This window comes from Methylobacterium gregans, from assembly GCF_022179245.1.
In the GTDB taxonomy this organism is placed as follows: domain Bacteria; phylum Pseudomonadota; class Alphaproteobacteria; order Rhizobiales; family Beijerinckiaceae; genus Methylobacterium; species Methylobacterium gregans.
Genome location: NZ_BPQM01000030.1, coordinates 55486 through 109382 on the forward strand (window position 1 = coordinate 55486; position 53897 = coordinate 109382).

General features: G+C 70.4%; 60 protein-coding genes (1 of these 60 running past the window's edge). 19 read left to right on the plus strand and 41 right to left on the minus strand.

The annotated features are described in order from the left end of the window. The first annotated feature begins 63 nt into the window (after nucleotides 1-63). From glyA to MFF54_RS07805, 4 genes are all read left to right on the plus strand, one after another. Entirely contained in the window at nucleotides 64-1368 is a 1305-nt protein-coding gene (gene glyA / locus MFF54_RS07790) for a serine hydroxymethyltransferase (RefSeq protein WP_238302049.1), read from the plus strand. A 136-nt stretch (nucleotides 1369-1504) separates the two neighbouring features. Then, nucleotides 1505-2035 carry a transcriptional regulator NrdR gene (nrdR, locus tag MFF54_RS07795; RefSeq protein ID WP_238302050.1) on the plus strand — a complete coding sequence of 177 codons (531 nt, stop codon included), beginning with the start codon at nucleotides 1505-1507 and terminating at the stop codon, nucleotides 2033-2035. 20 nt (nucleotides 2036-2055) lie between these two features. Then, on the plus strand, nucleotides 2056-3189 hold the full coding sequence (gene ribD, locus MFF54_RS07800) for a bifunctional diaminohydroxyphosphoribosylaminopyrimidine deaminase/5-amino-6-(5-phosphoribosylamino)uracil reductase RibD (RefSeq protein WP_238302051.1): 1134 nt from the start codon (nucleotides 2056-2058) through the stop codon (nucleotides 3187-3189). Beyond that, nucleotides 3190-3828 (plus strand): riboflavin synthase, encoded by a 639-nt coding sequence (locus tag MFF54_RS07805; protein ID WP_238302052.1) that lies wholly within the window; start codon nucleotides 3190-3192, stop codon nucleotides 3826-3828. It abuts the gene before it with no gap. Between the two features lie 5 nt (nucleotides 3829-3833). Here MFF54_RS07805 and MFF54_RS07810 read toward each other — a convergent pair whose 3' ends face one another. From MFF54_RS07810 to MFF54_RS07860, 11 genes are all read right to left on the minus strand, one after another. Continuing rightward, entirely contained in the window at nucleotides 3834-4262 is a 429-nt protein-coding gene (locus tag MFF54_RS07810) for a PaaI family thioesterase (protein WP_238302053.1), read from the minus strand. A gap of 73 nt (nucleotides 4263-4335) precedes the next feature. Next, nucleotides 4336-5907, minus strand: a complete 1572-nt coding sequence (locus MFF54_RS07815) for a SpoVR family protein (RefSeq protein ID WP_238302054.1) — start codon at nucleotides 5905-5907, stop codon at nucleotides 4336-4338. 49 nt (nucleotides 5908-5956) lie between these two features. Next, nucleotides 5957-7252, minus strand: coding sequence for a YeaH/YhbH family protein (locus MFF54_RS07820; RefSeq protein ID WP_238302055.1), 1296 nt, complete (start codon nucleotides 7250-7252; stop codon nucleotides 5957-5959). Between the two features lie 113 nt (nucleotides 7253-7365). Next, nucleotides 7366-9318, minus strand: a complete 1953-nt coding sequence (locus MFF54_RS07825) for a PrkA family serine protein kinase (RefSeq protein WP_238302056.1) — start codon at nucleotides 9316-9318, stop codon at nucleotides 7366-7368. Between the two features lie 264 nt (nucleotides 9319-9582). Continuing rightward, the gene (locus MFF54_RS07830; protein ID WP_238302057.1) at nucleotides 9583-10023 is read right to left on the minus strand and encodes a 4-aminobutyrate aminotransferase; all 441 of its coding nucleotides are present in this window, start codon (nucleotides 10021-10023) and stop codon (nucleotides 9583-9585) included. Between the two features lie 128 nt (nucleotides 10024-10151). After that, nucleotides 10152-10571: a hypothetical protein gene (locus MFF54_RS07835; protein ID WP_238302058.1), complete on the minus strand. Its 420-nt coding sequence runs from the start codon at nucleotides 10569-10571 to the stop codon at nucleotides 10152-10154. Nucleotides 10572-10823: 252 nt separating this feature from the next. Further along, nucleotides 10824-11291 carry a MerR family transcriptional regulator gene (locus MFF54_RS07840; RefSeq protein WP_238302059.1) on the minus strand — a complete coding sequence of 156 codons (468 nt, stop codon included), beginning with the start codon at nucleotides 11289-11291 and terminating at the stop codon, nucleotides 10824-10826. A 157-nt stretch (nucleotides 11292-11448) separates the two neighbouring features. Beyond that, entirely contained in the window at nucleotides 11449-12066 is a 618-nt protein-coding gene (gene rpsD, locus MFF54_RS07845; RefSeq protein ID WP_066927633.1) for a 30S ribosomal protein S4, read from the minus strand. A gap of 195 nt (nucleotides 12067-12261) precedes the next feature. Then, nucleotides 12262-13113 (minus strand): outer membrane protein, encoded by an 852-nt coding sequence (locus MFF54_RS07850; RefSeq protein WP_238302060.1) that lies wholly within the window; start codon nucleotides 13111-13113, stop codon nucleotides 12262-12264. Nucleotides 13114-13385: 272 nt separating this feature from the next. Then, nucleotides 13386-14312, minus strand: coding sequence for an outer membrane protein (locus MFF54_RS07855; RefSeq protein ID WP_238302061.1), 927 nt, complete (start codon nucleotides 14310-14312; stop codon nucleotides 13386-13388). A 146-nt stretch (nucleotides 14313-14458) separates the two neighbouring features. Beyond that, a complete protein-coding gene (locus MFF54_RS07860) occupies nucleotides 14459-15409 on the minus strand; it encodes a PAS domain-containing protein (protein WP_238302062.1) in 951 nt (316 codons plus the stop codon). 290 nt (nucleotides 15410-15699) lie between these two features. Here MFF54_RS07860 and MFF54_RS07865 point away from each other — a divergent pair, with 290 nt between their 5' ends. Then, a complete protein-coding gene (locus MFF54_RS07865) occupies nucleotides 15700-15864 on the plus strand; it encodes a hypothetical protein (RefSeq protein WP_238302063.1) in 165 nt (54 codons plus the stop codon). A 149-nt stretch (nucleotides 15865-16013) separates the two neighbouring features. On the opposite strand, the gene MFF54_RS07870 is transcribed toward MFF54_RS07865, so the two are convergent. Further along, nucleotides 16014-17012 carry a CobW family GTP-binding protein gene (locus tag MFF54_RS07870; protein WP_238302064.1) on the minus strand — a complete coding sequence of 333 codons (999 nt, stop codon included), beginning with the start codon at nucleotides 17010-17012 and terminating at the stop codon, nucleotides 16014-16016. Nucleotides 17013-17390: 378 nt separating this feature from the next. Between MFF54_RS07870 and MFF54_RS07875 the strand changes: the two genes are divergently transcribed. After that, on the plus strand, nucleotides 17391-17672 hold the full coding sequence (locus MFF54_RS07875) for a hypothetical protein (protein ID WP_238302065.1): 282 nt from the start codon (nucleotides 17391-17393) through the stop codon (nucleotides 17670-17672). Between the two features lie 40 nt (nucleotides 17673-17712). Here the strand turns inward: MFF54_RS07875 and MFF54_RS07880 are convergent, their stop codons facing one another. Then, nucleotides 17713-18162: a hypothetical protein gene (locus MFF54_RS07880; RefSeq protein WP_238302066.1), complete on the minus strand. Its 450-nt coding sequence runs from the start codon at nucleotides 18160-18162 to the stop codon at nucleotides 17713-17715. A 186-nt stretch (nucleotides 18163-18348) separates the two neighbouring features. Between MFF54_RS07880 and MFF54_RS07885 the strand changes: the two genes are divergently transcribed. Next, entirely contained in the window at nucleotides 18349-18630 is a 282-nt protein-coding gene (locus tag MFF54_RS07885; RefSeq protein WP_238302067.1) for a DUF2312 domain-containing protein, read from the plus strand. Between the two features lie 208 nt (nucleotides 18631-18838). After that, complete coding sequence (locus tag MFF54_RS07890; protein ID WP_238302068.1) at nucleotides 18839-22147, plus strand: DEAD/DEAH box helicase; 3309 nt, start codon at nucleotides 18839-18841, stop codon at nucleotides 22145-22147. A 49-nt stretch (nucleotides 22148-22196) separates the two neighbouring features. On the opposite strand, the gene MFF54_RS07895 is transcribed toward MFF54_RS07890, so the two are convergent. The 6 genes from MFF54_RS07895 to maiA form a co-directional block, all read right to left on the minus strand. Next, the gene (locus MFF54_RS07895) at nucleotides 22197-23438 is read right to left on the minus strand and encodes a KpsE/RkpR family capsule polysaccharide export protein (RefSeq protein ID WP_238302069.1); all 1242 of its coding nucleotides are present in this window, start codon (nucleotides 23436-23438) and stop codon (nucleotides 22197-22199) included. A gap of 119 nt (nucleotides 23439-23557) precedes the next feature. Continuing rightward, nucleotides 23558-24211 carry an ABC transporter ATP-binding protein gene (locus MFF54_RS07900; protein WP_238302070.1) on the minus strand — a complete coding sequence of 218 codons (654 nt, stop codon included), beginning with the start codon at nucleotides 24209-24211 and terminating at the stop codon, nucleotides 23558-23560. A gap of 161 nt (nucleotides 24212-24372) precedes the next feature. Continuing rightward, nucleotides 24373-24684: a hypothetical protein gene (locus tag MFF54_RS07905; protein WP_238302071.1), complete on the minus strand. Its 312-nt coding sequence runs from the start codon at nucleotides 24682-24684 to the stop codon at nucleotides 24373-24375. After that, nucleotides 24681-24995 (minus strand): EthD family reductase, encoded by a 315-nt coding sequence (locus tag MFF54_RS07910; RefSeq protein ID WP_238302072.1) that lies wholly within the window; start codon nucleotides 24993-24995, stop codon nucleotides 24681-24683. The genes MFF54_RS07905 and MFF54_RS07910 overlap by 4 nt, the downstream gene beginning before the upstream one ends. 92 nt (nucleotides 24996-25087) lie before the next feature. Continuing rightward, on the minus strand, nucleotides 25088-26419 hold the full coding sequence (locus MFF54_RS07915; protein WP_238302073.1) for an NAD(P)/FAD-dependent oxidoreductase: 1332 nt from the start codon (nucleotides 26417-26419) through the stop codon (nucleotides 25088-25090). Nucleotides 26420-26545: 126 nt separating this feature from the next. Continuing rightward, complete coding sequence (gene maiA / locus MFF54_RS07920; RefSeq protein WP_238302074.1) at nucleotides 26546-27193, minus strand: maleylacetoacetate isomerase; 648 nt, start codon at nucleotides 27191-27193, stop codon at nucleotides 26546-26548. 225 nt (nucleotides 27194-27418) lie between these two features. Here maiA and dgcN point away from each other — a divergent pair, with 225 nt between their 5' ends. Next, a complete protein-coding gene (dgcN, locus tag MFF54_RS07925; RefSeq protein ID WP_238302075.1) occupies nucleotides 27419-28432 on the plus strand; it encodes an N-acetyltransferase DgcN in 1014 nt (337 codons plus the stop codon). 20 nt (nucleotides 28433-28452) lie between these two features. After that, nucleotides 28453-29439, plus strand: a complete 987-nt coding sequence (gene dgcA / locus MFF54_RS07930) for an N-acetyl-D-Glu racemase DgcA (RefSeq protein ID WP_238302076.1) — start codon at nucleotides 28453-28455, stop codon at nucleotides 29437-29439. 4 nt (nucleotides 29440-29443) lie between these two features. Here dgcA and MFF54_RS07935 read toward each other — a convergent pair whose 3' ends face one another. Continuing rightward, the gene (locus MFF54_RS07935; protein WP_238302077.1) at nucleotides 29444-29923 is read right to left on the minus strand and encodes a DUF721 domain-containing protein; all 480 of its coding nucleotides are present in this window, start codon (nucleotides 29921-29923) and stop codon (nucleotides 29444-29446) included. A gap of 101 nt (nucleotides 29924-30024) precedes the next feature. Here MFF54_RS07935 and mutY point away from each other — a divergent pair, with 101 nt between their 5' ends. Next, the gene (gene mutY / locus MFF54_RS07940; protein WP_238302078.1) at nucleotides 30025-31350 is read left to right on the plus strand and encodes an A/G-specific adenine glycosylase; all 1326 of its coding nucleotides are present in this window, start codon (nucleotides 30025-30027) and stop codon (nucleotides 31348-31350) included. Nucleotides 31351-31363: 13 nt separating this feature from the next. Here the strand turns inward: mutY and MFF54_RS07945 are convergent, their stop codons facing one another. The 5 genes from MFF54_RS07945 to MFF54_RS07965 form a co-directional block, all read right to left on the minus strand. Continuing rightward, nucleotides 31364-31936, minus strand: a complete 573-nt coding sequence (locus tag MFF54_RS07945) for an NUDIX domain-containing protein (RefSeq protein ID WP_238302079.1) — start codon at nucleotides 31934-31936, stop codon at nucleotides 31364-31366. 114 nt (nucleotides 31937-32050) lie between these two features. Continuing rightward, the gene (locus MFF54_RS07950) at nucleotides 32051-32293 is read right to left on the minus strand and encodes a sulfurtransferase TusA family protein (RefSeq protein WP_238302080.1); all 243 of its coding nucleotides are present in this window, start codon (nucleotides 32291-32293) and stop codon (nucleotides 32051-32053) included. 75 nt (nucleotides 32294-32368) lie between these two features. Then, nucleotides 32369-32797, minus strand: coding sequence for a hypothetical protein (locus tag MFF54_RS07955; RefSeq protein ID WP_238302081.1), 429 nt, complete (start codon nucleotides 32795-32797; stop codon nucleotides 32369-32371). Between the two features lie 133 nt (nucleotides 32798-32930). Then, the gene (locus MFF54_RS07960; RefSeq protein ID WP_238302082.1) at nucleotides 32931-34298 is read right to left on the minus strand and encodes a glutamate--cysteine ligase; all 1368 of its coding nucleotides are present in this window, start codon (nucleotides 34296-34298) and stop codon (nucleotides 32931-32933) included. A 337-nt stretch (nucleotides 34299-34635) separates the two neighbouring features. Continuing rightward, nucleotides 34636-35388 (minus strand): 16S rRNA (uracil(1498)-N(3))-methyltransferase, encoded by a 753-nt coding sequence (locus tag MFF54_RS07965; RefSeq protein ID WP_238302083.1) that lies wholly within the window; start codon nucleotides 35386-35388, stop codon nucleotides 34636-34638. 278 nt (nucleotides 35389-35666) lie between these two features. On the opposite strand from MFF54_RS07965, the gene MFF54_RS07970 reads away from it, so the two are divergent. Further along, nucleotides 35667-36131: a hypothetical protein gene (locus MFF54_RS07970; RefSeq protein ID WP_238302084.1), complete on the plus strand. Its 465-nt coding sequence runs from the start codon at nucleotides 35667-35669 to the stop codon at nucleotides 36129-36131. 25 nt (nucleotides 36132-36156) lie between these two features. Then, nucleotides 36157-37101, plus strand: coding sequence for a 4-hydroxybenzoate octaprenyltransferase (gene ubiA, locus MFF54_RS07975; protein WP_238302085.1), 945 nt, complete (start codon nucleotides 36157-36159; stop codon nucleotides 37099-37101). A 19-nt stretch (nucleotides 37102-37120) separates the two neighbouring features. Here ubiA and MFF54_RS07980 read toward each other — a convergent pair whose 3' ends face one another. Next, on the minus strand, nucleotides 37121-37624 hold the full coding sequence (locus tag MFF54_RS07980) for a DUF6101 family protein (protein WP_238302086.1): 504 nt from the start codon (nucleotides 37622-37624) through the stop codon (nucleotides 37121-37123). Between the two features lie 332 nt (nucleotides 37625-37956). On the opposite strand from MFF54_RS07980, the gene MFF54_RS07985 reads away from it, so the two are divergent. Then, on the plus strand, nucleotides 37957-38787 hold the full coding sequence (locus MFF54_RS07985) for an inositol monophosphatase family protein (RefSeq protein WP_238302087.1): 831 nt from the start codon (nucleotides 37957-37959) through the stop codon (nucleotides 38785-38787). Nucleotides 38788-38802: 15 nt separating this feature from the next. Here MFF54_RS07985 and MFF54_RS07990 read toward each other — a convergent pair whose 3' ends face one another. Together MFF54_RS07990 and MFF54_RS07995 are read right to left on the minus strand one after the other, a co-directional pair. Continuing rightward, on the minus strand, nucleotides 38803-39033 hold the full coding sequence (locus MFF54_RS07990; protein ID WP_238302088.1) for an AsnC family transcriptional regulator: 231 nt from the start codon (nucleotides 39031-39033) through the stop codon (nucleotides 38803-38805). Nucleotides 39034-39227: 194 nt separating this feature from the next. Then, on the minus strand, nucleotides 39228-39437 hold the full coding sequence (locus MFF54_RS07995) for a cold-shock protein (protein WP_066918608.1): 210 nt from the start codon (nucleotides 39435-39437) through the stop codon (nucleotides 39228-39230). 301 nt (nucleotides 39438-39738) lie between these two features. Between MFF54_RS07995 and MFF54_RS08000 the strand changes: the two genes are divergently transcribed. Then, entirely contained in the window at nucleotides 39739-40128 is a 390-nt protein-coding gene (locus MFF54_RS08000; protein WP_238302089.1) for a hypothetical protein, read from the plus strand. A gap of 54 nt (nucleotides 40129-40182) precedes the next feature. On the opposite strand, the gene MFF54_RS08005 is transcribed toward MFF54_RS08000, so the two are convergent. Then, nucleotides 40183-40389, minus strand: a complete 207-nt coding sequence (locus MFF54_RS08005; RefSeq protein WP_238302090.1) for a hypothetical protein — start codon at nucleotides 40387-40389, stop codon at nucleotides 40183-40185. A 163-nt stretch (nucleotides 40390-40552) separates the two neighbouring features. Between MFF54_RS08005 and MFF54_RS08010 the strand changes: the two genes are divergently transcribed. Next, nucleotides 40553-41131: a type 1 glutamine amidotransferase domain-containing protein gene (locus tag MFF54_RS08010; RefSeq protein ID WP_238302091.1), complete on the plus strand. Its 579-nt coding sequence runs from the start codon at nucleotides 40553-40555 to the stop codon at nucleotides 41129-41131. Between the two features lie 84 nt (nucleotides 41132-41215). On the opposite strand, the gene MFF54_RS08015 is transcribed toward MFF54_RS08010, so the two are convergent. Next, the gene (locus MFF54_RS08015; RefSeq protein ID WP_238302092.1) at nucleotides 41216-42520 is read right to left on the minus strand and encodes a L,D-transpeptidase family protein; all 1305 of its coding nucleotides are present in this window, start codon (nucleotides 42518-42520) and stop codon (nucleotides 41216-41218) included. Nucleotides 42521-42739: 219 nt separating this feature from the next. Next, nucleotides 42740-43135: a DUF2306 domain-containing protein gene (locus MFF54_RS08020; protein WP_238302093.1), complete on the minus strand. Its 396-nt coding sequence runs from the start codon at nucleotides 43133-43135 to the stop codon at nucleotides 42740-42742. Between the two features lie 304 nt (nucleotides 43136-43439). Between MFF54_RS08020 and rcdA the strand changes: the two genes are divergently transcribed. Next, nucleotides 43440-43964, plus strand: a complete 525-nt coding sequence (gene rcdA / locus MFF54_RS08025) for a protease adaptor protein RcdA (RefSeq protein ID WP_238302094.1) — start codon at nucleotides 43440-43442, stop codon at nucleotides 43962-43964. 157 nt (nucleotides 43965-44121) lie between these two features. Here rcdA and rpmE read toward each other — a convergent pair whose 3' ends face one another. Further along, entirely contained in the window at nucleotides 44122-44373 is a 252-nt protein-coding gene (gene rpmE / locus MFF54_RS08030; protein WP_066924693.1) for a 50S ribosomal protein L31, read from the minus strand. 243 nt (nucleotides 44374-44616) lie between these two features. Between rpmE and MFF54_RS08035 the strand changes: the two genes are divergently transcribed. Continuing rightward, nucleotides 44617-46458: an ABC transporter transmembrane domain-containing protein gene (locus MFF54_RS08035; RefSeq protein WP_238302095.1), complete on the plus strand. Its 1842-nt coding sequence runs from the start codon at nucleotides 44617-44619 to the stop codon at nucleotides 46456-46458. A gap of 7 nt (nucleotides 46459-46465) precedes the next feature. Here MFF54_RS08035 and MFF54_RS08040 read toward each other — a convergent pair whose 3' ends face one another. Then, nucleotides 46466-47428: a LysR family transcriptional regulator gene (locus MFF54_RS08040; protein ID WP_238302096.1), complete on the minus strand. Its 963-nt coding sequence runs from the start codon at nucleotides 47426-47428 to the stop codon at nucleotides 46466-46468. Between the two features lie 90 nt (nucleotides 47429-47518). Between MFF54_RS08040 and MFF54_RS08045 the strand changes: the two genes are divergently transcribed. Then, nucleotides 47519-48307: an NAD(P)H-dependent oxidoreductase gene (locus tag MFF54_RS08045; RefSeq protein ID WP_238302097.1), complete on the plus strand. Its 789-nt coding sequence runs from the start codon at nucleotides 47519-47521 to the stop codon at nucleotides 48305-48307. Nucleotides 48308-48329: 22 nt separating this feature from the next. On the opposite strand, the gene MFF54_RS08050 is transcribed toward MFF54_RS08045, so the two are convergent. The 8 genes from MFF54_RS08050 to MFF54_RS08085 all read right to left on the minus strand — a co-directional run. Next, complete coding sequence (locus tag MFF54_RS08050; protein WP_238302098.1) at nucleotides 48330-48701, minus strand: DUF423 domain-containing protein; 372 nt, start codon at nucleotides 48699-48701, stop codon at nucleotides 48330-48332. After that, entirely contained in the window at nucleotides 48698-49354 is a 657-nt protein-coding gene (yihA, locus tag MFF54_RS08055) for a ribosome biogenesis GTP-binding protein YihA/YsxC (protein ID WP_238302099.1), read from the minus strand. The genes MFF54_RS08050 and yihA overlap by 4 nt, the downstream gene beginning before the upstream one ends. A gap of 10 nt (nucleotides 49355-49364) precedes the next feature. Continuing rightward, the gene (yidC, locus tag MFF54_RS08060; RefSeq protein WP_238302100.1) at nucleotides 49365-51212 is read right to left on the minus strand and encodes a membrane protein insertase YidC; all 1848 of its coding nucleotides are present in this window, start codon (nucleotides 51210-51212) and stop codon (nucleotides 49365-49367) included. Next, complete coding sequence (gene rnpA / locus MFF54_RS08065) at nucleotides 51202-51720, minus strand: ribonuclease P protein component (protein ID WP_238302101.1); 519 nt, start codon at nucleotides 51718-51720, stop codon at nucleotides 51202-51204. The genes yidC and rnpA overlap by 11 nt, the downstream gene beginning before the upstream one ends. 67 nt (nucleotides 51721-51787) lie before the next feature. Further along, nucleotides 51788-51922: a 50S ribosomal protein L34 gene (gene rpmH, locus MFF54_RS08070; protein WP_007558110.1), complete on the minus strand. Its 135-nt coding sequence runs from the start codon at nucleotides 51920-51922 to the stop codon at nucleotides 51788-51790. Between the two features lie 180 nt (nucleotides 51923-52102). After that, nucleotides 52103-52366 (minus strand): hypothetical protein, encoded by a 264-nt coding sequence (locus tag MFF54_RS08075; RefSeq protein ID WP_238302102.1) that lies wholly within the window; start codon nucleotides 52364-52366, stop codon nucleotides 52103-52105. A gap of 248 nt (nucleotides 52367-52614) precedes the next feature. Beyond that, a complete protein-coding gene (locus MFF54_RS08080) occupies nucleotides 52615-53160 on the minus strand; it encodes an adenine phosphoribosyltransferase (RefSeq protein ID WP_066919991.1) in 546 nt (181 codons plus the stop codon). Between the two features lie 68 nt (nucleotides 53161-53228). Further along, nucleotides 53229-53897, minus strand: partial view of an inositol monophosphatase family protein gene (locus MFF54_RS08085; protein WP_066919993.1) — the 3' portion only. The gene runs 126 nt beyond the window's last position; only the last 669 of its 795 coding nucleotides appear in the window; its start codon lies off the right edge, out of view — the gene reads right to left on this strand; its stop codon occupies nucleotides 53229-53231.

The following is a 53897-nucleotide window of genomic DNA, read 5'->3' on the forward strand; positions in this document are numbered from 1 at the left end:
CCGCCCGTGCACGCCGACGGACGACGGGTCCACCCGCCCGCATACAAGAACAGAGGCCACGCCATGAGCGCCGGTACCGCCGCCGACAAGCATTTCACCGACACCTTCTTCGCCGCCCCGCTGACGCAGGCCGATCCCGAGATCGCCCGGGCCGTCGAGCAGGAGCTCGGCCGCCAGCAGCACGAGATCGAGCTGATCGCCTCCGAGAACATCGTCTCGCGCGCCGTGCTGGAGGCGCAGGGCTCGGTGCTCACTAACAAGTACGCCGAGGGCTATCCGGGCCGGCGCTACTACGGCGGCTGTCAGTTCGTGGACGTGGCCGAGAACCTCGCCATCGAGCGCGCCAAGCGCCTCTTCGGCGTCGGCTTCGCCAACGTGCAGCCGAACTCCGGTTCCCAGGCGAACCAGGGCGTATTCATGGCCCTGATGCAGCCCGGCGACACCTTCATGGGCCTCGACCTCGCCGCCGGCGGCCACCTCACCCACGGCGCGCCCCCGAACGTCTCGGGCAAGTGGTTCAAGCCGGTCTCCTACACCGTGCGCCGCGAGGACCAGCGCATCGACATGGAGCAGGTCGAGCGCCTCGCCCACGAGCACAAGCCCAAGGTGATCATCGCGGGCGGCTCGGGCTACCCGCGCCACTGGGACTTCGCCAAGTTCCGCGAGATCGCCGACGCGGTGGGCGCCTACTTCTTCGTGGACATGGCGCACTTCGCGGGTCTGGTCGCCGCCGGCGTGCACCCCTCGCCGTTCCCGCACGCGCACGTCGCCACGACCACCACCCACAAGACGCTGCGCGGTCCCCGCGGCGGCATGATCCTGACGAACGACGAGGCGCTGGCCAAGAAGTTCAACTCGGCGATCTTCCCCGGGTTGCAGGGCGGTCCGCTGATGCACGTCATCGCCGGCAAGGCTGTGGCCTTCGGCGAGGCGCTGAAGCCCGAGTTCAAGATCTACGCCCGCCAGGTGATCGAGAACGCCAAGGCGCTCGCCGACACCCTGATCTCGGGCGGCTACGACATCACCTCGGGCGGCACCGACAACCACCTGATGCTGGTGGACCTGCAGAAGAAGGGCCTGACCGGCAAGGCGGCGGAAGCCGCGCTCTCGCGGGCCGACATCACCTGCAACAAGAACGGCGTGCCCTTCGACCCGCAGAAGCCCACCATTACCTCGGGCATCCGCCTGGGCACCCCGGCCGGCACCTCGCGCGGCTTCGGCGTGGCCGAGTTCAAGCAGATCGGCGGCTTAATCGTCGAGGTGCTGGACGGTCTCGCCGCCAAGGGTGAGGAGGGCGACAGCACGGTCGAGGCCAGCGTCAAGCAGCGCGTGCACGCGCTGACCGATCGTTTCCCGATCTACGGCTGAGGCTCCTCTGTAACGGCCGCCCTTTCAGCGACCATGCGGGTCGCTCTTTCGGCGGTCGGCATGACGGTCTAGGACGCGGGCCGCGGATCCTTTCGGATCCGCGGCCCGTCTCGTTCCACGGCACCAAGGTCCCCCGATGCGCTGTCCCTATTGCGGCGGCTCCGACACCCAGGTGAAGGATTCCCGGCCGAGCGAGGACGGGGCGGCGATCCGCCGCCGCCGGGTCTGCCCGGACTGCGCCGGCCGCTTCACCACCTTCGAGCGGGTGCAGCTGCGCGAGGTCACGGTGGTCAAGCGCTCCGGCAAGCGCGTGCCCTTCGACCGGGACAAGCTGCAGCGCTCCATCGACGTGGCCCTGCGCAAGCGCGCGGTCGATCCGGAGCGGGTCGAGCGCCTCGTCAGCGGCATCACGCGCCAGCTCGAGAGCAGCGGCGAAGCTGAGGTCACCTCGGAGGCGATCGGCGAGTTGGTGATGGAGGGACTGAAGGGCCTCGACGACGTCGCCTACGTGCGCTTCGCCTCGGTCTACAAGAACTTTCGCGAGGCCAAGGACTTCGAGGAGCTGCTCGGTACCCTTGGGGGGACGCTCGCGGCGCCCGCGGAGGACGAGGCCTCAGCGGACGTGGCACCGACGTCCAGGCGCCGCGCCCGGCAGGCCAAGCCATGAGCGCGTCCAAAAGCACCTCCATGAGTCCCTCCAGGAGCGCGACCATCAGCGACGCGCGCTACATGCGCCTCGCCCTGGCGCTCGGGCAGCGCCATCTCGGGCGGACCTGGCCGAACCCCTCGGTCGGCGCTGTCGTGGTCGCGGGGCCGCCGGGCCAGGAGCGGATCGTCGGCCAGGGCGTCACCGCACCGGGCGGGCGGCCGCACGGCGAACCCCTGGCGCTCGCCCAGGCGGGCACGGCGGCGCGCGGCGCGACCCTGTACGTGACGCTGGAGCCCTGCTCCCACCACGGGCGCACGCCGCCCTGCACCGAGGCGATCGTCGCGGCCGGGATCAGCCGCGTCGTCAGCGCCATCGAGGATCCGGACCCGCGCGTCGCCGGCCGCGGCCACGCCCTGCTCCGGGAGGCCGGCATCGTGGTCGAGACCGGCCTGCTCGCTGCAGAGGCGCGGCGCGACCATATCGGCCATATCCGGCGGATCGTGAGCGGCCGTCCAGCCATCCACCTGAAGCTCGCGCAGACCCGCGACGGCTTCGCGGCCGCCTCCGGGCCGGAGCGCCTGCGCATCACCGGCCCGGTCGCCGACGGGGCCGTGCATCTCTGGCGCGCCCACGCGGACGCGATCCTCGTCGGCATCGGCACGGCGCGGGCGGACGATCCCTCGCTGACCGTGCGGCTGCCGGGCCTGACCCAGCGCTCGCCGCAGCGGGTGGTGCTCGATTCCCGGCTCGTGCTGCAGCCGTCGAGCGTGCTGGTGCGCACCGCCCACGACGTCCCGACGCTGGTCCTCACCACCCGCGGCGCCCCGGCCCATGCCAAGCGGATGCTGGAATCGATGGGGCTGGAGGTGGTCCGGGTCAGCGAGGACGGGCACGGACGCGTCGATCTCGTGGCCGCGCTCGCCGCCCTCGCCGAGCGCGGACTGACGCGCCTGTGCAGCGAGGGCGGCCCCCGCCTTGCGGACGCCTTGGCGGAGGCCGATCTGATCGACCTGTGCACGCTGATGACCGGCCCCGCCGAACTCGGGCCGGCGCGCGGCCTGCCGGCGATCGGGCCCCATCTGCGGGCTCGGCTCGACGGCGGCGGGCTCGTTGCGATCGCGGCGCGCACCTTCGGGCCCGACCGGGCCGTCACGTACGAGCGGATGCCTTAGATGTTCACCGGCCTCGTCAGCGATATCGGAACCGTGCTCGACGTGACGGGCGACGACCGCCTGCGGCGGCTCACGATCCGGTGCGCCTACGACCCGACCGGCATCGCGCTCGGCGCCTCGATCGCCTGCTCGGGGCCTTGCCTCACGGCCGTCTCGGTCGAGCCCACCGAGGGCGGCGCGGTCTTCGCCGTGGACGCGGCCGCCGAGACGCTCGCCCGCACCACGGTCGGCGCCTGGCAGCCGGGCCGGCGGATCAACCTCGAGCGCTCCCTGAAGATCGGCGACGAGCTCGGCGGCCACCTCGTCACCGGCCATGTCGACGGGCTCGCCGAAATCGTGGCGCACGAGCGCGTGACGGATGCGGAGAGTTCCTGGGGCGCGAGCGAGCGCTTCACGCTCCGGGCCCCCGCCGACCTCGCGCGCTTCATCGCGCCGAAGGGCTCGGTCTGCCTCGACGGCACCTCGCTCACCGTGAACACGGTCGATGGCGACCTGTTCACGGTGCTGCTGATCCCGCACACGCTGGAGGTCACCACCTGGGGCGAGCGGCGCCAGGGCGACCGGCTCAACCTCGAAGTGGATCTCATCGCCCGCTACGCCGCGCGGCTCACAGAGGCGCGGGCGCGGACGGGGGACTGAGCCCGTCAGCGCGGCGGGATCGAGTAGGTGCCGGTGGCGTGGCAGACGAGGTCGTCGCTGCCCGCCGCGGTGATCAGGACCTCACCCACCACGAGCCGGCGGCCGAGCTTCAGCAACCGGGCCTCGGCCAGCAGGTCGCCCGAGGCGGGCTTGCGCAGGAAATTGAAGTTCAGGCTGGTCGTCACCGCGAGCGCCACCGGCCCGATATTGGCGAGGATCGCCGCGTAGAGGGCGTAGTCGGCGAGCGCCATCATGGCAGGGCCCGACACGGTGGCGCCGGGCCGCAGGAAGCGCTCGTGCGCCTCCAGCCGCATCCGGGCGCCGAGCGGCGCGACCGCCTCCAGATGATAGGCCCGGCCGCCCGCCTGCATCTGCGGGAACTCGCGGTCGAGGAAGTCCCGCGTCTCGGCGAGGCTCAGAACGGTCGTGCTCATGGCCTCATGCAGCACGACCGACCGTGGCCGGCAAGGTGGCCGGCAAGGGATCCGCGTGGCCGCCGCCCACGGATCAGAAGAAAATCGGCCGGGCGCTGGCGTGGTGCTCGGCCAGCACCGTGCCGCTGGCGGGCTCGATCTCCTTCAGCACCACGTCGTACCCCCAGAGATCGGCGAGGTGCTGGAGCACGCGGGCCGCGTCCTCCTTCTGGAGCGTGATCTTGTTGAGCGCCTTGTGGTGCAGGATCAGCCTGCGGTCGCCCTCGAGATCCACGTCCACCACCTCGATGTCCGGATCGAGCCACGCGACGTCGTACTGGCGGGCGAAGGAGCGGCGCATCTTGCGGTAGCCCCGCTCGTCGTGGATCGCCGCGACGCGCAGGTCCGGCTCGTCGGGGTCGTCCACCACGTGGAACAGGCGCAGGTCGCGCATCAGCTTCGGGGAGAGGAACTGCGCGATGAAGCTCTCGTCGCGGTAGTTCTCCCAGACGTCGCGCAGCACCGCCATCGCGTCGCCGGTGCCGGCAATCTCCGGGAACCACTCGCGATCCTCGCCGGTCGGCTGCTCCACGATGCGCTGGATGTCCTGCATCATCGCGAAGCCGATCGCGTAGGGGTTGTGGCCGCCGTAGGAGCGGTCGTCGTAGGTCGGCTGCCGGATGACGTTGGTGTGCGACTGCAGGAATTCCAGATAGGCCGCCTCGCCGATCTGCCCCTTCTGCGAGAGCCCGTTCATGATGCGGTAGTGGACGTAGGTGGCGCAGCCCTCGTTCATCACCTTGGTCTGGCGCTGCGGGTAGAAGTACTGCGCCACGAGGCGGACGATGCGCAGGATCTCGCGCTGCCAGGGCCGCAGGCGCGGAGCCACCTTCTCCAGGAAGTAGAGGATGTTCTCCTGCGGCAGTTCGAGCAGCGCGCGCCGCCGCTCGGCCGCCGCGTCGGTGCGGGCGGCGCCGGGCTTGGCCGGCAGCGTGCGCCAGAGGTCGTTGTAGATCTGCTCGCCGTGCTCGACCCGCTCGCGCTCGCGGCGCTGCTCGGAGGCGAGGTCCGGCCGCTTCTTGCGGGGATAGCGGTGCACGCCCTGGCTCATCAGGGCGTGGGCGGCATCCAGAACCTGCTCCACCGCCTGATGGCCGTGGCGCTCCTCGCAGCGGGCGATGAAGCCCTTGGCGAAGTCGAGATAGTCGAGGATGCCCTCGGCATCGGTCCACTGCTTGAACAGATAGTTGTTCTTGAAGAAGTGGTTGTGGCCGAAGGCGGCGTGGGCGATCACCAGCGTCTGCATCGTCGCCGTGTTCTCCTCCATCACGTAGGAGATGCACGGGTCGGAGTTGATGACGATCTCGTAGGCCAGCCCCATCAGGCCGCGGCGGTAGCCGGCCTCGTGCTGGGCGAAGTGCTTGCCGAAGGACCAGTGCTTGTAGAACAGCGGCATGCCGATCGAGGCGTAGGCGTCGAGCATCTGCTCGGCCGTGATGATCTCGATCTGGTTCGGGTACCAGGACAGGCCGAGTTCCGGCCCGGCGATGGCCTCGCAGGCGTCGTGGATGCGCCGGATGGTCTCGAAGTCCCAGTCGTTGCCCGTGAACAGCAGCTCGCCGGGTTTCGGCGGCTGGATCCTGGGGCGGCTCAGGCTGGTCACCATCCGGCCAATCTCCTCGCTGTCCTGTCCCCTCCCCGCGCGGGAAGGAGCCTCACGCCTCCGCCTTCGCGTCCTTGCGGCCGAACAGCTCGCGGAACACGGGGTAGATCTCGCGGCGGTGGTTCACCTTGCGCATGGCGATGGCGCCGCCGGATTTCGCGACGGCCTCGTAGGTGCGCCAGAGCGTGGTGCGGTGCTCGACGAAGCCGGCCCGCGGCCCGTTCTCGTCGCCGACCTCCAGATAGGCGAAATGCTGGCAGGCCGGCAGGATGTGGGCGCGCAGGAGCTCCGTCGCGGTCGGCCCGTCGGAGGAGACGTTGTCGCCGTCGGACGCCTGGGCCGCGTAGATGTTCCAGTCGTTCGGGTCGTAGCGCTCCTGGATGACCCGCTTCATCTCCACCAGCGCCGAGGAGACCAGCGTGCCGCCGGTCTCGCGCGAGCCGAAGAAGGTCTCCTCGTCCACCTCCGTCGCCCGGTCGGTGTGGCGGATGAACACGATCTCGACGTGCCGGTAGCGGCGCGTGAGGAAGATGTGGAGCAGGATGTAGAACCGCTTGGCGAGGTCCTTCATGTGCTCGGTCATCGAGCCCGAGACGTCCATCAGGCAGAACATCACGGCCTGGGCGATCGGCTTCGGGTAGGGCTCGAAGCGGCGGAAGCGCAGGTCGATCGGATCGACGTAGGGGATGCGCTTCGAGCGCTCGCGCAGCAGCGCCAGGGATTGCACGAGGTCTGCGCGCTCGGGCGCCTCCTCGGGTAGGGCTTCGATGCGCGCCTCCAGCGCCGCGATTTCCTCGGGTTTCGGGCGCTTCAGGGCGATGCGCCGGGACATTGAGTTCCGCAGCGTCCGGCCGAGCGCGAGGTTGGCGGGCGAGCCGGTCACCGTGTAGCCGGCCCGGCGCATGCCCTCGGTCTCGACCACGGCGAGGCGGCGCTTGGCGAGGTCGGGAAGCTCCAGATCTTCTAGGAAGAGCTCCAGAAATTCCTCGCGGGTGAGCACGAACCGGAAGGCGTCCTCGCTGTTCTCGCCGCCCTCGCCCCCTTCGCCGGAGCCGCGGCCCCCTCCCCCGCCGGGCGGGCGCTCGATCGTGTCGCCCTCCACGTAGGTCTTGTTGCCGGGCAGGATATGGTCCTGCAGGCCGGTGCCGGGCTGGCGCGCGAAGCGGGGCTCGCGCACCCCGTCCGCCGGCACCGAGACGCGGCCGTCCTTGCCGAGATCCTTGATGTCGCGCTCGCGGGCGGATTCGCGCACGGCCCGCTGGGCCACATCCTTCACGCGGCGGAGGAAGCGCTGCCGATTGGGGAGGCTCTTGCCCCCGGGATTGAGCCGACGGTCGACGATGTGCATTCGGTGTCCGAACCCTCGTCCGCTTGTTCATTCCGGCCGGCCATCATCGCCGGCCGGCCGCTCGAAACTATGGCGGCTTGAGGGTCAGGCCGGCTGGGGCCGGCCGAAACGCCTCACCCCGCCTGCTTCACCCGCATGTACCACTCGACCAGACGGCGGACCTGCCGCTCGGTGTAGCCGCGCTCGACCATGCGCTCGACGAATTCGCCGTGCTTCTTCTCGGTCTCGCCGTCCTTCTTGGAGCCGAAGGAGATGACCGGCAGGAGCTCCTCCACCTGGGAGAACATCCGCCGCTCGATCACCTCGCGAAGCTTCTCGTAGCTCGTCCAGCTCGGGTTGCGGCCGCCGTGCTGCGCCCGGGAGCGCAGGGCGAACTTCACCACCTCGTTGCGGAAGTCCTTCGGGTTGGCGATGCCGGCGGGCTTCTCGATCTTGGTCAGCTCTTGGTTCAGGAGCTCGCGGTTGAGGAGCTGGCCGGTCTCCGCGTCCTTGAAGTCCTGATCCTCGATCCAGGCGTCCGCGTAATCGATGTAGCGGTCGAACAGGTTCTGCCCGTAATCGTGATACGATTCGAGATAGGCCTTCTGGATCTCGTGGCCGATGAACTCGGCGTAGCGCGGCGCGAGCTCTGTCTTGATGAACTCCAAGTAGCGCTTTTCGGTTTCCGGCGGTAGTTGCTCGCGCTTGAGCGCCTGTTCCAGCACGTACATCAGGTGCACGGGGTCGGCCGAGACCTCCGTGGTGTCGTGGTTGAAGGTCGCGGCCAGCACCTTGAAGGCGAAGCGGGTCGAGATCCCGTCCATGCCCTCGTCGACGCCCGCGGTGTCCTTGTACTCCTGCATCGAGCGGGCGCGGGGATCGACCTCGCGGAGCGACTCGCCGTCGTAGACCCGCATCTTGGAGAACAGGTTCGAGTTCGCGTGCTCGCGCAGCCGCGAGAGCACCGAGAATCGGGCCAGCATCTCCAGGGTGCCGGGCGCGCAGGCGGCGGTCGAGAGTTCCGAACCCGTGATCAGCTTGTCGTAGATGCGCTGCTCCTCGGTGACCCGGAGGCAGTACGGCACCTTGATCACGTAGATGCGGTCGATGAAGGCCTCGTTGTTCTTGTTGGTCTTGAAGCTCTGCCACTCGGCCTCGTTCGAGTGGGCGAGGATCACGCCCGTGAACGGGATCGCGCCGATATTCTCGGTGCCGACGTAGTTGCCCTCCTGCGTCGCCGTGAGCAGCGGGTGGAGCATCTTGATGGGCGCCTTGAACATCTCGACGAACTCCAGGACACCCTGGTTCGCCCGGTTCAGTCCACCCGAGTAGGAGTACGCATCCGGGTCCGCCTGGCTGAGGGTCTCGAGGCGGCGGATGTCGACCTTGCCGACGAGCGAGGAGATGTCCTGGTTGTTCTCGTCGCCGGGCTCGGTCTTGGCGATGCCGATCTGGCGCAGGCGCGAGGGCCTGACCTTGATCACCTTGAAGCGCGAGATGTCGCCGTTGAACTCGTCGAGGCGCTTGAGGGCCCAGGGGCTCATCAACCCGGTGAGGCGCCGGCGCGGGATGCCGTAGCGGCTCTGGATCTCGGCGCCCATGGTCTCGGGGTCGAAGAGACCCAGCGGGCTCTCGAAGACCGGCGAGACCTCGTCGCCCGCCTTCAGCACGTAGATGGGATGGACCTCCATCAGCGCCTTGAGGCGCTCGGCGAGGGACGACTTGCCGCCGCCGACGGGGCCCAGCAGGTAGAGGATCTGCTTGCGCTCCTCCAACCCCTGCGCGGCGTGGCGGAAGAACGAGACGATCCGCTCGATCGTCTCCTCCATGCCGTAGAACTCGGCAAAGGCCGGGTAGGTCCGGATGGTCCGGTTCATGAAGATCCGGCCGAGGCGCGAATCCTTGGCGGTGTCGATGAACTCGGGCTTGCCGATGGCCTCCAGGATGCGCTCGGCCGCGGAGGCGTACATCAGCGGCTCGTCGCGGCAGGCCTCCAGATACTCGGAGAGGGTCATCTCCGTGTCGCGGCGCGCCTCGTAGCCTCTGGCGAAGCTCTGGAAAAGGTCGTTCGTCGCATGCATCGGCATTCGATAACCCTCTCAGACCACGGTTAGCTTCATCCTGTCCTGGCCCGGATGCAACTGACAGGCCCGCTTTTGTCGCACTGCGACGGAGACGCCGCAGCGGCGTGTGCCGCCTGCAACACTCCGCCTTTCGGCGGGCCGGATCAACAGTCTTCCGGCTCGCTTGCGCGAGGCTGAGCGGCCACGGGGCCCCGGGAGGTCCTGCGGCCGGTCATGGACGAGCGGTCGATTGTGCAGCGCACAACGAGCCCGATGCGCCGCGAGGCCTCAGAGATCGTTGCTCTCCTTCTTGGCGTCGCCCCCGCCCTTGGAGGCAGCCTCGACCGTGATCTTGAAGACCCGGGTCTGAACGTCGCCGTCGGCGCTCTTCACCTCGAAGGTCAGCTCGTCCGAGCCGGTGAAGCCGTCCTTGGGCTGGTAGAACACGCCCATCACGCCGGCCTCCTTGTTCGGGCAACGGAAGCTCGCCGGGGTCTTCTGCTTGCCGGCCTTCACGATCACCGCGCCGTTCTTTGGGTAGGCCGAGAACCGGAATTCCGGCATCGGGCCCTCGGAGCAATCCTTCTTCAGGTTCGGCGTGACGAGGAGCCGGCCCGTCTTGCCGGAGGCCACCGTCTCGGTCTTCTGGACCGTCTCGGCCTGGACAGGGCCTGCGGCGATCAGGAGGCCGCCAGCGACGAGCGCGGCGAGCGGGCGGACGAAGGTCATGCTGGGCTCTCCCCTGGAGCGTTCTCGAACCGGCGCCGGCTGCGCCGGGACACGCCATGTGGGGAGGCGGCGGCACGCCGTCGAGGGGCGACGTGGCTCGGCAGCGCGCCGGGCGGACGGCGCCGGGCTCAATCCTGGAGGGTGGCCGCGACGATGCCGGTCACCCGCGCGAGGACGGCGGGCTCCAGCTCGTCCTTCAGCATCGCGGCGAGCCGCTCCTCGACGCGGACCCGCTCGCCCGCGTCGGCGAGGGGCGTGACGGGGATGTCCGCCTCGTCGATGCGGCAGACCCGGCGAATGGTCTCGGCGGCGGCGAGCAGCGCCGCCCGGTCGGCGGGACCCATCTCCCAGAGCGGGTTGCGCAGGCGGCTGATCACCCGCCTCGCGTCGCGGTAGGCGTGGTCGGCCTGGGTCGCCGCCTCGATGCGGCTGGCGAGATAGACGAGTTCCAGCACCTCGGAGGCCGCCTGCGGGCAGCTTCGGACGACCCGCATCAGGCGGCTCGTCAGTTCCTGGGTCGGCGAGAGCGGTCTGTGAGGCGCCTTCATGCGCCCGTCAACGCCGGTCCTCCCGCAAAGTTTCGCGCTCCGCCGGGCGGAAAAGCTGGTGGCGGCACAATGGGTTGCGCGCCATTGATCTGGCGATCGCGCCGCCTTCCCGTGTCGGCGGTCAGGGCACCAGCAGAGAATGGGCATCCTGCCTCGGCCCGGGCGAGAACCGCGCTGCGCCTCCTCTCCCGCCTCCGCGCCCGCTCGGCATCTGCGATCGCCCTTCCGTGCGGAGATGGGAAGCGACGCAGCCTATTCCGGCCTCCGCCGCAAAGCCGCCAGCGCGTCGCGGCAGGCGTGGAGTTCGGCCAGCACCGCCTCCAGCAGCGCGCGCTGTGGCACGTCCGGCACGGGCGGCGCCGCGTCCCGCTGGGTCTCCGGCGCCTCGGGGGCCGCCGCCACGGCCTCGCCCCGGCCGACCGCCTGGACGAAGCGGACGCCGTTCTCCCGCAGCACCCGCTGGGCGCCCTGGATCGTGTAGCGCTGCACGTGCAGCAGATGACGGATGCCGGCGATCAGCGCGACGTCCTCGGGCCGGTAGTAGCGCCGTCCGCCCGCGCGCTTCAGGGGCCGCACCTGCCCGAACCGCGTCTCCCAGAAGCGCAGCACGTGCTGGGGCACGTCGAGCGCCTCCGAGACCTCGCTGATCGTCCGGAAGGCGCCGGCCTGCTTCGCACCGGGCTCGTCGGCGGGGATCGCGGCGGGAGGCGCTGGCGGCATGACGGATCCTGGCAGGGCGGCGCGGACGAACCGCCCGCGGGCGCGATCATAGGCCGGCCCCGCAGATCGCGGCCAGGGCGCGCCCAAAAAGAAAGGCCCGCGGAGAACCGCGGGCCTCTCTGTATCCTGGGTCGCGGCCCGGATGGGCCGCGCCGCCTCAGCGCGAGTAGAACTCGATGACGAGGTTCGGCTCCATCTGCACCGGGTAGGGCACCTCGGAGAGGCCCGGCACGCGGGTGACGCGGGCGGTCATCTTCTGGTGATCGACCTCGATGTAGTCCGGCACGTCGCGCTCGGCGAGCTGGGTGGCGACCACCACGAACTCGAACTGGCGGGCGGCCTCGCGCACCTCGATCACGTCGCCGGGCTTCACGAGGTAGCTCGGGATGTTCACCCGCTGGCCGTTCACCTTGATGTGGCCGTGGTTGATGAACTGACGGGCGGCGAACGGGGTCGCGACGAACTTCGAGCGGTAGACGACCGCGTCGAGGCGGCGCTCCAGAAGGCCGATCAGGTTCTCGCCCGAGTCGCCGCGCAGGCGGATCGCCTCGGCGTAGTAGCGGCGGAACTGCTTCTCGGTGATGTTGCCGTAGTAGCCCTTGAGCTTCTGCTTGGCGCGCAGCTGCGTGCCGAAGTCGCTCATCTTGCCCTTGCGGCGCTGGCCGTGCTGGCCGGGGCCGTACTCGCGGCGGTTCACGGGGCTCTTCGGGCGGCCCCAGATATTCTGGCCCATGCGGCGATCGAGCTTGTGCTTCGCCTGAACGCGCTTCGACATCGCGGTTCCTCTGTTGTCTGTTCGTGCTTCGAGGAACGCGCCCTCCTCTCCCCCGGCCGGAGCCGAGCGGGGCGACAGGGCGGGGTTGAGGCCGCCCACGGGTGCGTTGAAAATGCAGCGGGGCCCCTCATCGGAGCCCCGCGACGGCGCGTCTGTAGTGCAGACGGCCGGCTCGGTCAACCTGCGACTGGATCGTCAGTTGCCGTATGGGTTGTACGGGTTGGCGGCCCCGAGATGGGGCAGGCCCGCGAAGGCGTAGCGCAGGCCGATGCGGAACTCGTTCGCCGTGAGGTCTTTTAGGCGGGTGCCGTAACCGTAGGCGTCGAGGCCCGTGCGCAGCTTGCCGAGATCGACGTAGCGGTAGGCCGCGTCGATGCTCAGCCCGTGGCCGAGATCGTAGGACAGGCCGGCGGTGAGCGCCCAGGCGAGGGACGCGACGGCCCGCTTCGGCCGCAGCACGGGGTCGCGCGGGCCGGTGCCGGGGGAGCCGTCGCAGCCGTCGATGAAGCAGGTCGTCTGCGTGTAGTTGCGGGAGGTGCCGATGTCGGCGACGCCGACGCCCGCGCCGATATAGGGGGTCAGCCCCCACCACGTGCCGAGATCGGCGTAGACGTTGACGAGAGCGGTGAGCGCGTCGACGCGGCCGGTCTCGATGTTGCCGCCGGTCACGAAGTTCGAGCGCGACGAGAAGGCGCTGAAGCGGCTCGGGCCGCGCTGGTCGATCGTGGCGTCGATGCGCAGCCACGGGTTCACCCGGTAGCCGACGCCACCGCCGTAGCCGCCCGTGTCGCCGACCCGCAGGCCGACGAAGGGCGGCCGGTCAGGGTCGCTCGGGTCGGCCGGGGTGTCGTCATGGGGACGGCCGTAGCTCGCGTGGGTGAAATCGCCGCGCAGGTACCAGCCCGAGCCGATCTCGACCGGCGCCGGAGCCTCGACCGGCGGGGGAGGCGGCGGCATTGTCGGCAAGAGGTCGGCGGCCGCGGCCTCGTGAAGGGAGCCGGCGAGCGCGAGCAGAGCGCAGATCGGCAGACGTGTAGACGCAACCATGGATCGTCCCGACGCTTGGGCCCGGCGAGCTCGATGACCTCGCGCAGGCGGCGGACCAGAGGCCCGGGGAGCCGGACGGACCGGCTGGATCGAATAGTGACAAACAAGAGTTAGGAGGGACTTAACCCTAACGGGCGCGCTCGCCGCAGGCCGCACCAGAGCGCCACCGAGTCTCATCCGGCAGGCCTGCCTGGGACGTCCACCTGAAACCGCGAGGGGCGGCGCGTGGATTCGCGCCGCCCCCGGAGCCGCTCGGGTCTTCCCGACGGCCGTCAGTACTTGCGCACCAGCGGGCCGGGCGGAGGCGGGGGCGCATACTCGGCCATCAGCGGCGGCAGCGGGGCCGCGACGACGCCGCCCAGCAGGTAGCGGAAGCCGAGCCGCACGTCGTGCGCCTCGATGTTCTTGAACTTGTAGACCGTGCCGGGGCACCCGTCGCTGCCGAAGCAGTTCAGGCTGGCGGTCTTGACGCTGCCGAGGTTGAGGTACTCGTAGGCCAGTTCCAGCCGCAGGTTCGGGGTCACCGCGTAGCCGAGGCCGGCGTGCAGCCCCCAGGCGAAGGTCGTGGTGTCGCTCGGGCGGATCACGCCCGCCCCGCCCGCCGCGGTCCCGGCGCCCAGGTCGGTGATCGTGCCGAGGTGGTGGAAGGCGGCGCCGACCGAGCCGCCGGCGAAGAACGACACGCCGTTCCAGGTGAAGACATCGTAGGAGCCGCGGGCCATCGCGACGATCGAGGAGATGTGGCCGGTGTAGAGGTCGAGCCCCTTGCCGGGCGACTTGCAGTACCCGTCCGCGTCGAAGTTCGCGTTGAAGCAGCCCGCGTAGCTCTCGCCGAAGCGCAGGGTTGCGGAGGTGCGGTACTGGGCCACCGCCTCCAGGCGCAGGCCGTTGCCGAACTCGTAGCCGAAGCCGCCGCCCGCGAAGGCCTGATCACCGATCTCGCGGTACTCCTCGTGGTAGCCGCCCTTCGGCCCCTCGAAGCCGGCCTTGTCGTAACCCTCGAACTTGTTGAGGCGCAGCGCGCTCACGCCGACCTCACCGCGCAGGTACCAGCCGCCGCCGACATCCACGACCGGGGGCGGCAGCGGCGGAGGCGGGGGCGGCGGCAGCAGATCGGCGGCCTGTGCGAGGCAGGGCGCGCCGACGCTCGCAGCGAGCGTGAGGCAGCGCACCAAGGCCGGAAGCTTGGGGCGGGCCATAAACAATTCCTTCACTCGAATGCGTGCCGGAAGCTGTGTTGGATGGCTCCGGAGGACATTCGGAAGGATGGACCTAAGAACTTAAGCCGGACTTAACGTTAAATGTTAGCCTTGCTGTTTCACGCCCCTGTGAGACCTGCCGCGCCTCAGCGCCGGGCGTGCGGGGGATCGCCGAGGAAGAGGCCGTGCCGGCGCAGGCCGTCCGCGAGCCGGCGTCGCTCCGCCTCGCGCCGAGCGGAGGTCCGGGTCGCCTCGCCCTGGGCGACGCGGAGGATCTCGTAGATCGTGCCGAGCCGGCGCGCGGTGGCGAGTCCGTCGAGGACGTGCGGGACCCCACCGGCTTGCTCGGGCGCGTCGACGATGGTGCCGACCCATTCCCGGATCGTGCCGTTCTCGTGCTCGACCGGCACGCCACGCGCCAGCATCCAGCGGTAGCTGCCGTCCTGATGGCGCACCCGGTAGGCGATCTCCAGGGGCTCGCGGGCGCGCCGCGCCGCAGCCCAGACTCCGACCGTGCGCGCCCGATCGTCCGGATGCAGCGCATCGAGCCAACCGCGTCCCGTGAACAGCTCCGGCTCCTGGCCGGTGCGCTCGGTCCAGCCGTAGCTGTGCGTGATCTGGCCGTCGGGCGCAGCGCGCCACTCGATCACGGCGCTCGCCCGCACCAGAGCGAGATAGCGCTGCTCGCTCTCGTGCAGGGCGTCGCTCGGGCTGGCATGCGCGAAAGAGCCGGCCGGAGCCGCGGGCGGCTCGGCGTCGACACGGCGGAAAACCGGCTCGTAGTGGCCCCGCGGCAACTCGATCCGGAGCGGGCGGGCGCAGCCGGGCTCCGCGTAGATGGCGGCGAGCACCCCTCGCAGGCGGCGCGCCTCCACGCGCACGATCGCGTCCGTGACCGGGTCGAAATCCGCGGCGCGGCCGAGCGCCTGGGTGGCGATCGCGTAAGCCTTCAGCCGGTGGCCGCGCCCTTCGAGGCTCTCGCGCACGACGTAGCCGAGAAAGGCCGAGAGCTTCGGCGCCTTGCGCATGGCCGGGTGCTTCAGGAGGGCCGCAACCTCCCTGGAAATCTCCTCCCGTTCGATCGTGCTGCGGTTCATCTGTGCGCGTGCGAGCCCCGCGACGGGAATGACATCCGCTAGCACAACTTTTAGTAGGTATACAGATTTTCCTCTCGCCATGCGACAGATCGCCCAGGCGTGTTCGGTCAACGGGCGAAGGGGCGGAAAGGAAGGGTGTCGGAAAGTTCGGCGCTGTGCAGACCCATCCGTCGAGGAGGCCGTCGCGTCACGGAACGGATGGTCGTTCGGCTCTGTTGGCTCCTCGAACGCGCGTCCGGCACCGTGCGCGCAGAACCGAGGCCTACCAGCATCACAGGAGAGCGCCGATCATGTCCCTGAAGACCCTGTCCGCCCCGCTTCTCGCCCTGGCTCTCGCGGCCGGCAGCCTCTCGGCCGCGCAGGCCCAGAGCAACACCGCGACCCCCGGCGCTCCCGCCGGCGACAGCGGCGGCAATGCCTCGACCGGCAGCACCGCCGCGCCGAGCGGCAAGTAGGCTCTCTCTCCGGAACCATACTGAAGAAGGCCCCGCGTGCCGTCCGGCGCGCGGGGCCTTCTCTCATGGTGCGGCAGCCGGCGCCTCGGGCCGACGGCATGGCGATTGCCCAGGCTCGCCGGCTGCCAAGCAGGGCAGCCGCGCGCGGCTCAGGCCCGGCAGCCCTCGAACCCGACACGGATCGCCTCTGGGTCGAGATTGCGCCCGATGAACACCACGCGCGAGACCCGCGGCTCGTCGGCGCGCCAGTCGGCCTGCAGATCCCCGTCAAGGATCATGTGGACGCCCTGGAAGACGAAGCGCTTCGGCTCGTCAGGGAAGGCGACGATGCCCTTGCAGCGCAGGATGTCGGGACCCTGAACTTGGGTCAGGGTCGAGATCCAGGGCATGAACGTCTCCGGATTCACCGGCCCGTCGATCCGGGCCGAGACAGACTGGATCTCACTGTCATGGTGATGGTGGTGCCCCCCCTCGAGGAACTCGGGCTCGAGGTCGAGGATGCGGCCGAGATCGAAGGCGTTGCGTTCCAGCACCGCGTCGAGGGGCACGGCGCAGTCTTTCGTACGATGGATCTTGGCGAAGGGGTTGATCACGCGGATCTCGCCCTCGACGCGGTCGAGGTCCGCGGGCGTCACGAGATCCGACTTGTTGAGCAGGATCACGTCCGCGAAGGCGATCTGGTTCCTGGCTTCGGGCGCGTCCTTCAGCCGGGCGGTCAGCCACTTGGCGTCCGCCACCGTTACGACGGCATCGAGCCGGGCGGCCTCTCCGACATCCTGGTCGACGAAGAAGGTCTGGGCGACGGGGGCGGGATCGGCCAGTCCCGTGGTCTCGACGATGATCGCGTCGAACTTGCCGCGGCGCTTCACCAGCCCGTCCATGATGCGGATCAGGTCGCCGCGCACCGTGCAGCAGACGCAGCCGTTGTTCATCTCGAACACTTCCTCGTCGGCGCCCACCACGAGGTCGTTGTCGATGCCGATCTCACCGAACTCGTTGACGATCACGGCGTAGCGCCGGCCATGGTTCTCGGTGAGGATCCGGTTGAGCAGCGTCGTCTTGCCGGCGCCGAGATAGCCCGTGAGCACCGTGACGGGGATCTTGGCGGACGTTTCGGCGGAGGCGGCGGGGGACGGGGCGTCGGACATGGCTTCCCTTCGGATTCTCTTCGCGCGTGTCGGCCACGCGGGTGCACCGCGCCCTCGGGTGCGGCCATGCCCTGTCATATCGTTACGTGCGCGCCCGATGGAAGGCGGTCCAGTCGACAGCGAGGTGGGTCCGATCCGGCCGGGATGAGCAGAAATTGTCCAGTTGCACGACAAATTCCATATTATCTTCCAGGGCATGCATAAAAATTTCCGGGGTGCGGATCCAGAATTTCATGGTATTGCTCAACCCAGGCGGGTAAAACCGGCCGGCATCGTCCCAGGCCATTGGAATGAAACACTGCTTTGATCTACAGGGCCTCAGCTCAGGCAGGTATGAGGTCGACCAGCCGCACCACGTCACGCGGGCGGGAGGGCGTCATGACTGATGCCGTCGCCAACGCGCTGCACGTCCGGGTCAGGACATCAGGGGACGAGCGGCTCCTGCGGATCGCGGAACTCGTCGGCTGCCCCATCGAAGCCTTCCGCACCCCGGAGGGCGACGCACTCAGCGACGCCCTCGAACTGGTGAAGCTCTGGGAACGGATCGACGCCACGGGTCGTGCTCGTCTGCTCGCTTGCGCCCGCACGGAGGCGGCGCGCACGGGCGAGGCGCAATCGACGGGCCATGCCGGCGCAGGCTTCCGCAGGCCCCTGCGCTGAAGCGTGGAGCGATGGCAGCCCACCGGAGACGCGGAGAGCCCTAGCCTCGCAGCGGGCGCAGGGACTGGATCAGGCGCGGAAACAGGCGCCGTGGAGCCTCGGTGTCCTCAGCCTCCTGCATCGCGCCAGCCTCTCCGGCCCCCTTCTCGGCGCCAAGCGCGGCTTCGGCCTCATGCACCTCGCCCGCCTCGGCGCCATCCTCTTCCGTGCTGCGCAGCGCTCGACTGAGCACGTCCACAACCGGGTCCGGGATCGGGCGGTCGTAATCCTGCAGCAGCAGCGCCGCCTTGCCGAGTGCGGTGAGCTTTGCCAGCGACGTCTCGCCCTCCATGGACTCGCGTAGCACCTGATCCGCCAGGACACCTGCAAGTCGCGAGACCTCCGAGAGGCGCTCGCCGTTCAAGCCACCGTCCACCATGCCGCCACCCTCACAGCACGAAGTCTCGACGTCCCGAGAAACAACCTTTGTTAAGGGCGCGATCGACTTCACTCATACTAACGCTCTGAACGATACGCAGTGCAGAGTATTATTTCAATCGCGCCCGTCACTTGACTGCATCTTGAACACAGGCATCTCGACGCGCACGCCGATTGCCGGACGCGCCAACGCCCCGGTCTTAACGATCTGGTGAGCCTGTTCCGGGAGGGTGCGCGCCGGATCAGCCAGGGAGTGAGCATGTCCGACACGATCGACACCGTAGGCGTCGCGGGCGACCGCATCCGCTCCATCATCGAGCGCATCGAGCGGCTCGACGAGGAGATCAAGGACCTGATGGAGACCAAGAAGGAGATCTTCGCCGAGGCGAAGGGCGAGGGTCTCGACGTGAAGGTGCTGAAAGAGATCCTGAAGCTGCGCAAGCAGGACAAGGACGAGCGCGACGAGCAGGAGAGCCTGCTGGAACTCTACCTGCGCGCGATGGACGCGCCGAGCCCGGCCCCGATCGCGCAGGCGGCGTGAGCGGCGGGCGGCCCTGAAGCGCCGGCACGGCGGACCGGAGGTCTCCCGTGCCGGCTCTCGAACGATCGAATCCTGGGGAGCGCGGCGAACGGGCGCGGACCCGGGAGCGGGGCTCGGGGGTTTTGAAGGGACATCGTCGCGAGGGGGCAGCGGCCGCGGGCAGCGGCGGGTGGCCCTTGCGAGGAACCCTGCCAGCCACCGAGCATCCATGGCCAAGCGGAAGACGAGAGCCGAGACCAAGGCCGAGACCCAGTCCGAGACGGAGGCGCCGCTCGTACCCACCGGCGCGCTGGCGGTCGCCCTGCTCGGGCTCGCCGGACAGGGCGCCCCGCTCGTCCACGTCGCCCGCGACGAACGGCGTCTGGAGGCGATCGCCGCGATCCTGCGGGCGCTCGATCCCGGGCTCGGCGTCGCGATCCTCCCGGGCTGGGACTGCCTGCCCTACGACCGGGCCTCGCCCTCGCGGGGCGTGATGGGCGCGCGCGCCGGCGTGCTGCGCTGGCTCACCGACGCGCAGAACCGCCCCGGCATCGTGCTGACCACACCGCCGGCCCTGATTCAGCGGGTGCCCCCGTTCGCCACCTGGGCCGATGCCCGCGTGGTCATCCGCGTCGGCGACATCCTCGACGCGGAGGCGATGACGGCCGCGCTCCGGCGCCTCGGCTACATCCTCGACGACCGGGTGGACGAGCCCGGCGAGTTCGCTATCCGCGGACGCACTCTCGACGTGTTCCCGGCCGCCTCTCCCCTGCCCTGCCGGGTCGAGCACGACGGCACCCGGGTCGCGCGGATCCGCGCCTACGACCCGCTCACGCAGCGCTCGCACGACGAGACCGCGGAGCTGGTGATCGACCCGGCGACCGAGATCATCCTGCCCCCGGGCTCCGAGGAGCGCCTGCAGCCCTTCACGGGTCAGGAGCACGGGCTGGCCCGGTTCTACCCGGCGCTCGCCGGGGTGCTCGACGACCTGCCCGGGGCCCGCCTTGTGATCGAGGCGGGTGCCGAGGCGCGGGCCGAGGCCTTCTTCGAGCAGATCGCGGACGGGCGCGACGGCGGGGAGGCGGCCGGCCAGGGTCGAGGCAAGCCTCACGGCAAGGCGGGCGCCGGGATCGCCGCCGATCCGCTCTACCTCGATCCGCTTGACTGGGCACGCCTCCTCAGGGAGCGCCGGCTCGCGGCCGCCACAGAGACGGCGGACGTGTCCCTGCCCGCCTTCATCCGCCAGTCGCGCCCGACGGCGGCCTTCGCCAAGGCACTGCGGGAGCGCCTCAAGGCCGGCGACCGGATCGTGCTCGCCGGGCCGGAGCGCCCGCTGCGCCGCCTGATCCGCCAAGCTGAGCGCTCGGGCGAGCGCCGGGTCCGCTCGGTCCCGGACTGGGCCGCGGCGGAGAGCGCCCGCCCCGGCGAGATCGTCGCGCTCACACTCCCCCTCGATGCGGGCTTTCGGGTGCCGGAGGGGGGGCTCAGCGTGTTCGCGGCGGCCGACCTGTACGGCCAGCAGGCCGGCGCGGCGAGCCCGCGGATCGCCAGCCTGCCGCTCGGCGAGGTGGAGTTGCGCACCGGCGACGTCGCGGTCGACCGCGACAACGGGCTGTGCGTCTTCGAGGGGCTGGAGCAGGTCGGCGGGGCGGAAGCCCTGCGCCTGCGCTTCGCCGGGGACGACGTGCTGATGCTGCCCGTGGCCCAGGCCGACCGGGTCTGGCGCTACGGCTCGGATCCGGAGGCGGTCGGACTCGACAAGCTCGCCTCCGCCTCCTGGCGTCGGCGCCACAGCGAGGCCGAGGCCACCATCGCCCGTACCGCCCGCGCCATGGTGGCGCTGGCCCAGGAGCGCACCGACGCCCGCGCACCGGTGCTGCGGCCGCCGGAGCGCGAGATGGAGCGTTTCAGCGCGGGTTTCGGCTTCAGCCTGACCCCGGACCAGGCCGCGGCCACGGACGCCGTGCTCGCCGACCTCGCCTCGGGGACGCCGATGGACCGGCTGGTCTGCGGCGATGTCGGCTTCGGCAAGACCGAGGTGGCGCTCCGCGCGATCGCGGCGGCGGTCTTCGCGGGCAAGCAGGTCGCGCTCGTGGCGCCCACCACCGTGCTGGTGCGCCAGCACGTGCAGACGCTGGAGCGGCGCTTTGCCCGTTTCGGCATCGCGGTTGCGCAGCTCTCGCGGCTCGTCGGGCCGGCCGAGGCCAAGCGCGTCAAGGCGGGGCTCGCGGACGGCTCGATCCGGGTCGTCGTCGGCACGAACGCGCTGGCCGCCAAGGGCGTCGCCTTCGCGGATCTCGGCCTCACGGTGATCGACGAGGAGCAGCGCTTCGGCGCGAAAATGAAGGAGTCCTTGCGGGCGCTGGCCGGGGGCGGCCACGTCCTGACGCTCACCGCCACGCCGATCCCCCGCACCCTGCAATCGGCCCTGGTCGGCCTGCGCGCGCTCAGCGTGATCGCCACGCCCCCGGCGGTGCGCCAGCCCATCCGCACGGTGATCGCCCCCTTCGAGGCCGAGACGGTGCGGGCCGCGCTGATGCGCGAGCACCGCCGCGGCGGCCAGAGCTTCGTGGTCTGCCCGCGCATCGAGGATCTGGAGCCGATGGCCCGGCGCCTGAAGGCCATCGTGCCGGAACTCGCGGTCACGCTGGCGCATGGCGAGATGAAGCCCGCCGAGATGGACGCGGCGATGATCGGCTTCGCGGACGGGACGGGCGACGTGCTGCTGGCAACCTCCATCATCGAGAGCGGGCTCGACGTGCCGCGGGCCAACACGATGCTGGTCTGGAACGCCGAGCGCTTCGGGCTGGCGCAGCTGCACCAACTGCGCGGTCGGGTCGGGCGCGGCCAGCGCCGGGGCGCCGCCTACCTGCTGAACGATCCCGAGCGCCCGCTCTCGCCCGGCGCCGAGAAGCGCCTGCGCACGCTGGAAGCCCTCGACCGGCTGGGAGCGGGCTTCACCATCTCGGCGCGCGACCTCGATCATCGCGGCGCGGGGGACCTCGTGGGCGACGCCCAGGCCGGCCACGTCCGGCTGATCGGGCTCGGGCTCTATCAGCACGTGCTGCAGCTGGCGCTGCGCGCCGCCAAGGGCGAGCCGGCCGAGGACTGGCGGCCGGAGATCAATCTGGGGCTGGAGGGCGCGATCCCGCCCGACTACATGCCCGAGCCCGAGGTCCGGCTCGGCCTCTACACCCGCCTTCTGCGGGTGAGTTCCGCCCAGGAGATCGACGCGCTGTGCGCCGAGACCGATGACCGCTTCGGCCGGATGCCGGAGAGTGTCGAGAGCCTGGTGACGCTGGCCCGACTCCGGGTGCTGTGCGGAACGCTCGGGATCAGCCGGCTCAGCGGCGGCCCGCAGGGCGTGGCGGCGGATTTCCGAGACGGGCGCCGCGCGCGGGCGCTGGCGCTCGACGGCGACCTGACGGTGCGGGACGGCCGGGTGATCCTGAAGCGTGCGACCCAGGACGCGGCCGAGCGCGGCCGCCTCGCGGTCGAGCTGCTCGACCGCATCGCCGAGGCTTGCGAGGTCGGCTGAGGAGGTCGCCGGACCCCTCTCGCCGCATACGGGGAGAGGGGAGCCCGCGTCAGAGCATCTGCTTGCGGGCCAACATGGCCCCGGCGAACAGCACGGCGGAGCCCGCGGCGACGATGCAGATCATCAGCAGGCGCCGCGGCTGGGTCGCCGATTCGGCGAGCACCGGCGGCACGATCAGGCTGAAGAACTCGATCTGGCGCGAGGCGATGATGCGGGCACGCTCGTTGGCCGCCAGCACCATCGCGTAGTACTTCTCCGCGTTCTTGCGCTCGTTATCGAGCGCCTCGAAGCGGGTCAGTGCGTCGGCGAGCACGCGCTTCTGCTCGGCATCCTGGCTCGCGGATTGGCGCTCGATCCGGGCGATGTTCTCGTCGAGATCGCGGATCTGCGTCTTCAGCTCGATGATACGGTTGGAGCTCGGTCCGAGGTCGCGCTGGGCGATCGAGAGCTGGATCGACTTCTCGATGCGGGTGGAGCGCAACTCGCCGATCGTCTTCAGGTTCGCCTCGTTGGTCTTCTGCGCGTCGAGCACGCCGTCGCGGTTGCGCAGGTCGCGCACCTCCAGGCGGACCTTGCGCATCCGCTCCTCGGCGAGCTTCAGCTCGCGGTTGCTCTCCGCCACCGCATCGGTGCGCGCGTTGAGGCTGAGCCGGTTCACCACGGCCTCGGCCTCCTTCAGGATGGCCTGGATGAGAGTGAAGGATTCCTGCGGATCGAAGGCGTTGACCGTGAGGACCATGATGCCGGAACCCGACTCGACCGAGATGGCCACGCGCTCCTGCCAGTATTTCAGGAACTTCTCGATCGGCTTCTCGGGGTTGAAGCGGGAGAGGGCGTCGATGCTGTCGCGGCTGAACCACGCGCGCAGCGGCAGCTCCTTCTCCAGCGTCTCCAGCATCGGCCGGCTGAGCACGTACTGGTAGGTGATCAGGGTGTCCTGGGCGATGAGCTCCTTGGGCACGCCCGAGTTCGTGCCGACCGAGTCGGGATTGGCCTTCTCGGCGCCGCCCAGCGCCGGGCGGATCGCGAAATGCGCCTCGGTGACGTAGCGGTCGGAGGCGATGAACCCGTAATACACGGCGCCCATCAGGGTCGGCAGCACGAAGCAGACCACGAACAGGACGGGCAGCCACGGATCCCGCTTCACGTGGCTCTGGTAGGAGCGGATGCCCTTCCGGCGGTCGGCGAAGCGCGACATCCGGGCGAACTGGCGCAGGGACTCGGCCACCGCGTTGGACTTGTCCGCGGTGGTGAGCGGCTGACCCTGCGGGTTGCGGATCTCGACGTTCATGGGGCTGTTCGTGTCCAGGTCCGGGAGGCATGTCCGGGGCGGCGCGGCCCGCATCGCATGCCCGCGCGGCGAAACCATGTCCGTTCAGACCACGCGAGGCCGGTGCAGAGCTTGCGCGCTCAGGCGTTCAGGCGGCGGTAGACCTCGATGGCGTCGTTGACGTCCTCGTACACGATGGCGCGGCCGTTGAGCAGGACGATGCCCTGCTGGCACCACTCGCGAATCGTCTCCATCGAGTGCGAGACCATGATGACGTCGGCGTTCTTGCGCCGGCTGGCGAAGACCTCGGTGCAGCGCTTCTGGAAGCGGGAATCCCCCACCGCCGTGACCTCGTCGATCAGGTAGCAGTCGAACGGGATGGCCATGCTCATCCCGAAGGCGAGGCGGGCGCCCATGCCCGAGGAGTAGGTCCGGATCGGGACGTCGAGGTAGCTGCCGAGCTCGGAGAAGTCCTCCACGAACTCGAGCACGCGCTTGGGGTCCTCGCCGTAGATGCGGGCGACGAAGATGACGTTGTCGCGCCCCGTCATCTGCCCGTGGAAGCCGCCGCCGAAGCCGAGCGGCCAGGAGACCCGCAGGCCCCTGTGGATCCGGCCCCGGGTCGGATCCTCGACGCCGCCGATCAGGCGCATCGTGGTCGACTTGCCGGCGCCGTTGATGCCGAGGATGCCGTAGCTGATGCCGGGCTTCAGAGTCAGCGAGACCCGCTCCAGGATGGTGCGGCGATGGCCGTCCGTCTTGTAGATCTTGGTGACGTTGTCGAAGCGGATCACCGGGATTGGGCCCTGTGGGATGACGCCGCCCGAGCGGGCGGATTCGATGGCCCGGCGTGGCCGGTGAAAGCGGCGAATCTGAGGATGGTGGAGGAAGCGCGGACCCTCCCTACGGCAGGACGGTCCTGTCGTGGTGAGGGCACGCGATGCCCGAACCCGCGTCAGGCCGCGGGCGCGTCCTCCTCCGGCTCCGGATCGGCGGTCCAGGCGGTGGCGAAGGCGGCGAGCTGGCGCGCGTCGGGGAAAGCCAGCACCGTCACGGTCCGCTCCGCCGGCGCGCCGCCCGGATAGGGCGCGAGCGCGATGCCGACCCGGGCGAGCCGAGCCTCGGGCGCCTGCTCCGCGATCCAGGCGGCGGCCGCGTCGCTCAGCCGGTCCGGCGCGGCGAGCGCCCGCGCATCGGCCCGGAGCACGATCACGTAGGAGCCGAGGCTCGGATCCGCCTCCTGGACCGCCTTGACGATGTCGATCACGCGCCGCTCTCGGGGAATTCGTTGATCTGGACCTGCGCCTGCCGGTCGGTGAAGTTCGGGATGTCGCCGAAGATCTCCGGACCGTGCGCGGCGGCCGCCTTGCCGAAGGCCTCCTGCGACGCCCAGGTCAGCAGCGCCATCACCTGATAGGGCGCCTCGCCGCCGTCCGGGGTCGAGACGCCGCGCACGATCTTCGCCTCGTGCAGGCCGAAGGAGGACCAGCGCTCGCGCACCAGCGGCATGTGGTGACCCAGATAGTAGTCCATGTCGAAGCGGCCGCCGGCCGGGTACATCACGCTCACGAGGATCATCGTTTCTCTCCCGGTGCCCGCTTGGCGGGCGTTGCCCGCTGGCGGGGCTTTGTGGCCGGGCGCGGACGCGCCCGGCGGGAATCTAGGGCGGCTCAGTGCAGCTTCACCCGCGGCTCGGTGCGCCGGGTCAGCGCCCGGGCGGCGGCGTCGAGCCCGGTCTTGAGGGTGCCGTGCAGCGCGCGCTCGTGCATCTTGTAGAGCGAGCGGTACATCAGCCGGGCGAACAGCCCGGCGATGAACATGTTCTTCCCCTGGATGAAGCCCATCAGGCTGCCCACCGTCGAGTACTCGCCGAGCGAGACCAGCGAGCCGAAATCCCGGTAGCGGAACGGCGTCAGCGGCCGTCCCGCCATCTTGGCCGGGATCTGCTTGATCAAGTAGCTCGCCTGCTGGTGGGCGGCCTGGGCGCGGGGCGGCACCGGCGTGTCGGAGCCGGCCTCGACGAGGTAGGCGCAGTCGCCGATCGCGAAGATGTCCGGGTCGCGCGTGGTCTGGAGCGTCGGCGTCACCACGAGCTGGTTGGTGCGCGTGGTCTCGAGGCCCCCGATGTCCTTGAGGAAGGGCGGCGCCTTCACGCCGGCGGCCCACACCACCAGTTCGGAGGGGATGAAGGCGCCGTCGGCGAGCGCCACGCCGTCGGCCCGCACCTCGGTGACGCGGGCGCGCACCCGCACCTCGACGCCGATCTTGGTGAGCAGCGCCATCACCTCCGCCGAGAGGCGGTGCGGCACGGCCGGGAGGATGCGGTCGGCCGCCTCCACCAGCGTGATCTTGAGGTCCTTGTCCGGGTCGATCCGGTCGAGGCCGGTGCCGACCACGTGTCGGAGCGTCCGGTGCAGCTCGGCGGCGAGCTCGGTGCCGGTGGCGCCCGCGCCGATCACCGTGACGTGGAGCTGGCCCGGCCGCACCGGGCCGGTCTGGGTGTGGGCCCGCAGCATCGCGTTGACGAGGCGCTGGTGGAAGCGCACCGCCTGCGCCTGCGTGTCGAGGGCGATGGCGTGCTCGGCCACCCCCGGCGTGCCGAAATCGTTGGTGGTGGACCCCACCGCCATGACCAGGGTGTCGTAGTGAATCGCCCGCTCGGGCGTCACCTCGCGCCCCTCGGCATCGTGGCTCGCGGCGAGCTGGACCGTGCGCGCCGCGCGGTCGAGCCCCGTCATCTGGCCGATGCGGTAGCGGAAATGGTGCTCGTGGGCGTGGTGCAGGTAGTCGACCGCGTGGTGGCCGATATCCAGGCTGCCGGCCGCTACCTCGTGCAGCAGCGGCTTCCAGATATGGGTGCGGGCGCGGTCCACCAGAGTCACGTGCGCCTTGCCCTTGCGGCCGAGCTTGTCCCCGAGCTGCGTGACGAGCTGCAGGCCGGCGGCACCGCCCCCCACCACCACGATGCGGTGCAGGCCGCTCTCCTTCTCGGCAGGTACCATTCTGTCCCCTCAGCGCTCGTCGGCCCGGCACGTCCGGCCACCGCGATCCCATCCCTGCTTACACAGGATACCCATCTGTATGCCAGATCCTGCCGGGGCCGCGCGCCCTCTTGCGCGAGGCCTGGCTCAGCCCTGGGGCGCGCCCGGCTGGCGCAGGGGATGGGCCTCGGCGACGGCAGGCAGCGCGAGGCACGCCTCCGCGATGCGGGCGACAGTCGGGTAGGGCTCGGTCGGCACCGCGAAGATCTTCGTGCCCACCCAGAGGCTGACGAGGCAGAGGTCGGCGTGGCTGATCTGATCGCCCTGGCAGAACCGGCCGGTGCCGGGCTCGCCACCCAGGCGCTTCTCCAGGGTCTCCAGCCCGGTGGTGAAGCTGTGGCGCACGAAGTCCATCATGCGCTCCTTCGGCAGCCCGTAGGCCTCCATCAGGTAGGTGCGGACCCGCGGCACGTAGAGCGGATGCGTGTCGCAGGCGACGACCTGCGCGAGGGAGCGGGCCCGGGCCCGGGCGCGCGGATCTTCGGGCAGCAGCCGCACGCCGCCCTTCGTCTCCTCCAGATAGTCGAGGATGGCGAGCGACTGGGTCAGGGGCGGCCCGTCGCCGTCGAAGAGGGCCGGCACCGCGCCCTGCGGGTTGATCGCCCGGAATGCCGGCCTGTGCTGATCGCCCGCGTCGAGGTCGATGAAGGTCTCCTCGTAGGGGATCTGCTTGAGCTTCAGGGCGATCCGCACCCGGAAGGCGGCGGCCGAGCGCCAATTGCCGTACATCTTCATGCGTGGTCCCGAGCCTCCTGCGTGCCGGAGCACAACCCAGCCCGGCCCGAACCGCAAGGGCCGTCCCGGCCATGATCGACCGGGTTCCCCGCCATCCCCCGGCCGCGCGCCTGCCCGGCGCTGCGGCGCGTTGCCCCGCCGGCCTCTTCCTGCAAAGACAAGCCGAGTCAAAAAAGACACGCTTCGGGCCCGCACCGGCCCGGCGCACCGCGACGGAGCACCGGGATGCAGATCGCCACACCCTACCTGATGTTCCTCGGCGATGTGCCGGACAAGCTCGCGGCCAAGACCGCCTACGGCATCGCCGACTGGCGCCCCGACTGGTGCGTCGGTCAGATGCGCCTGCCCGGCTGCGCGGCCGATCTCGGCATCCCGGACCTGACGCTCGACGAGGCGATCGCCAAGGGCTGCAGGACGCTGGTGATCGGCGTGGTCAACGCGGGCGGCGTTCTGCCCGAGCACTGGGTCTCGGAGATCGTGGCCGCGCTCGATGCCGGGCTCGACGTGGCGAGCGGGCTGCACGCCCGGCTCGGCGCGGTGCCGGCCATCGCCGAGGCCGCCGAGCGCAACGGGCGCCAGCTCCACGACGTCCGCCACACCAGCGAGACCTTCGCCACCGGCAAGGGCACGCGGCGGCCGGGACTGCGCCTGCTCACGGTCGGCACCGACTGCTCGGTCGGCAAGAAGTACACGGCGCTCGCCCTGGAGAAGGGTATGCGCGCGCGCGGCCTCGACGCGGATTTCCGCGCCACGGGCCAGACCGGCGTGTTCATCTCGGGCCGGGGCGTGGCCATCGACGCGGTGGTGGCCGACTTCATCTCGGGCGCCGTCGAGTGGATCGCGCCGGCCGCCGCGCCGAACCACTGGGACCTGATCGAGGGTCAGGGCTCGCTCTATCACCCGTCCTTCGCGGGCGTGAGCCTCGGGCTGCTCCACGGCGCGCAGGCGGACGCCTTCGTGGTCTGCCATGAGCCGACCCGCACCACGATGCGCGGCGTGCAGCATCCGCTGCCGACGATCCGCGAGGTGATCGACCTCACGGTGCAGCTCGGGCGGCTCACCAACCCGGAGATCCGGGCGGTCGGCATCGCGGTCAACACGCAGGCGCTGGACGAGGCCGAGGCGCGCGCCCTCCTCGACCAGCTCGCCGCCTCGCACGGCCTGCCCGCGACCGACCCGGTGCGCTTCGGCGTGGACGGTCTCGTCGACCGGATCGTCACCGAATTCCCGCAGGACTGAGCCCCGAGCCCGAGGATCCGATGACCCGCCGCCTCACCGTCGCCATCGAGCGCTTTCCGATCGCGGGCGCCTTCACGATCTCCCGGGGCAGCCGGACGGAGGCCGCGGTGGTGGTCGCGCGCGTCGCCGACGAGACGGGGTTCGCCGGCCAGGGCGAGTGCGTTCCCTACGCCCGCTACGGCGAGAGCGTGGAGAGCGTCGCCGCGCTGATTGCGGCGCAGGGTGAGGCCGTGGCCGCCGGGCTCACCCGCGCCGAGCTGCTGGAGCGCCTGCCAGCGGGCGCCGCCCGCAACGCCCTCGACTGCGCGCTCCTCGACCTCGAGGCCAAGCAGCTCGGGCGGCCCGCCCACGAGATCCTGGGCCTGACGGCGCCGACATCCGCGGTGACCGCCTACACGCTGAGCCTCGGCACGCCGGAGAGCATGGAGGAGGCGGCCCGCAAGGCCGCCGCCCGCCCGCTCCTGAAGGTGAAGCTCGGCGGCGCGGGCGATCCGGAGCGGATCGCCGCCGTGCGCCGGGGCGCGCCGGAATCCCGTCTCATCGTCGATGCCAACGAGGCGTGGCGGCCCGAGACGCTGGAGGCCAACCTCGCGGCCTGCGTGGCGGCCGGTGTCGGCCTGATCGAGCAGCCGCTGCCGGCGGGCGACGATGCGGTGCTGGAGGGGATGCAGCGCCCGATCCCGCTCTGCGCCGACGAGAGCCTGCACGACCGCACCGGCCTCGACGCGCTGGCCGGCCGCTACGACGCGATCAACATCAAGCTCGACAAGACCGGCGGCCTCACCGAGGCGGTGATGCTCGCCCACGAGGCCCGTGCGCGCGGCCTCTCGCTGATGATCGGCTGCATGGTCGGCACCTCGCTCGCCATGGCGCCCGCCATGCTGCTCGCCCACCACGCGGACTACGTCGATCTCGACGGCCCGCTGCTGCTCGCCCGCGACCGCGAGCCGGCTCTGCGGTTCGAGGGCAGCACGATCCACCCGCCGGAAGCCGCTCTCTGGGGCTGACCGTCTAGCGCTGCGGCGTCGCCACCACGGCGAGGCCGAGGCGGTCGAGGGCATCGCGCAGGCCGGCGTCCTCGATGCGCGAGACGGCCTTGGCCACCTCGCCGCGCCGCCCGGGATCGACCTCCCGCCGCCGGGGGGGCACGCCGGGCCGTCCGACGCGGTCCTGCTTCATCACGATCCGGCCGATGCAGGCCCAGCCGTAATGGGCGTTGATGCGCTGGATCACCACGGGCGCGAGGTGCTGCAGCTCGATCGCGAACACGCTCTCGACCTGCACCACGAGGGTTCCCGAATCGGGTGCCTCGGCGCTGTTGCGGCGCTTGCGCGGCCACTCGATCCGCGCCGGGCGGCAGTAGCGGGCGAGCCGCGCGCCCACGATGTCGGGCCAGGCCGCTAGGATGTCGGTCGAGGCGAAGCCCTGCGCGGCGAACGCCGGCCCGATGCAGCCCTCGATCAGCTCCGCCAAGGGTTTGACGCGCGCCATGGTCTCTCGAACGCCTCAGCGGCCACATCCCGAGTGTAACCCGCCGATGGTTAACGCGGCAGCCCTTTGAACGGGCCCCGGCACCGGCTATCACCGCCTGGATGCCTGCGCCCGAACCGTCCGACCCGGGCCTACCGCCCGCCCGCGCGGCCGACCTCCTCGCCTGGTACGACCGGCACCGCCGCGTCCTGCCCTGGCGGGCGCTCGCCGGCGAGACGCCCGACCCCTACCGGGTCTGGCTCTCCGAGGTGATGCTGCAGCAGACCACGATTGCGGCGGTGCGGCCGTACTTCGAGAAATTCCTGGCGCGATTTCCCGACATCGAGGCGCTGGCGGCGGCGCCCGAGGAGGCGGTGATGTCGGCGTGGGCCGGGCTCGGCTACTATTCGCGTGCGCGCAACCTGCACGCCTGCGCGAAGGCGGTCGCGACCGCCGGATCCTTTCCCGACACGGCGGAAGGGCTGCGCAAGCTGCCCGGCATCGGTGCTTACACGGCGGGCGCCATCGCGGCGATCGCCTTCGACCGCGCGGAAGCCGCCGTCGACGGCAATGTCGAGCGGGTGATGAGCCGCCTCTACGCGGTCGAGGCGCCGCTGCCCGGGGCGCGGACGGAGATCCGGCGCCTGACGCAGGCCCTGGTACCTGCCGAACGGCCCGGCGACTTCGCGCAGGCGCTGATGGATCTCGGCGCCACGATCTGCACGCCGAAGCGGCCCGCCTGCGCCCTCTGCCCATGGCTCGCGCCCTGTCATGCTCGGGCAGCGGGCACGCAGGAGACGTTCCCGCGCAAGATCAAGGCGGTGAAGGGGGCGCTCCGGCGCGGCGCCGCCTTCGTGGTGGTGCGCGCGGGCGACGAGGCGGTCCTGCTGCGCACGCGGCCTCCGGAAGGGCTTCTCGGCAACATGGCCGAGCCGCCGACGAGCGCGTGGGAGACGGAGTACGATCCGGCGGGCGCACTCCTCGACGCGCCGCTCGATGCCCGGTGGAAGCGCCTGCCGGGCCTTGTGCGGCACGGCTTCACCCATTTCCCGCTGGAGCTGACGGTGTTCCTGGCCCGCGTCGCCCTGAACACGTCGCCACCTCCGGGGATGCGCTTCACGCCCAGGCGGGACCTGCCCGAGGAGCCGCTGCCCGGCCTGATGCGCAAGGTCCTGGCCCATGCCTTCGACCCGCAGCCGGAGCCCGAGAAGAAGCCGCGCGGCCGCCCGAAGAAGGAGCCGCCGCCGATGCCGCTGCTCGCCGTATTCGACGAGCCAGAGGTGGTGGTCGAACCCCCGCCCCGCTTCCGCCCCGTGCCGAAGCCGCGCCCGCGAACGGTCGATGTGCCGAGGGAGCCGGACGCGGACGAGATGTTCCCGGACGAGCCGCCACTGGAGGTCCCGGTGCCGCGAAGGCCCGTACGAGGGACGGGCGGCCGGCGACGCTGAGGCGGCCCGCCTCTCAACGCTCCGCGAACAGCTCCGGGTGCCTCAACCGCAGCGCGTAGACCAGCACCAGGGTCTTCAGGTCCGTGATGGTGCCGCGCTCGCTCATCGCCGCGACCTCGGCGAGCGGCAGCTCGTGCACGGTGATCGCCTCGTGCTCCTCGGCGAGGCCGCCGCCGGGCCCGGCCTTGTCGGCCTCCGAATAGGGGGCGAGGAACAGGTCCATCCGCTCGGTCGAGATGCCGGGTGCGGTCCAGGCGCTCGTCACGAGCTCGAGCGCGTCCAGCCGCAGCCCGGTCTCCTCGAAGGCCTCGCGACGGGCGCCATCCTCGGGATTGCCCTCGTCGAGGATGCCGGCCGGGGCCTCGATCATCTCGGGGGGACCGTCGGCGTAGAGGACGGGCGCCCGGAACTGCGAGATCAGCACGGCGGTGCGCCGAACCGGATCGTAGGGCAGGACCGCGACCGCACGCCCGTGATCCTCGATCTCGCGCTTCACGCGCGTGCCGTCCTCCATCGTCACCTCGGCGACGAGGAAGCGGGCCCAGCCGTCGTGGATGAGGCGGGTGCCGCCGATATAGGGTGCCATATGCCCGAAATTCCTGCCGTTCGTCCTCAGCGCTGCGAGGAGCGCATGGCTCAGGAATGCGGCGTCATCGCGAACCCTGGAAGAAACCGTCGCGATTCCGTGTCGGGGCAGCGATCATCCGGAAGGATCGGGCCCGCGGCGGATGGAGAAGCGGAGCACGCCGCCCTCGCGAGCGCTCGACACAAGGCTGTGGCCGTCCTCCCGTAGAAGGTTCGGAATGTCGATGGCCGCCATCGGATCGGTGCAGGTGAGGGTGAGGTGCGCGCCGGGGGCGAGCATCCGCAGGGCCTTCCGCGCCCGCAGGACGGGCAAGGGGCATTTCAGGCCCGTCAGATCCAGATCGACGCCGTCCGCCATGACCGCACGCGAAAAACCCCGCCGGCGCGGCGCGCCGACGGGGCTTCCTAGAGGGTCCGGTGCCGGCTGTCAGCCTTACCAGCCGTAGCCGTAGTAGCCGCCATAGGCCGGGTAGCCGTAGCCGTAACCGTAGCCGACCGGAGCGTAACCGTAGGCCGGGTAGCCGTAGCCGTAACCGCCGCCGTAGTAGCCGTAGCGCGGGGCCGCGCTCGCCGCGATGGCGCCGCCGATCAGGCCAAGGGCCGCGCCGGCCGCGAGCGCGCCGCCGACATTGCGGCGATAGCCGTAGCCCCGGTAGCCGTAGCCGCCGTAACCGCCGCGCCAGCCGTAGCCGCCGCCGTAGTAGCCGCGCCGCCAGCCGACGTGGTCGACCGCGGTATTGGCGCCGCCGACCTGATGGCCCGACAGGGCCGGAAGCGGGGCTGCCTGCGCGGTCTGAACGGCACCGACCGAGGTCCCGAGCGCCGTGACACCGGCCAGAGCGAGAGTCATGAAGCGCGACATGATCGCGATCTCCTGAGCATGGGAAGGTCCCAGGAAACGGCGGGCGCGGCCGTCTCGTTCCAGCCCGTACCGTCGCAGGCTCGGAAACGTGCGCGACCGCACATCGCGCGCGGCTGCCGGGAGGGCCGCCGGATCAGAAGATGCAGGCCTCGAAGGCAGGCTCGACCGAGCGCTGCCAGGAGCCCTCGTAGGCGGAGAGCCGATCCTCCGCGCGCGAGCGGCCGGCGGCGACGATGGCCTCCAGCGGCTGCAGGTAGATCGTCTCGTCGCGGCCCGCGGCGTCCCGGCGGGCGCGGGCCTGGAGGCCGGCGCGGGCGATGGCCAGGGCCTCCGCCGCGACTCCCCCGAGGCTGCGCCCGCAGACCGGCGTGGCGAGGCCGAGGCGCGGCGCCGTGGCGCGCATGGCCTCCCGCCCCTGCGCGCTCCAGCCCTTCGTGAGGTCGAGCGCAGCGTCGAGAGCGGCCTCGTCGTAGAGGAGCCCGGTCCAGAAGGCGGCCTGCGCGGCGATCATGTCCGGGCCGCCGACATCGGAACCACGCATCTCAAGGAAGCGCTTCAGGCGCACCTCCGGGAAGGCGGTCGAGGCGTGGTTCGCCCAGTCCGAGACGGTCGCGTACTCGCCGGGCAGCTGGGGCAGCTTGCCGGCCATCAGATCGCGGAACGAGGCGCCCGAGACGTCGTGGTAGGTGTCGCCACGCTTGACGAAGTACATCGGCATGTCGAGCAACCAGTCGACGTAGCCCTCGTAGCCGAAGCCCGCCTCGAAAGCGAAGCCCAGCATGCCGGTGCGGTCGGCATCGGTGTCGCGCCAGATCTCGGAGCGGCGCGAGAGGAAGCCGTTCGGGCGCCCGTCGGTGAAGGGCGAGTTGGCGAAGAGCGCGGTCGCCACCGGCTGCAGGGCGAGCGAGGCGCGCAGCTTCCTCACCATGTCGGCCTCGGAAGCGAAGTCGACGTTCACCTGCACGGTCGCGGTGCGCAGCATCATGTCGAGGCCGAGCTGCCCCACCTTCGGCATGTAGCCCGCCATGATCTTGTAGCGGCTCTTGGGCATGACGGGCGTCTCCTCGCGCCGCCATTTCGGGCTCATGCCGAGGTCGAGGAAGCCGATGCCGAGGGGATCGGCGGCCCGCTTCGTGGCGGCGAGGTGCTCGTCGAGCTCCCGCACGGTGGCGTGCACATCCGGGAGGGCCGCGCCCGAGAGCTCGAACTGCCCGCCGGGCTCGATCGAGATGGCGCCGCCCTCTTCCGCGTGCAGGCCGATGATGTTGCCGAGATCGATGATCGGCTCCCAGCCGGTCTCCCGGCGCAGGCCCTCGAGCAACGCCCGGATGCCGCGCTCGCCCGCATAGGGCACAGGCGCGTTGTCCGCCCGGTAGAACGGGATCTTCTCGTGCTCCGTGCCGATGCGGAACTGCTCGCGCGGTTTCTCGCCTTCGGCGAACCACGCGATCAACTCGGCGCGCGTGGTGAGCGGGGTGGTGTCGGAGGTATCGCGCGCCATGCGCCTTCTGCCCGTGCGTCGTCGTCTGCGATGGGTGGAAGCGCGCCGGGCGCTCCGGCGAGTCCAGTATCCCGGCCCGTTGAACGGGATGTCGTGCGCTTAATCCACCCGGCAAGGCGCGACAACGCGGACGAATGCGACCCTGCCGCGCCGTTTCCGCCCAACGAGGCCGCGTGGACATGGCTATGTGCGTCCGCGCACACGGCCAAGCTCCAACCGGAACGGGGATCCCGAAGGGCCTCGGGGCGGTGCCCCGATCGGCCCTGCCGAACCGCTAGGGCTCCGCCCTGGACCCGCCGAAGGTCACGGATCTTTGGGATCCGGGACTTGTCAGCCGCTATCGGGCATCGCCGAGCACGGCCTGGACCAGGGCCAGCACCGCGACCGCCGCGGTGTCGGCCCGCAGGATGCGGGGCCCGAGGGAGAGTGCGACGGTGTTCGGGCGGGCCGCGATCAACTCCCGTTCCTCGGGCGCGAAACCGCCCTCCGGGCCGACCAGCACGGCGAGCGGAGGCGGTGCGGCCGGGTCAGTCGCCCCGCGAAGCGCCGCGACCGGATCGGCGACGGGCGCGTCCTCGTCGCAGAAGACCAGCAGGCGCTCCGACGCGAGGTCCGCCAGCGCCTCGGGCAGGCGCGCGGGCTCGGCGACCGCCGGAATCGCCAGAATGCCGCACTGCTCAGCGGCCTCCACGACGTTCGCCCCGAGACGCTCTAGGTTGATCCGTTCCCCTTGCGTGTAGCGGGTGAAGACCGGACGGATCGCGCCCGCGCCCATCTCGACGGCCTTCTGGGCGAGGTAATCGAGCCGCGCGCTCTTCAGGGGCGCGAACAGGTAGTGCAGGTCGGAAGCCGCCGTCTGGGGCCGCGTCCGCTCCAGCACGGCCAGGTCGGCGCTCTTGCGGCCCGAGGGCACGAGGCTCGCCCGCCACTCGCCGTCGCGCCCGTTGAAGAGCAGGACCGGGTCCTCGGGCTTCCGGCGCAGCACGTTCAGCAGATAGTTCGCCTGCGCCCGGTCGAGGGGCAGGCTGGCGCCCACATGGAGATCCGCCGCGACGTGGAGCCGGGGCGCGGTGAAATCGTAGGCCGCCATGCCCGTCTGGTCGCGCGGGGCGCGGCGCCTGTCAACGCGGGGCGCGCCGGAGCACCAAAGCGTTGCCAAATGGCTACAGTGAGGCTTTTTCAGCCAGAACCGCGCGCTGTGCGGCAACCCTTCGTGCCTTCGCGGTTGGCAGCCGCTCACCGCGTCTTGATTGACGCCACATTCCTGTGGCGAACCGGACCCCAAGAACACGGACGCCGTTCCGGCCGGGCTCCGGCGCCCGAAACGGCCACAGGGATACGGCCCGAAGGACCTCAGGAGTCTAGGCTATGGCATTCAGGACCTGCGTACTGGCCGCGACGGCGTTGGCCGCCAGCACCCTCTGGGGCGCCGCCGCCCTGGCGCAGTCGAGCGATTGCGGCGCGATCCAGAAGACGTTGGAGGAGCGCAAGGCCCTGGTCGCGAAGGCGAACGCCGCCTCGACCTCGAAGAAGAAGATGACGCCCCAGGAAGCCTGTGCCCTGTTCGGCAAGCTGCAGCAGAACGGCGTCTCCGGCATCAAGTGGATCGAGTCCAACAAGGAATGGTGCTCGATCCCCGACTCGTTCGCGCAGGGGTTCAAGGCCGACAACCAGAAGGTCGGCGAGGTCCGCACCAAGGTCTGCGGCATGGCCGCCCAGGCCGCCAAGATGGAGGCGCAGGCCCGCGCCCAGGCGGCGAATGGCGGCGGCGGCGGCCTGCTCGGCGGACCCGGCCTGACCGGTTCGTTCAAGATGCCGCAGGGCGCGCTCTGATCCTCCGGTGCGCGCGGCGCACGGCGTGAGCGGCCCCGCGGACGGGCGCGTCGCGGACGCGGTGGCGGGACACTGGGTTGACCGGCTCGCCCCGCGGGCTACCCGCCCTTACCTGCGGTTAGCCCGCATCGATCGTCCCATCGGCTGGTGGCTGCTGCTGCTGCCCTGCTGGTGGTCCGCCGCGCTTGCCGCGACGCGGGCCGACCATCCCTGGCCCGACCCCTGGCACCTCGTGCTCTTCCTCGTCGGTGCCGTGGCGATGCGCGGGGCGGGCTCCACCTACAACGACATCGCCGACCGCGACCTCGACGCGCAGGTCGAGCGCACGCGCTCGCGCCCGCTCCCCTCGGGGCAGGTCCGCCCTCGGGCGGCGGCCCTGTTCCTGATCGCGCAGGCGCTGGTCGGCCTCGCGGTGCTGCTGCAGTTCAACGGCACGGCAATCCTGGTCGGCCTGTGCTCACTGGCGCCGGTGGCGATCTACCCGTTCATGAAGCGGGTGATGTCGATGCCGCAGGCCGTCCTCGGCCTCGCCTTCGCCTGGGGGGCGCTGATGGGTTGGGTCGCGGTGTTCGGCACCCTCGGCGCGCCCGCCCTGCTGCTCTACGCGGGCAGCGTCGCCTGGGTGATCGGCTACGACACGATCTATGCCGTGCAAGACATCGAGGACGACGAGATTGCCGGGATCCGCTCCTCGGCCCGGCTGTTCGGCGACCGGCTGAAGCTCGCCGTGGGGTTGTGCTACGGGCTCGCCGTGCTCTGCATCGCGCTCGCCGTGCGGGGCGCTGGCGGCGGGCCGCTCGCCTGGCTGGGCGTCCTGGCCTTCGCGGGCCATCTCGCCTGGCAGGTCTGGTCGCTACGAGAGCGCGACGGGCGCGGGGCCCTCGCCTTGTTCCGGGCCAATCGCGGCGCCGGCCTCATCCTGTTCGCCGGGCTCGCCGCAGACACGGTCGCGCTCGGCTGGCTGTACTGACACCCCGGTCGATCCGCTCTCAGGTCCGGGCGATGATCTCCTTCTCGCCCCGGTGGATCAGCGGACGGGCCGGCAGGCGGCCGGTCTTGCGGCGGACGAGGAAGCGCGGGCGCCGGTCGCAGAGCGAGCCGTGGCGGCGGCGCATCCGGGTCTTGCCCAGCGCGAGCTGGCCGAGCTGCTGCGAGACGGGGCAGAGCACGCCGTCCTCACGCACGATCATCCGGGCGAGGCCGGCCTTCTGGGCGATGTCGCGCCACACGGCCACCACCTCCTCCTCGCAGAACGGGCCCAGCTGATCGAAGACCCGGCCCTCGGCATCGACCAGCGCCAGCATGAACCAGTCCTCGCCGCTGGCTTCGCTGGCGTCGCCCGCGAAGGCCAGCGCGACGCCGGCAGGCTTGGAGCCCTGCTGCGCGGCGCCGAACACCGGGAGCGCCGGGAAGGCGGCGGGCCAGACCGGGGCCGCGGCACCGTCCTGGCAGTGGATCTCGTGAGAGCTCGCCATGGTTTCGAAGGTGTTCATCGGTTCGATGCCCTGTTGCAAGTGGCGATCTCTGTCGGACCGTCCGTTATGCAGAGCAGATTGGCCCCTCACCTCCCTCGATGACCTTAAGAGCCAGCGTTAAGCGAATCTGGACCTGGGGCTTGCTGGTGGAATGCTCAACGCTTCCTTGCCCCGATACGAGGGATTCGGGCGATGCGAGAAGCGCCTCGCGCTGCTTGTGGCCCTTCGCACCGCATCTTAGAACAGTGGGCATGCCAGTCTCACTGGCCCAACCCTCTCCGTCCCCGTGTCGTCCGGTCCGCCCCAGGGATCGTCGCGCCGCTTTGGGGCCGGCCCGAACCGGATCACGGATGCCTGACCCGATCTCCGCCGATTCCGTGTCCGCGCTGATGCCCGCCCTGCGCGGCGTCCTCCGCGAGGCGGCGGATCTCGCCCTGCCGTTCTTCCGTCAGGGCGACCATACGTCAGCGCGGGTCTGGTCGAAGGCCGGCGGTTCGCCGGTGACGGAGGCGGACGTCGCCGTCGACACCTTCCTGAAGATCCGCCTGAGCGAGCTGGTGCCGCAGGCCGCATGGCTCTCGGAGGAGACGGCGGACGACCATGCCCGGATCGGGCGCGACCTCGTCTGGATCGTCGACCCGATCGACGGCACCCGCGCCTTCCTGTCGGGGCACCCCGACTGGTCGATCGCGGTGGCGCTGCTGTCGGCTGGAGAACCGCTCATCGGCTTCGTGCACGCGCCCATCTGCGGAAAAGCCTACGAGGCCGTGCGCGGACAGGGCGCCACCTGCAACGGGCAGCCGATCCGGGTCTCCGCACAGGCGGAGTTGCCCGGCGCACGCGTGACCGGCCCGAAGCCGATGTTCGACCGGCTGGAGCGCGGCGTGTCACGGACCGGCGCGCAGCCGGATTTCACGATGATCGAGCGCATTCCCTCACTGGCCCTGCGGCTGGCGCGGGTCGCCGAGGGCGCGATCGACCTCGGCCTGATCACCGCGAATGCGCGGGACTGGGATCTAGCGGGGGCGGATCTCGTCTTGCGCGAGGCCGGCGGAAGCGTTCGCGACCGCGAGGGACGGATGCCGGTCTACAACCGGCCGGAGCCCGTGCACGGCGAACTCGTCGCCGTCACGGACGCGCTCCGTGCGCAGGCCTTGTCGGCTTGGCAGACGGGCGGTTGAGGGAGGCGGGGCCGGTCAGATCGCGGTCTCGTGCAACCGGACGCTGTCGGGTGCGAGGCCGAGGCGCTCGGCGAGGTGCCAGCGCAGCTCACGCGGCGAATGGTAGCCGTAGCTGCGATCGATCAGGTGAGAGAGGTCGGCCTTTCGCCCGGCACGGGAGGCTTCGTTCAGGGTCTTGACCCGGAAGGTCGGCGCGTCGGTGACGGGCGACCGTGCGCTCTTGAGGCGCGTGTACTCAAACTGCATGTCTTTTCTTGTTCTATCCCATGTCCGGCGCAGGTCTTGTCCGTCATCCGGCCCCTGCGCTCAGTTTCTTCTGTTATCGTCCGTCCGGCGCGACCGGTCCCGCGTGAAACGCGTCGGGACGGCAGCGTCGGAGGGCTTCGGCCGGGTTTCGGCCGCGTGAGCAGGCTCCGATTTCGAGAGCCGCGGGAGGTGTGTCAGGCCGCCTGGAGGTTGCCTGCCGCTTCCTTGCCGCTGCGCTTGTCGGCTACGATCTCGTAGGAGAGCTTCTGCCCCTCGACGAGGTTACGCAGCCCAGCGCGCTCGACAGCGGAGATGTGGACGAACACGTCCTTGCCGCCGTCATCGGGCTGGATGAAGCCGTAGCCCTTGGTCTCGTTGAACCACTTCACGGTGCCGGTATTCACGTATAGTACCTCGTATCGTCCATAAGACGAGGGTTCGTGCGCCCGAGGACGCTCGTCGCTTCGTCTTCGAAAGTCTTGCAGAGCAGGCAGGGCGCGAGACGCTGAACCTTCAAAAGCGCCGGTCTCGATCAGTGGCCCTCCGAGGACATATCTAGGAGGTCCTTGCGGCCGCAGCAAGGCGAGGGGGCCATCCAATTTCCATGTCGACCCGCGGCGTTCGCGCCGGGGGCTGCAGCGCGGCCCTGTGAATCGCGGGCGGCGCGGTGCATATATGGTACGCGTTCAGGCAGTTAGGCGATCCATGGCAGGCATCTCGGTTTCGTTGGAGGGGGCGAACATCCAGCTCTCCTTCCAGAAGGACGATCAGGCAACCGCCGTGGTGATGGACGCGCGCGCCGCCCGTGCCCTCGTGCGGGCGGTCGGCCAGCTGCTCACCGCGATCGACGACTCGGAGGAACCGGAACTGCCGGAGGATCTGAGCGACGAGGAGGTCGCAATGCTCGACGTCACCTCCTCGGCGATCGAGGTCGGGACCGACGAGCAGGGCCAGGCCGTGGTCGCACTGCAAGCGGGGGCACTGCCGCCCTTCCAGCTCCGGCTGACAGACGAGGAGGCCCGCCACGTGGCGACGAGCCTCGCCGAGATCCTGAGCGCGCCGCGCGACGTGCGCGCCTCGCACGGCGGACACTGAGGCCGCGACACAACGAAAAAGCTCCTCCCCGCGAGGGAGAGGAGGACCGTATCCTTACATCCGCACACCGGGATCGGTCGGGCTGCCGGGGAAGACGTCCGGCTCGGAGCCCGGTCCGCCCGGCTCGCCGATGCCCGGATCGTTGACCGGATAGGGCGTACGCGGCCCAGTCGGGCCGATATCCGGCAGCTCGTCGGGCTGGGGTGGCGGCGGCAGGTCGCCGGGCGTGGGGTCGGGCGTCGGAAGGCCGGGATTGGCCATGCGCGGATCTCCTGGCTGTCGGGAACGTGCGGGCTAACGGCCGCCGCCGGCCGCCTGTTCCGGCCTGAGGTTGACGCAGAAGAGCCACACCCCTCCTGCGCGGAACGTCGCCGCGCCGCTCCCGTTGCCCGTCCAGTTCAACGACGGAACGGGAGAGCCCGCCATGCCCGACATCAAGCAGTCCAAGGTTCTGATCCTCGCCACCGACGGCTTCGAGGAGACCGAGCTGACAGTGCCGCTGAGCAAGCTACGGGCGGCAGGTGCCACGGTGCACGTCGTCGCCCCGAAATCCCGCGAGGCCAAGGAATCGATCCGCGGCTGGGACAAGACCGACTGGGGCAAGAATGTCGCCGTCGATCACGATCTGGAGGCGGTCGACGCCTCCGCCTACGACGTGCTCGTCCTGCCGGGCGGCCAGATCAATCCGGACAAGCTGCGTCTCGAGCCGAGGGCGCTGGACGTGATCAAGGGCTTCCTCACCTCCGGCAAGGTGGTCGCCGCGATCTGCCACGCGCCCTGGCTGCTGATCGAGACCGGCGCCGTGAAGGGGCGCGACGTTACCTCGTTCAGCTCGATCAGGACGGACGTGATCAACGCGGGCGGGCGCTGGCACGACGAGGCGGTCGTGACCGACCAGGGCATCATCACCAGCCGCAATCCGGGCGACCTCGACGCCTTCGTGGCCAAGATCATCGAGGAGGTGAAGGAGGGCCGTCACGAGGCCCGCCAACTCGCGGCCTGATCCCGCGCACCGGCCCCAAAGCGAGAGAGGCCCGCACGCCGTCGACGTGCAGGCCTCTTGTTGAATGCGCCGAGGCCGGAGGCCTCAGTTCGCCTCCTCGTCGCCGGGCTCGAAGGTCTCCGGCATGGTCGATTCGGCGCTGGCGACCGGGGTCGGCGCGCTGATCGTCGAGGGCACGTTGACGCCGTCGCGCTTGTAGATGTCGTCGCGGAACTGCACGAGCCCGTCCGGGGTCGACCAGGCGGTGATGTAGGTCCAGTAGACCGGCACCGGCTGGGTCAGCGTCGCGTCGATGCGCTTGCCGCTCTCGATCGCCTGCTCGACCTGGTCACGGCCCCAGCCGGGCGTGTCCTTCAGGAGCCACGTGATGTACTCGCGCACGTTCTGCACGCGCACGCAGCCCGAGGAGATGAAGCGGAAATCGTCGCCGAACACGCCCTTGGTGTTCGTGTCGTGCATGAACACGCCGTAGGGGTTCGGGATGTTGATCCGCACGATGCCCATCGAGTTGAAGTCGGCGCCCGAATCCTGTCGGTAGGTGTAGCGCGTGCCCTCGTCCGAGAACCAGTTCACCGACTTCGGCGAAACCTCGCCGGCACCCGAGAGGATGCGGATCTTGTTGTCGGTGAGGTAGTTCGGATCCTTCTGCATCTTCGGGATCAGGTCCTTCTTCACGATGGAAGCCGGGACCGTCCAGGTCGGGTTGAAATTGATCTGCGTCGCCTTGGTGTTCATGATCGGCGACTGGCGGTCGATCTTGCCGACGCCGGCGGCGTGCAGCGTCACGACCTGCCCGTTCTCGACCGTCTGGACGAGAGCCGCCGGGATGTTGGTGATGACGAAGCGGTTGCCGAGGTTGCCCGAGTAGGAGCGCAGGCGCACCGCGTTGATCTCGAGCTGGCGCAGGCGGATATCGGCCGGCACGTTCATGGCCTGCTGTGTGGCGAGGCTCATGGCGCCGGTCTGGCTGAGGCCGTGACGGGCCTGGAAGCGCTTCACGCCGGCCGCGACGTAGGAATCGTAGACGCCCGAGTTGCCGGCGGCCGCGTCGAGATCGCCCGTCACAATGAGGCGCTGGCGGACGGCCGCGACCGCCGGCCCTTTCGCGCCGATGCGCAGGCGATCGGCACCGCTGACCTGCCGCCAGCCGCCGCGGGCCACGATGTCCTTGTAGCGCTCGACCATCTGCTCGGTCGTCGCCACGGTCTGGGGCGACAGGATCGGGGTCGACGAGCGCTGCACCTGCATGGCGGCGGGTGAGGCGTAGTCCTGCGCCCACTCGGCCTGGGCGAAGCCGCCCGGATCGCGGGCGAGGGCGCCCCCCACGGTGGCGGCGGTGGCGAGGAGCGCGAGGCTGGTGGAGACCCGCAGGGTTGCCAGTTTCAGCATGGGCCGGTGGCTCTGTCCGTCGGAAGGCGAGAACGGGTGCGGCAGGCCGGATCGCCCGCCGCGCCCCTTGTCGCCGGGGTATCTGGGTACGGTTAAGAACCCATGGGGACCCGGCCAGAATGTGGCGCGCGGGTGCGGCGGCGCACCCGGCACGGCCCCGCTCGGGGCACGGACCGGGCGGCCAAGCGTGGCCGTGGCAGATTTACCGCACCTTGGTGCTCAGCCGAATAGAACGCGGTGCATCACGCGCCCCGGTACCAGCGTGAACAGTCCGGTGATCAACAGGGCTCCGAGGAACAGGCCGAACATCGTCCAGTGGTGGGCCGCAACGTGGCCCCGGCGGGCGAGCCCGACGGCGAGGACGAGCGTCGCCAGAGTGAACAGCGACAGCCCGTGGATCCAGCTGAACGGGCCGACCTGCCGGAGCCCGCTGATGCCGAAAGAACTCAGCGCGACGAGGGCCAGCAGGCCGACCCAGAAATAGCCGACGACCTTGTGGCGCCGCCCGCCCTTTGGCAGAGCGAACTGCGCGGCGCCGAGCCCTACCGCGGCGGGCGCGGCGGCGGCGTGGACTTGGATCAGCAGACCGGCGGTGGCCAGCGGTTCGAGCACCATGCCACGTCGCTCCATCCGGGCTGAGATGCATCTTCCTAGCACACCGACCGGGGCAGCGCAGCGGGCAATCGTCTCAACATGGGACAACAGCCTCGTTTCACGCGGCTGCGATCTTAGATGGCGGCCTCAAGGCAGGCGCCGATCTTGATCGGACCGGCTGCGCCCCGCATGCGTTAACGCTATGTTTAGCTTTCGTTACCGGACCGCCTGTCCGGGCGTTAGGTTTGCGTCGGCGGCCACGAGATCGGCGCGCAGGTCCCAGGGCGGGACGCGGACCGAGCCGGGTTCGGGTTCAGGAGGCAAGATGAACGGCTTAGACGTCACGTTCCGCGACGAGCGCGACTGGGTGGATTTCGGCCGGACTTACGTGAGTTCGGACGCTTTCCGCACCCTCTTCCGCGACGGCATGGCTCTGGTCGAGGAGACCGCGGCCTATCTGGATGGCGAGGGCCGCGAGGAATCCCGCCTGATCTCGCGGGATGCCACGCTCTGCTACGCCTCCGAGAGCATGCGGCTGACCACGCTCCTCATGCAGGTGGCCTCCTGGCTCCTGGTGCAGCGCGCCGTCTCCGAGGGCGAGCTGACCCCGAGCCAAGCGCTCCAGGAGAAGAACCGCGTCCGCCTCGCCACCGCCGAGCCGCCGAAGCCCGAGAGCTTCAGCCTGCTGCCGGTGCGGCTTCAGAACCTGATCCTGCGAACCCGCCGCCTGCACAGCCGCATCCTGCACCTCGACGGCCTGATCTCGGAGGACCGCCCCGCCCCGGTGCCGCGCGAGAGCCCGGTGGCGGCCCAGCAGGGCCTGCTCCGCTCGGTCTTCCAGCATCACTGAGGCCAGTACCATTGCGGAATGCCCGTCGTCCCCTCTCCCTCTGCGTGGGGAGAGGCCGACGCACGGGTCCCGAAGCACCGTGCGGGCATGAAAAAGGGGCGCCTCCTTCCGGAGGCGCCCCTTTTTCTCGTGCCCTCCCGAAGGCCGGCGCGCCGCCTCAGCGGCGGCCGACGAGGTTGCCGAAGCGCGAGTTGAATCGCGAGACGCGGCCGCCGCGGTCGAGCATCTTCTGCTCGCCGCCGGTCCAGGCCGGGTGGGTGAGCGGGTCGATGTCGAGGTTCAGCGTGTCGCCTTCCTTGCCGTAGGTCGAGCGCGTCCGGTAGTCGCTGCCGTCGGTCATCACGACCTTGATGAAGTGGTAGTCGGGGTGCTCGGTCCCCTTGGCCTTCGCGGCCGCGTCCTTCGCCATGACCTTTGTCCCTGCAGTGCCGTCCGGAGAAGGGAAGCGCCCTCCCCCGCCGGGTTGACCTGGTGTTCTTGGAATTGTTGCAATGAACCCGGGGTTCATGGCAACGGCTCGTGCAACGCCGACCGGCCCGTCTCAGAGGCCCGCGGCCATTCAACACGCGCAATCGGATGAAGCCGCGCATATATCCCAGGCTCCGTCCGCGAACAAGCGCACTCGCACAGGGACGGACCCGAACGGAACGCCATGGGTAAGAAGACACGCGGGGCCGAGGGCCGCGGCAAGGCATCGCTCAGCGCCCTGCGCCCTCTCCTCCCCTACGCCGCGCGCTATCGCGGCCGCATGCTGGCGGCGCTCGTCGCGCTCGTGGCCGCCTCGGCCGCGACCCTGGTTGTGCCGATCGCGATGCGCCGGGTGATCGACCACGGCTTCTCGGCGGAGGGCTCCTCCGTCATCGATGCCTATTTCCTGGCGCTGCTCGGCGTGGTCACGGTCCTGGCGCTGGCCTCGGCCGCGCGCACCTACACGGTGACGACCTTGGGCGAGCGAGTGGTGGCGGACCTGCGCAGCGCCGTGTTCGCGCGCCTCACGGTGCTCGACCCGGCCTTCTTCGACCGCACCCAGTCCGGCGAGATCGTGTCGCGGCTGACCGCCGATGCCACGCAGGTGAAGGCGGTGTTCGGCGTCTCGATCTCGATCCTGCTGCGCAACCTGTTCCTGTTCATCGGCGCGGTCGCCATGATGGTGGTGACGAGCCCGAAGCTTTCGGTGATGGTGCTGGCCGCCATCCCGCTCATCGTCTTCCCGCTGATCGTCTCGGGCCGCGGCGTGCGCCGCCGCTCGCGCGCCGCGCAGGACCGGCTCGCCGACGCCTCCGCCTACGCGGCGGAGGCCGTCGGGGCCGTGCGCACCATGCAGGCCTTCGGCCGATCCGAGGCCACCGCCGCCCGCTTCGCCGAGGCCTCCGAGGAGGCCTACGGAGCCGCCCGCGACTCGATCCGGGCGCGGGCGCTGCTCACGGGGGTCGCGATTTTCCTGATCTCGACGAGCGTCGTCGCGGTGATGTGGTACGGGGCCCAAGGGGTGCTCAGCCACCAGATGAGCGCGGGCCAGCTCTCACAGTTCGTGCTCTACGCAGTGTTCGGCGCGGGCGCGCTCGGCCAGCTCTCCGAGGTCTACGGCGAGATGGCGCAGTCGGCCGGCGCCGCCGAGCGGCTCGCCGAGATCCTGGCGGCCGAGCCGGCGATCGGGCGCCCGGCCGACCCGGTCGCCCTTCCCGCCCCGGCCCGCGGCGCCGTGACCTTCGAGGCCGTGCGCTTCGCCTACCCGACCCGCGAGGAGAAGCCGGCGCTCGACAGCCTGAATTTCCGCGCCGCGCCCGGCGAGCGCATCGCGCTGGTCGGCCCGTCGGGCGCCGGCAAGAGCACGGTGCTGCAACTGCTCCTGCGCTTCTACGACCCGCAGGGCGGCCGCGTGCTGGTCGACGGCATCGACGTGTCCCGGACCGACCCGGAGGCGTTGCGCGCCCGCATGGCCCTCGTGCCGCAGGACCCGACCGTGTTCTCCGGCACCGTCATGGAGAACATCCGCTACGGCCGCACCGAGGCCGGCGAGGCTGAGGTGCGCCGCGCCGCCGAGCTCGCCCACGCGGCCGGCTTCATCGAGGCGCTGCCCCAGGGCTACCACACCCAGATCGGCGAGCGCGGCGTGACGCTCTCCGGCGGCCAGCGCCAGCGCATCGCGATCGCGCGGGCGATCCTGAAGGATGCGCCGATCCTGCTTCTCGACGAGGCGACCTCGGCGCTCGACGCCGAATCGGAGCGCGCCGTGCAGCAGGCGCTCGACACGCTGATGCGGGGCCGCACCACGCTCGTCATCGCTCACCGCCTCGCCACGATCCGGGCCGCCGACCGCATCCTCGTCCTCGACGAGGGCCGGATCGTCGAGGAGGGCACGCACGAGAGCCTGCTGGCGCAGGGCGCGCTCTACGCGCAGCTCGCCGCACTCCAGTTCACCGATGCCCTCGACGAGACCGCCCGCGGCAAGGGCCAGCGGGCTCGGACCGAGCCGCTTCCGGCGGCGGAGTAGCGTCCTCCTAGCTCAGAGGCGTTGTCGCCAGTCGCGCCGCAGGGCCGGGGCGCGGCGTGACGATCCCAGGGATCGTGGCGACGGACGCAGCGAGATAATCGACGAGCAAGCGGACCCGGCCGATCTCCGCCCGCTCCGGCACGATCAGGAGGCTGAGCGGCACGGCGGACAGCCGGTACTCGGGCAGGACCTGCTCCAGCCGCCCGGCCGCGAGATGGTCGGCCACCAGCCAGTGATGCGTCGGCCCGATGCCCCGGCCGGCGACGAAGGCCTCGCGCGCGGCGAGCCCATGGTCGACCCGCAGCCGGCCACCGAAGGCGACGGCGTGGCGCGCCCCGTCCGGCCCCGCCAGCACCAACGTGTCGCTGCCCGCGACATTCGTCATCCGTACGCCCTCGTGCTCGGCCAGATCCTCCGGGACGCGGGGCCGGCCGCGAGCGGCGAGATAGCCCGGGGCCGCGACGAGCAGGCGCCCGCTTTGCCCGAGGGTGCGCAGCCGGAGCGCGCTGTCCGCGAGCGGGCCGAGCCTCAGGGCCAGATCGACGCCCTCGCGCACGAGGTCGATCCGCTCGTCGGTGAGCCCCAGATCGATCTCGATGCCCGGGTGACGGTCCTGGAAGGCGAAGACGAGCCGCGTGACGTGCAGCACCCCGAGTGCGGCCGTGCAAGAGATCCGGATTCTCCCCTCCGCCGCGCTGCTCCGGTCCCGCACAGCCTCTCCGGCCCGCTCGACCCGGCGCAGAATCTCCAGGCAATCCGCATAGTAGCGGCGCCCCTCATCGGTGACGGCGAGGCGCCGGGTGGTGCGGCTGATCAGGCGGATGCCGAGTGCGGCCTCAAGCTCTCGTAGCTGCCGGGTGACCGTCGATTGTCCGATCCCGAGCTCACGCGCGACTGCCGAGAGGCTGACGCGCTCGACCACGCGCACGAAGCAGCGCATCCGCTCCAGGGTGACCGACGATTGATCCACGAAACGGCACAATCCTATTCGGAACAGCGGGATATCGGATAGACGGCACGTCGCCTAGCTCGAGGCTTCTTTCCTCAGCCGATGGTGGCCATGAACGTCTTTATCGTCTTCGCGCATCCCGATCCCCGCTCGCTCAACGGTGCATTCCGCGACGTGGCCGTCGCCGAACTCCGGGCCCAAGGGCACGCGGTGCAGGTCTCGGACCTCTACGCCGCCGGCTGGAAATCTGCGGTCGATGCCGCCGACTTCCCGGCTCGCGCGCCCGGGGAACGGCTCTCGGTCGCCTCGGCCTCGCAGGGAGCCTTCGCGGCCCGTGCACTCACCGACGACGTCAGAACGGAGCAGGAGCGGCTCCTCTGGGCCGACGCCGTGATCCTGCAATTCCCGCTCTGGTGGTTCGGCCTGCCGGCGATCCTGAAGGGCTGGGTCGACCGGGTCTATGCCTGCGGCTTCGCCTACGGCGTCGGCGAGCACAGCGACCGGCGCTGGGGCGACCGCTACGGAGAGGGCACCTTCGCGGGCAAGCGGGCGATGCTGATCGTGACCACGGGCGGCTGGGCCGAGCATTACGGGCCGCGCGGCATCAACGGGCCGATCGACGACCTGCTGTTCCCGATCAACCACGGCGTTCTGTACTATCCGGGCTTCGCGGTGCTGCCGCCTTTCGTGGCCTACCGCACCGACCGGCTCGACGCGGCCGGGTTCGAGACGGAAGCGGAGCGCCTGCGCGACCGGATGCGCAGCCTCGCCGACACGGCGCCCATTCCCTACCGGCGCCAGAACGGGGGCGACTATCTGATCCCCAGCATGGAGCTGCGCCCGGAACTCGGCGCGCCGGGAGCGACCGGCTTCGCGCTGCACCTGCGCCCGGAAACCTGAGCGCTGCGGATCGGAACGGATCTCAGCGCCGCGCAGGGATCAGCGCAGCGATCACCGCGGCGAGCCATCCGAGCATGAGGGCCGTGCCGCCGATCGGCGCGGCCATCGGGAAGAGCGGCCGGGTATAGAGCGCCCGCAGCGCGAGGTCGCCGCTGAACAGGGCGAGGCCCACGAGCAGCAGGACAGCGGCGAGGCGCGTCGGCAGCGCCCGCGTCAGGCCCGTACCGCCCAAGGCCGCGAGCGCCAGGATCGCGGGCGCGTGGAAGAGCAGGAACTGCGCGGCGGTCTTCAGCGAATCACTGCCCGTCCCATGAGCGGCCGCCGCGGAGGCCGCGACGCCGAGCCCACCAGCGAGCGCTGCAAGCGCGACGATCAGCCGGTCGGTGATACTCACGCGGCGCGCTCCGACAGGAGCCGGGCGATCGCCGCACGCAGCTCCGGAACGCCGCTGTCGTCGCGGCTGGAGGTCAGGATGATCTGCGGGAAGGCTGCCGGGCGCCGGGCGAGCGCCGCCTCGATGCCGGCGAGCCGGTTCGCGACCTCGGACTTCTTGAGCGCGTCCGCCTTGGTCAGCACGATCTGGTAGCTCACCGCCGCCTTGTCCAAACCGTCGAGCACGTCGGTGTCGAGGCTCTTCAGGCCGTGTCGGGCGTCGATCAGCACGAAGACCCGGGCGAGGTTGACGCGACCCTTGAGGTAGTCATGGATCAGCTTGGTCCAGGCCTCGACCTTCGCCTTCTCGACCGCGGCGTAGCCGTAACCCGGCATGTCCACGAGGCTGAGGCGGGGCCCGACCTTGAAGAAGTTGAGCTGCTGCGTCCGGCCCGGCGTGTGCGAGGTGCGTGCCAGGGTGTTCCGGCCGGTGAGCGCGTTGATCAGGCTCGACTTGCCGACATTCGAGCGGCCCGCGAAGGCGATCTCGACATCCTCCATCGGCGGCAGCCGGTCGAGGGTCTGGGCGGCGGCGTAGAAGTCGGCGGCACCTGCGAAAAGCAGGCGACCGGCCTCGATGAGGCCGGCCTCCCTGTCGTCGTCCGTCTGGGTCACAGAATGCGTCTCAGCTCTTGGCGGCGGCGTTCTTGCCCGCGCCGCGGCGGAACGTGCCCCTGAGGTTGTCCCACAGCTCCACCTTCACGCCGTTGCGGCGCATGATGACGTATTGCTGGATCACCGAGAGGGTGTTGTTCCAGGCCCAGTAGATCACCAGACCGGCCGGGAACGAGCCGAGCATGAAGGTGAAGATGATCGGCATGAAGGTGAAGACCTGCGCCTGGACCGGATCCGGCGGCGCGGGGTTCATCTTCATCTGCACGAACATCGTGATGCCCATGATGATCGGCCAGATGCCCAGATGCACGAAATCGGGCGCGGCGTAGGGCAGCAGGCCGAACAGGTTGAGGAAGCTCGTCGGATCCGGCGCGGCGAGATCCTGGATCCAGCCGAAGAAGGGCGCGTGCCGCATCTCGATGGTGATGAACAGCACCTTGTAGAGCGCGAAGAAGACCGGGATCTGGATCAGCACAGGCCAGCAGCCGGCGACCGGATTGATCTTCTCCTTCTTGTACAGCTCCATCATCGCTTGCTGCTGCTTCATCTTATCGTCTTTGTACCGCTCCCGAATGGAGGCCATCTCGGGCTGCACGGCCTTCATCTTGGCCATGGAAACGTAGGAGCGGTTGGCGATGGGCAGGAAGAAGAGCTTCAGGATCGCCGTCACGACGAGGATGGAGACACCGAAATTGCCGAACAGGTGGAAGAAGAAGTCCAGCGCCCGGAACATCGGCTTGGTGATGAAATGGAACCAGCCCCAGTCGATCATCAGGTCGAACTGCTTGATGCCGAGGTTCTTTTCGTAGGCGTTGATGGTGTTGACCTCCTTGGCGCCCGCGAAGAGGCGCTGGGTCGAGGCCAGGGTGGCGCCGGGCTCGACGCTGCGGCCGTCGGCGCGCACGCTCGCCTGGTAGACCTGGGTGCGGCCGTCCGTGCGCTCCGTGAAGGCGCCGGTGTAGGGGGTCTGCTGGTCCGGAATCGCCGCCGCGGCCCAGTATTTGTCCGTGATGCCGACGAAGCCGCCGGTCACGTTCGACCACGCTTTGCCCTTGGTGTTGGCGCCGCCGTAGGCGCCCTCCTTCGCGAGGTGGTCGTAGGTGTATTCTTGGAGGCCGTCGTTGCCGAGGACGCCGATCATGCCCTCGTGCAGCACGTAGTAGCCCTGGGTGTGCGGCTTGCCCCAGCGCGAGACGAGGCTGTAGGGGTAGAGCGTCACCGCGCCCGCGCCCTTGTTCTCGACCTCGTCGCGGACCGTGAACATGAACTTGTCGTCGACCGCGAGGATCCGGCGGAAGACGAGGCCGGCGCCGTTGTCCCAGCTCAGCGTGATCGGCATGCCGGGCGAGAGCGTCTCGCCGCTTGCCGTCCAGAGCGTGTCGTTGGTCGGCAACGGACCGGCGTTCTGACCGACCCAGCCGAACTCGGCGTAGTACGGCGTCTCGGTGCCCGCGGGCGAGAACAGCACGATCTCCGGGCTCTTGTCGTCGACGGTTTCGTGGTAGCCCTTGAGCTTCACGTCGTCGATGCGGCCGCCCTTGAGCGCGATCGAGCCCGAGAGTGCCGGGGTTTCGATGCGGATGCGCGGCGAGCGGGCGAGCACCGCATCGCGCGGCTCCGGCGCGGACGGGTTCGTGCCGGGCACGGGCGCCGCGGGTCCGCCCTCCTTCGGCGCGGGCGAGGGCACGCCGTCCGGACTGACGCCGGGGGGCTGCGCCTGGCTCTGCGCCTGCTGGTTCTGCAGCGCGGCCTGCCGCTGCTGCTCGACCCGCGGCGCGGCGACGAAGTAGTTCCAGCCGAGGAGCACGACGAGCGACAGGGCGATCGCCACGATCATGTTCGTCTTGTCATTGCCCATCTGGGACACCGCCGCACGCGTTCGGAAGGGGTTGCGGGAGAGACGCGGCCGAAGCGGGGGAACCCGCCGCGCGACCGTGAGGTATGGATTGGTCCGGCGCGCCACCAGGATCCGGACGCTTGCCCGATCGACGCGGACGCGCGCCCGTGTCGGGTCCGCGCGGCTTGACCACCGCGTAGACCGCGCGGCGCAGGTCGTCCTTCAGGGTATCGAAGGGCGCGTCGAGCGCCGGGCGCCGGGCGATCAGCACGATGTCGGCCGGCACGGAGGGCAGATCATCCGCGACGGCCGCCACCGCCGCGCGCAGGCGCCGCCGGATGCGGTTGCGCTCCGTGGCGTGGCCGACCCGTTTGGTGATGGTGAAACCGACGCGCAGAGCCTTCGGGTCGTCCGGGACCGCGGCATCGCGCAGTCGTCCCTGCCCGGTCATGCGCTCGGTATGGAAGCGGCGCCCGTCGGCCGCCGCCAGGAAATCGGGCCGCCGCCTGAGCCGCTCGATCGTCGACATCGCCGATCCGACCCCGCTGGCCTCTGTGGTCGCGGGCACCCGAGAGGGTGCCGCGAGGGGGTCCGCCTTAAGCGGACAGGCGCTTGCGGCCGTGGGCGCGACGGCGCGCGATCACCTTGCGGCCACCGGCGGTGGCCATGCGGGCGCGGAAGCCGTGACGGCGCTTACGGACGAGCTTGCTCGGCTGGTAGGTTCTCTTCATGGCGATGCCTTCAAGGTCGAGGCGCGTTCGCGGACGGCGGCTGCCGTGTGCCCGACCTTCACGCGTCCTGGAGAGTGTCTGCAAACGCGAAGGGCGCCCGAACGGGGCGCCTCGACGCGACTGGCGGGCTTATGGCGGAAGGGTCGGGCGGAGTCAACGTTTCGTCGAGGGCCAGCGCCCTCAGGCGCGGCGACGGCACAGGGCCCCCGGGTCCGTGCGTCGGTCGTTGGCCACCGTCCTGGGCGTGCCGGCCTCGATGTCCCGGATCCAGGAGCCGGCGGGCGCGACCCGGCGGGCGCGGTGATCGAGCAGGACGGCGACGGCCAGCGTGCCGAGACTGGCAGCGAGCGGCGCCAGCACCAGGGCGCCGAGGCCGAGCGACCGCCAGCCGAGAGCGATGGTGAGAAAGCCGCCGAGCAGCGCGACCGCAACGTGGTGGACCATCGGATCGATCTCGCGATGCGCGCCCCTGCGCGCATCCAGGAGAAACCCTATGAGTATCCGTACCGGTTTTGAATATGCGGGACTGAGCAATCCGGGAAAAATTTCGGAGATCTCAGGTTGATCCAGAGAAAAATCGCAACCGAAGATCGAAGCGCGCCGCCGCTCACTCGCGACTTGCACGGGAAACGGCTCTCCGATGCTCGTGGCGCCCGTCCGAATGCGCAGGCCGGGCCTCGCCCGAATCGCGCTCAGTGTCCCTCGAACTCCATCAGGGTCCGGACCGGTACGCCGAGATCGCGCAGGCGCTGGGCACCGCCGATCTCCGGCAGATCGATCACGAAGCAGGCCGCCACGATCTCGGCCCCCATGCCGCGCAGCAGGTTGATCGCGGCGGTCGCTGTGCCCCCCGTGGCGATCAGGTCGTCTACCAGCAGCACCCGGTCGCCGGGCTTCACCGCATCGACGTGAATCTCGATCTCGTCGGTGCCGTATTCCAGCGCGTAGGCCATTGAGACGGTCTTGTGCGGGAGCTTGCCCCGCTTGCGGATCGGCACGAAGCCCGAGGAGAGCTGGTGGGCGACCGCTCCCCCCAGGATGAAGCCCCGCGCCTCGATGCCGGCGACCTGATCGATGCGCCCGCCCGCGAAGGGGTGGACCAGCGAGTCGACCGCGCGGCGGAAGGAGCGCGGGTCGCTGAGCAGCGTCGTGATGTCCCGGAAGACGATGCCCGGCTTCGGGTAGTCGGGAATCGAACGGATCGAGTCCTTCAGCGCGGCGTGACGGCGGGCTTCCATGGGCGCGAGCATCCTGTTGCGGCGGCCTCAGAGCAGAGTGCGCGCCGGCTTGCCAGAGTTCGGGGACTTCAGCCCTGCGCCTTGCGCAGGATGGCCAGCAGCTCACGCTGCAGCGTCTCGTTGCCGGCACAGACCGAACGGGAGGCCAAGGGCTCGGCCGCCCCGTCCGCCGCGGTGACGAAGCCGCCGGCCTCGCGCACCAGGATCACGCCCGCGGCGAAATCGTAGGTCTGCAGGTCGCGCTCCCAGTAGGCGTCGAGGCGCCCGCAGGCGACGTAGGCGAGATCGAGCGCCGCCGAGCCCATGCGGCGGGTGCCGCCGGAGACCGCCATCACGGCCGCGACCTCGCGCAGGAGCCGGGGATGGTTGCCGCGGCCGAGATAGGGTGTGCCGTAGCCGACCAGCCCGTCCGTCATGTCGGTGCGGCCCGAGACGCGCAGGCGCCGGTTGTTGAGGTAGGCGCCCTTGCCGCGCTCGGCCACGAACAGCTCGTCCTTGACCGGATCGTAGATCACGCCGGCCACGATCTGGCCCTCGCGCTCGAGACCGACCGAGATCGCGAAGTGCGGGATGCCGTGCAGGAAGTTCGAGGTGCCGTCGAGCGGGTCGACGTGCCAAGTGTGGCTCTTGTCGGTGCCCTCGATCAGGCCGTTCTCCTCCAGGATCAGGCTGTAGCCGGGGCGCGCCTTCATCAGGGCGTCGCGCAGGACCTCCTCGGCCTTGCGGTCGGCCGCCGA

Bases quoted from the DNA above. Each gene is read 5' to 3' on its own strand.
- glyA (WP_238302049.1), top strand. From the start codon at position 64: ATGAGCGCCGGTACCGCCGCCGACAAGCATTTCACCGACACCTTCTTC.
- nrdR (WP_238302050.1), top strand. From the start codon at position 1,505: ATGCGCTGTCCCTATTGCGGCGGCTCCGACACCCAGGTGAAGGATTCC.
- ribD (WP_238302051.1), top strand. From the start codon at position 2,056: ATGAGTCCCTCCAGGAGCGCGACCATCAGCGACGCGCGCTACATGCGC.
- MFF54_RS07805 (WP_238302052.1), top strand. From the start codon at position 3,190: ATGTTCACCGGCCTCGTCAGCGATATCGGAACCGTGCTCGACGTGACG.
- MFF54_RS07810 (WP_238302053.1), bottom strand. From the start codon at position 4,262: ATGAGCACGACCGTTCTGAGCCTCGCCGAGACGCGGGACTTCCTCGAC.
- MFF54_RS07815 (WP_238302054.1), bottom strand. From the start codon at position 5,907: ATGGTGACCAGCCTGAGCCGCCCCAGGATCCAGCCGCCGAAACCCGGC.
- MFF54_RS07820 (WP_238302055.1), bottom strand. From the start codon at position 7,252: ATGCACATCGTCGACCGTCGGCTCAATCCCGGGGGCAAGAGCCTCCCC.
- MFF54_RS07825 (WP_238302056.1), bottom strand. From the start codon at position 9,318: ATGCCGATGCATGCGACGAACGACCTTTTCCAGAGCTTCGCCAGAGGC.
- MFF54_RS07830 (WP_238302057.1), bottom strand. From the start codon at position 10,023: ATGACCTTCGTCCGCCCGCTCGCCGCGCTCGTCGCTGGCGGCCTCCTG.
- MFF54_RS07835 (WP_238302058.1), bottom strand. From the start codon at position 10,571: ATGAAGGCGCCTCACAGACCGCTCTCGCCGACCCAGGAACTGACGAGC.
- MFF54_RS07840 (WP_238302059.1), bottom strand. From the start codon at position 11,291: ATGCCGCCAGCGCCTCCCGCCGCGATCCCCGCCGACGAGCCCGGTGCG.
- rpsD (WP_066927633.1), bottom strand. From the start codon at position 12,066: ATGTCGAAGCGCGTTCAGGCGAAGCACAAGCTCGATCGCCGCATGGGC.
- MFF54_RS07850 (WP_238302060.1), bottom strand. From the start codon at position 13,113: ATGGTTGCGTCTACACGTCTGCCGATCTGCGCTCTGCTCGCGCTCGCC.
- MFF54_RS07855 (WP_238302061.1), bottom strand. From the start codon at position 14,312: ATGGCCCGCCCCAAGCTTCCGGCCTTGGTGCGCTGCCTCACGCTCGCT.
- MFF54_RS07860 (WP_238302062.1), bottom strand. From the start codon at position 15,409: ATGAACCGCAGCACGATCGAACGGGAGGAGATTTCCAGGGAGGTTGCG.
- MFF54_RS07865 (WP_238302063.1), top strand. From the start codon at position 15,700: ATGTCCCTGAAGACCCTGTCCGCCCCGCTTCTCGCCCTGGCTCTCGCG.
- MFF54_RS07870 (WP_238302064.1), bottom strand. From the start codon at position 17,012: ATGTCCGACGCCCCGTCCCCCGCCGCCTCCGCCGAAACGTCCGCCAAG.
- MFF54_RS07875 (WP_238302065.1), top strand. From the start codon at position 17,391: ATGACTGATGCCGTCGCCAACGCGCTGCACGTCCGGGTCAGGACATCA.
- MFF54_RS07885 (WP_238302067.1), top strand. From the start codon at position 18,349: ATGTCCGACACGATCGACACCGTAGGCGTCGCGGGCGACCGCATCCGC.
- MFF54_RS07890 (WP_238302068.1), top strand. From the start codon at position 18,839: ATGGCCAAGCGGAAGACGAGAGCCGAGACCAAGGCCGAGACCCAGTCC.
- MFF54_RS07895 (WP_238302069.1), bottom strand. From the start codon at position 23,438: ATGAACGTCGAGATCCGCAACCCGCAGGGTCAGCCGCTCACCACCGCG.
- MFF54_RS07910 (WP_238302072.1), bottom strand. From the start codon at position 24,995: ATGATCCTCGTGAGCGTGATGTACCCGGCCGGCGGCCGCTTCGACATG.
- MFF54_RS07915 (WP_238302073.1), bottom strand. From the start codon at position 26,419: ATGGTACCTGCCGAGAAGGAGAGCGGCCTGCACCGCATCGTGGTGGTG.
- maiA (WP_238302074.1), bottom strand. From the start codon at position 27,193: ATGAAGATGTACGGCAATTGGCGCTCGGCCGCCGCCTTCCGGGTGCGG.
- dgcN (WP_238302075.1), top strand. From the start codon at position 27,419: ATGCAGATCGCCACACCCTACCTGATGTTCCTCGGCGATGTGCCGGAC.
- dgcA (WP_238302076.1), top strand. From the start codon at position 28,453: ATGACCCGCCGCCTCACCGTCGCCATCGAGCGCTTTCCGATCGCGGGC.
- MFF54_RS07935 (WP_238302077.1), bottom strand. From the start codon at position 29,923: ATGGCGCGCGTCAAACCCTTGGCGGAGCTGATCGAGGGCTGCATCGGG.
- mutY (WP_238302078.1), top strand. From the start codon at position 30,025: ATGCCTGCGCCCGAACCGTCCGACCCGGGCCTACCGCCCGCCCGCGCG.
- MFF54_RS07945 (WP_238302079.1), bottom strand. From the start codon at position 31,936: ATGGCACCCTATATCGGCGGCACCCGCCTCATCCACGACGGCTGGGCC.
- MFF54_RS07950 (WP_238302080.1), bottom strand. From the start codon at position 32,293: ATGGCGGACGGCGTCGATCTGGATCTGACGGGCCTGAAATGCCCCTTG.
- MFF54_RS07955 (WP_238302081.1), bottom strand. From the start codon at position 32,797: ATGTCGCGCTTCATGACTCTCGCTCTGGCCGGTGTCACGGCGCTCGGG.
- MFF54_RS07960 (WP_238302082.1), bottom strand. From the start codon at position 34,298: ATGGCGCGCGATACCTCCGACACCACCCCGCTCACCACGCGCGCCGAG.
- MFF54_RS07965 (WP_238302083.1), bottom strand. From the start codon at position 35,388: ATGGCGGCCTACGATTTCACCGCGCCCCGGCTCCACGTCGCGGCGGAT.
- MFF54_RS07970 (WP_238302084.1), top strand. From the start codon at position 35,667: ATGGCATTCAGGACCTGCGTACTGGCCGCGACGGCGTTGGCCGCCAGC.
- MFF54_RS07980 (WP_238302086.1), bottom strand. From the start codon at position 37,624: ATGAACACCTTCGAAACCATGGCGAGCTCTCACGAGATCCACTGCCAG.
- MFF54_RS07985 (WP_238302087.1), top strand. From the start codon at position 37,957: ATGCCTGACCCGATCTCCGCCGATTCCGTGTCCGCGCTGATGCCCGCC.
- MFF54_RS07990 (WP_238302088.1), bottom strand. From the start codon at position 39,033: ATGCAGTTTGAGTACACGCGCCTCAAGAGCGCACGGTCGCCCGTCACC.
- MFF54_RS08000 (WP_238302089.1), top strand. From the start codon at position 39,739: ATGGCAGGCATCTCGGTTTCGTTGGAGGGGGCGAACATCCAGCTCTCC.
- MFF54_RS08005 (WP_238302090.1), bottom strand. From the start codon at position 40,389: ATGGCCAATCCCGGCCTTCCGACGCCCGACCCCACGCCCGGCGACCTG.
- MFF54_RS08010 (WP_238302091.1), top strand. From the start codon at position 40,553: ATGCCCGACATCAAGCAGTCCAAGGTTCTGATCCTCGCCACCGACGGC.
- MFF54_RS08015 (WP_238302092.1), bottom strand. From the start codon at position 42,520: ATGCTGAAACTGGCAACCCTGCGGGTCTCCACCAGCCTCGCGCTCCTC.
- MFF54_RS08020 (WP_238302093.1), bottom strand. From the start codon at position 43,135: ATGGTGCTCGAACCGCTGGCCACCGCCGGTCTGCTGATCCAAGTCCAC.
- rcdA (WP_238302094.1), top strand. From the start codon at position 43,440: ATGAACGGCTTAGACGTCACGTTCCGCGACGAGCGCGACTGGGTGGAT.
- rpmE (WP_066924693.1), bottom strand. From the start codon at position 44,373: ATGGCGAAGGACGCGGCCGCGAAGGCCAAGGGGACCGAGCACCCCGAC.
- MFF54_RS08035 (WP_238302095.1), top strand. From the start codon at position 44,617: ATGGGTAAGAAGACACGCGGGGCCGAGGGCCGCGGCAAGGCATCGCTC.
- MFF54_RS08045 (WP_238302097.1), top strand. From the start codon at position 47,519: ATGAACGTCTTTATCGTCTTCGCGCATCCCGATCCCCGCTCGCTCAAC.
- yidC (WP_238302100.1), bottom strand. From the start codon at position 51,212: ATGGGCAATGACAAGACGAACATGATCGTGGCGATCGCCCTGTCGCTC.
- rnpA (WP_238302101.1), bottom strand. From the start codon at position 51,720: ATGTCGACGATCGAGCGGCTCAGGCGGCGGCCCGATTTCCTGGCGGCG.
- rpmH (WP_007558110.1), bottom strand. From the start codon at position 51,922: ATGAAGAGAACCTACCAGCCGAGCAAGCTCGTCCGTAAGCGCCGTCAC.
- MFF54_RS08075 (WP_238302102.1), bottom strand. From the start codon at position 52,366: ATGGTCCACCACGTTGCGGTCGCGCTGCTCGGCGGCTTTCTCACCATC.
- MFF54_RS08080 (WP_066919991.1), bottom strand. From the start codon at position 53,160: ATGGAAGCCCGCCGTCACGCCGCGCTGAAGGACTCGATCCGTTCGATT.